Source organism: Aequorivita sp. KMM 9714 (assembly GCF_011065475.1).
Classification (GTDB): Bacteria; Bacteroidota; Bacteroidia; order Flavobacteriales; family Flavobacteriaceae; genus Aequorivita; species Aequorivita sinensis.
In genome coordinates, this window is sequence record NZ_JAAGRO010000004.1 from 57,672 (window position 1) to 115,342 (window position 57,671).

At 33.6% G+C, this 57,671-nt stretch carries 50 protein-coding genes, 2 tRNA genes and 1 riboswitch (2 of these 53 cut by a window edge); of the genes, 10 read left to right on the top strand and 42 right to left on the bottom strand.

What is annotated here, in order from left to right:
* The 6 genes from G3A46_RS10520 to G3A46_RS10545 all read right to left on the bottom strand — a co-directional run.
* Positions 1 to 950, bottom strand: partial view of an ABC transporter ATP-binding protein gene (locus G3A46_RS10520; protein WP_206736005.1) — the 5' portion only. The gene continues 847 nt to the left of window position 1, outside the view; the window shows 950 of its 1,797 coding nt (coding positions 1-950); it begins with the start codon at positions 948 to 950; the stop codon falls past the left edge of the window.
* A gap of 60 nt (positions 951 to 1,010) precedes the next feature.
* Positions 1,011 to 2,012 (bottom strand): glycosyltransferase, encoded by a 1,002-nt coding sequence (locus tag G3A46_RS10525; RefSeq protein ID WP_165149606.1) that lies wholly within the window; start codon positions 2,010 to 2,012, stop codon positions 1,011 to 1,013.
* Complete coding sequence (locus G3A46_RS10530; RefSeq protein ID WP_165149608.1) at positions 2,009 to 2,527, bottom strand: GNAT family N-acetyltransferase; 519 nt, start codon at positions 2,525 to 2,527, stop codon at positions 2,009 to 2,011. The genes G3A46_RS10525 and G3A46_RS10530 overlap by 4 nt, the downstream gene beginning before the upstream one ends.
* The gene (locus G3A46_RS10535; RefSeq protein ID WP_165149610.1) at positions 2,524 to 3,237 is read right to left on the bottom strand and encodes a WbqC family protein; all 714 of its coding nucleotides are present in this window, start codon (positions 3,235 to 3,237) and stop codon (positions 2,524 to 2,526) included. Before G3A46_RS10535 ends, G3A46_RS10530 begins: the two co-directional genes overlap by 4 nt.
* A gap of 107 nt (positions 3,238 to 3,344) precedes the next feature.
* Positions 3,345 to 4,349, bottom strand: coding sequence for a hypothetical protein (locus G3A46_RS10540; RefSeq protein WP_165149612.1), 1,005 nt, complete (start codon positions 4,347 to 4,349; stop codon positions 3,345 to 3,347).
* Positions 4,350 to 4,438: 89 nt separating this feature from the next.
* Complete coding sequence (locus G3A46_RS10545; protein WP_165149614.1) at positions 4,439 to 5,095, bottom strand: acetyltransferase; 657 nt, start codon at positions 5,093 to 5,095, stop codon at positions 4,439 to 4,441.
* A 404-nt stretch (positions 5,096 to 5,499) separates the two neighbouring features.
* On the opposite strand from G3A46_RS10545, the gene G3A46_RS10550 reads away from it, so the two are divergent.
* Positions 5,500 to 6,501: a lipoate--protein ligase gene (locus G3A46_RS10550; RefSeq protein WP_165149616.1), complete on the top strand. Its 1,002-nt coding sequence runs from the start codon at positions 5,500 to 5,502 to the stop codon at positions 6,499 to 6,501.
* A 561-nt stretch (positions 6,502 to 7,062) separates the two neighbouring features.
* On the opposite strand, the gene azu is transcribed toward G3A46_RS10550, so the two are convergent.
* From azu to G3A46_RS10650, 20 genes are all read right to left on the bottom strand, one after another.
* Positions 7,063 to 7,581, bottom strand: a complete 519-nt coding sequence (gene azu / locus G3A46_RS10555; protein ID WP_165149618.1) for an azurin — start codon at positions 7,579 to 7,581, stop codon at positions 7,063 to 7,065.
* Positions 7,582 to 8,767: 1,186 nt separating this feature from the next.
* A complete protein-coding gene (locus G3A46_RS10560) occupies positions 8,768 to 11,128 on the bottom strand; it encodes a polysaccharide biosynthesis tyrosine autokinase (protein WP_165149620.1) in 2,361 nt (786 codons plus the stop codon).
* 5 nt (positions 11,129 to 11,133) lie between these two features.
* On the bottom strand, positions 11,134 to 11,892 hold the full coding sequence (locus G3A46_RS10565; RefSeq protein ID WP_165149622.1) for a polysaccharide biosynthesis/export family protein: 759 nt from the start codon (positions 11,890 to 11,892) through the stop codon (positions 11,134 to 11,136).
* A gap of 67 nt (positions 11,893 to 11,959) precedes the next feature.
* Positions 11,960 to 13,927, bottom strand: a complete 1,968-nt coding sequence (locus G3A46_RS10570) for a nucleoside-diphosphate sugar epimerase/dehydratase (protein WP_165149624.1) — start codon at positions 13,925 to 13,927, stop codon at positions 11,960 to 11,962.
* Positions 13,927 to 15,069: an aminotransferase class I/II-fold pyridoxal phosphate-dependent enzyme gene (locus tag G3A46_RS10575; RefSeq protein WP_165149626.1), complete on the bottom strand. Its 1,143-nt coding sequence runs from the start codon at positions 15,067 to 15,069 to the stop codon at positions 13,927 to 13,929. Before G3A46_RS10575 ends, G3A46_RS10570 begins: the two co-directional genes overlap by 1 nt.
* A 458-nt stretch (positions 15,070 to 15,527) precedes the next feature.
* A complete protein-coding gene (locus G3A46_RS14260; protein ID WP_206736006.1) occupies positions 15,528 to 16,607 on the bottom strand; it encodes a hypothetical protein in 1,080 nt (359 codons plus the stop codon).
* Between the two features lie 5 nt (positions 16,608 to 16,612).
* The gene (locus tag G3A46_RS10585; protein ID WP_165149628.1) at positions 16,613 to 17,218 is read right to left on the bottom strand and encodes a sugar transferase; all 606 of its coding nucleotides are present in this window, start codon (positions 17,216 to 17,218) and stop codon (positions 16,613 to 16,615) included.
* 1 nt (position 17,219) lies between these two features.
* Positions 17,220 to 18,494, bottom strand: coding sequence for a phenylacetate--CoA ligase family protein (locus G3A46_RS10590; RefSeq protein WP_165149630.1), 1,275 nt, complete (start codon positions 18,492 to 18,494; stop codon positions 17,220 to 17,222).
* A 52-nt stretch (positions 18,495 to 18,546) separates the two neighbouring features.
* Positions 18,547 to 19,725, bottom strand: a complete 1,179-nt coding sequence (locus G3A46_RS10595; protein WP_165149632.1) for a glycosyltransferase family 4 protein — start codon at positions 19,723 to 19,725, stop codon at positions 18,547 to 18,549.
* A 186-nt stretch (positions 19,726 to 19,911) separates the two neighbouring features.
* A complete protein-coding gene (locus G3A46_RS10600; protein WP_165149634.1) occupies positions 19,912 to 20,898 on the bottom strand; it encodes a glycosyltransferase family 2 protein in 987 nt (328 codons plus the stop codon).
* A 1-nt stretch (position 20,899) separates the two neighbouring features.
* The gene (locus G3A46_RS10605) at positions 20,900 to 21,859 is read right to left on the bottom strand and encodes an EpsG family protein (protein ID WP_165149636.1); all 960 of its coding nucleotides are present in this window, start codon (positions 21,857 to 21,859) and stop codon (positions 20,900 to 20,902) included.
* Positions 21,860 to 22,020: 161 nt separating this feature from the next.
* Positions 22,021 to 23,133 carry a glycosyltransferase family 4 protein gene (locus tag G3A46_RS10610; RefSeq protein ID WP_165149638.1) on the bottom strand — a complete coding sequence of 371 codons (1,113 nt, stop codon included), beginning with the start codon at positions 23,131 to 23,133 and terminating at the stop codon, positions 22,021 to 22,023.
* Positions 23,130 to 24,233 carry a glycosyltransferase family 4 protein gene (locus tag G3A46_RS10615; RefSeq protein WP_165149640.1) on the bottom strand — a complete coding sequence of 368 codons (1,104 nt, stop codon included), beginning with the start codon at positions 24,231 to 24,233 and terminating at the stop codon, positions 23,130 to 23,132. Before G3A46_RS10615 ends, G3A46_RS10610 begins: the two co-directional genes overlap by 4 nt.
* A gap of 198 nt (positions 24,234 to 24,431) precedes the next feature.
* A complete protein-coding gene (locus G3A46_RS10620; protein WP_165149642.1) occupies positions 24,432 to 25,103 on the bottom strand; it encodes a hypothetical protein in 672 nt (223 codons plus the stop codon).
* 145 nt (positions 25,104 to 25,248) lie between these two features.
* Positions 25,249 to 26,505 carry a GTP-binding protein gene (locus G3A46_RS10625; RefSeq protein ID WP_165149644.1) on the bottom strand — a complete coding sequence of 419 codons (1,257 nt, stop codon included), beginning with the start codon at positions 26,503 to 26,505 and terminating at the stop codon, positions 25,249 to 25,251.
* A 255-nt stretch (positions 26,506 to 26,760) separates the two neighbouring features.
* Positions 26,761 to 27,666 carry a sulfate adenylyltransferase subunit CysD gene (cysD, locus tag G3A46_RS10630; RefSeq protein ID WP_165149646.1) on the bottom strand — a complete coding sequence of 302 codons (906 nt, stop codon included), beginning with the start codon at positions 27,664 to 27,666 and terminating at the stop codon, positions 26,761 to 26,763.
* 127 nt (positions 27,667 to 27,793) lie between these two features.
* Positions 27,794 to 28,384: an adenylyl-sulfate kinase gene (cysC, locus tag G3A46_RS10635; protein WP_165149648.1), complete on the bottom strand. Its 591-nt coding sequence runs from the start codon at positions 28,382 to 28,384 to the stop codon at positions 27,794 to 27,796.
* Between the two features lie 202 nt (positions 28,385 to 28,586).
* Complete coding sequence (locus G3A46_RS10640) at positions 28,587 to 29,015, bottom strand: DUF2061 domain-containing protein (protein ID WP_165149650.1); 429 nt, start codon at positions 29,013 to 29,015, stop codon at positions 28,587 to 28,589.
* Positions 29,015 to 29,803: a 3'(2'),5'-bisphosphate nucleotidase CysQ gene (cysQ, locus tag G3A46_RS10645; protein WP_165149652.1), complete on the bottom strand. Its 789-nt coding sequence runs from the start codon at positions 29,801 to 29,803 to the stop codon at positions 29,015 to 29,017. Before cysQ ends, G3A46_RS10640 begins: the two co-directional genes overlap by 1 nt.
* Before the next feature lie 72 nt (positions 29,804 to 29,875).
* Positions 29,876 to 31,075: an FAD-dependent oxidoreductase gene (locus tag G3A46_RS10650; RefSeq protein WP_165149654.1), complete on the bottom strand. Its 1,200-nt coding sequence runs from the start codon at positions 31,073 to 31,075 to the stop codon at positions 29,876 to 29,878.
* A 180-nt stretch (positions 31,076 to 31,255) separates the two neighbouring features.
* On the opposite strand from G3A46_RS10650, the gene G3A46_RS10655 reads away from it, so the two are divergent.
* The gene (locus tag G3A46_RS10655; RefSeq protein WP_165149656.1) at positions 31,256 to 31,735 is read left to right on the top strand and encodes a PA2169 family four-helix-bundle protein; all 480 of its coding nucleotides are present in this window, start codon (positions 31,256 to 31,258) and stop codon (positions 31,733 to 31,735) included.
* A gap of 72 nt (positions 31,736 to 31,807) precedes the next feature.
* Here the strand turns inward: G3A46_RS10655 and G3A46_RS10660 are convergent, their stop codons facing one another.
* On the bottom strand, positions 31,808 to 33,193 hold the full coding sequence (locus G3A46_RS10660) for an MBL fold metallo-hydrolase (RefSeq protein WP_165149658.1): 1,386 nt from the start codon (positions 33,191 to 33,193) through the stop codon (positions 31,808 to 31,810).
* A 137-nt stretch (positions 33,194 to 33,330) separates the two neighbouring features.
* On the opposite strand from G3A46_RS10660, the gene G3A46_RS10665 reads away from it, so the two are divergent.
* Both G3A46_RS10665 and G3A46_RS10670 read left to right on the top strand, forming a co-directional pair.
* Positions 33,331 to 33,666 (top strand): hypothetical protein, encoded by a 336-nt coding sequence (locus G3A46_RS10665; RefSeq protein ID WP_165149660.1) that lies wholly within the window; start codon positions 33,331 to 33,333, stop codon positions 33,664 to 33,666.
* Positions 33,667 to 33,684: 18 nt separating this feature from the next.
* On the top strand, positions 33,685 to 34,710 hold the full coding sequence (locus G3A46_RS10670; RefSeq protein WP_165149662.1) for a M28 family metallopeptidase: 1,026 nt from the start codon (positions 33,685 to 33,687) through the stop codon (positions 34,708 to 34,710).
* A 528-nt stretch (positions 34,711 to 35,238) separates the two neighbouring features.
* On the opposite strand, the gene G3A46_RS10675 is transcribed toward G3A46_RS10670, so the two are convergent.
* The 3 genes from G3A46_RS10675 to G3A46_RS10685 form a co-directional block, all read right to left on the bottom strand.
* Positions 35,239 to 35,314, bottom strand: a tRNA-His gene (locus G3A46_RS10675).
* A 112-nt stretch (positions 35,315 to 35,426) separates the two neighbouring features.
* A complete protein-coding gene (bshB1, locus tag G3A46_RS10680) occupies positions 35,427 to 36,143 on the bottom strand; it encodes a bacillithiol biosynthesis deacetylase BshB1 (protein WP_165149664.1) in 717 nt (238 codons plus the stop codon).
* A gap of 5 nt (positions 36,144 to 36,148) precedes the next feature.
* Positions 36,149 to 37,303 (bottom strand): PLP-dependent aspartate aminotransferase family protein, encoded by a 1,155-nt coding sequence (locus tag G3A46_RS10685; RefSeq protein WP_165149666.1) that lies wholly within the window; start codon positions 37,301 to 37,303, stop codon positions 36,149 to 36,151.
* A 196-nt stretch (positions 37,304 to 37,499) separates the two neighbouring features.
* On the opposite strand from G3A46_RS10685, the gene hutI reads away from it, so the two are divergent.
* Positions 37,500 to 38,738: an imidazolonepropionase gene (gene hutI / locus G3A46_RS10690; protein WP_165149668.1), complete on the top strand. Its 1,239-nt coding sequence runs from the start codon at positions 37,500 to 37,502 to the stop codon at positions 38,736 to 38,738.
* Positions 38,735 to 39,736: a formimidoylglutamase gene (locus G3A46_RS10695; protein ID WP_165149670.1), complete on the top strand. Its 1,002-nt coding sequence runs from the start codon at positions 38,735 to 38,737 to the stop codon at positions 39,734 to 39,736. The genes hutI and G3A46_RS10695 overlap by 4 nt, the downstream gene beginning before the upstream one ends.
* Before the next feature lie 87 nt (positions 39,737 to 39,823).
* On the opposite strand, the gene G3A46_RS10700 is transcribed toward G3A46_RS10695, so the two are convergent.
* From G3A46_RS10700 to G3A46_RS10750, 11 genes are all read right to left on the bottom strand, one after another.
* Entirely contained in the window at positions 39,824 to 40,198 is a 375-nt protein-coding gene (locus G3A46_RS10700) for a hypothetical protein (RefSeq protein WP_139855643.1), read from the bottom strand.
* A gap of 72 nt (positions 40,199 to 40,270) precedes the next feature.
* Complete coding sequence (gene ettA / locus G3A46_RS10705) at positions 40,271 to 41,962, bottom strand: energy-dependent translational throttle protein EttA (protein ID WP_165149672.1); 1,692 nt, start codon at positions 41,960 to 41,962, stop codon at positions 40,271 to 40,273.
* 125 nt (positions 41,963 to 42,087) lie between these two features.
* The gene (locus G3A46_RS10710) at positions 42,088 to 42,564 is read right to left on the bottom strand and encodes a DinB family protein (RefSeq protein ID WP_165149674.1); all 477 of its coding nucleotides are present in this window, start codon (positions 42,562 to 42,564) and stop codon (positions 42,088 to 42,090) included.
* A 67-nt stretch (positions 42,565 to 42,631) separates the two neighbouring features.
* Positions 42,632 to 42,814: a CAL67264 family membrane protein gene (locus G3A46_RS10715; protein ID WP_165149676.1), complete on the bottom strand. Its 183-nt coding sequence runs from the start codon at positions 42,812 to 42,814 to the stop codon at positions 42,632 to 42,634.
* A 245-nt stretch (positions 42,815 to 43,059) separates the two neighbouring features.
* The gene (locus G3A46_RS10720; RefSeq protein WP_165149678.1) at positions 43,060 to 43,941 is read right to left on the bottom strand and encodes a hypothetical protein; all 882 of its coding nucleotides are present in this window, start codon (positions 43,939 to 43,941) and stop codon (positions 43,060 to 43,062) included.
* A gap of 53 nt (positions 43,942 to 43,994) precedes the next feature.
* Complete coding sequence (locus G3A46_RS10725; protein WP_165149680.1) at positions 43,995 to 44,870, bottom strand: hypothetical protein; 876 nt, start codon at positions 44,868 to 44,870, stop codon at positions 43,995 to 43,997.
* A 215-nt stretch (positions 44,871 to 45,085) separates the two neighbouring features.
* A complete protein-coding gene (locus G3A46_RS10730; RefSeq protein ID WP_165149682.1) occupies positions 45,086 to 46,279 on the bottom strand; it encodes a DegT/DnrJ/EryC1/StrS family aminotransferase in 1,194 nt (397 codons plus the stop codon).
* A 169-nt stretch (positions 46,280 to 46,448) separates the two neighbouring features.
* Entirely contained in the window at positions 46,449 to 47,087 is a 639-nt protein-coding gene (locus G3A46_RS10735; RefSeq protein ID WP_165149683.1) for an NAD(P)H-dependent oxidoreductase, read from the bottom strand.
* 170 nt (positions 47,088 to 47,257) lie between these two features.
* A complete protein-coding gene (locus G3A46_RS10740) occupies positions 47,258 to 48,484 on the bottom strand; it encodes a hypothetical protein (RefSeq protein WP_165149685.1) in 1,227 nt (408 codons plus the stop codon).
* Between the two features lie 29 nt (positions 48,485 to 48,513).
* Positions 48,514 to 48,651 carry a hypothetical protein gene (locus tag G3A46_RS10745; RefSeq protein WP_165149687.1) on the bottom strand — a complete coding sequence of 46 codons (138 nt, stop codon included), beginning with the start codon at positions 48,649 to 48,651 and terminating at the stop codon, positions 48,514 to 48,516.
* Positions 48,652 to 48,765: 114 nt separating this feature from the next.
* Positions 48,766 to 52,656 carry a two-component regulator propeller domain-containing protein gene (locus G3A46_RS10750; RefSeq protein WP_165149689.1) on the bottom strand — a complete coding sequence of 1,297 codons (3,891 nt, stop codon included), beginning with the start codon at positions 52,654 to 52,656 and terminating at the stop codon, positions 48,766 to 48,768.
* A 215-nt stretch (positions 52,657 to 52,871) separates the two neighbouring features.
* Between G3A46_RS10750 and G3A46_RS10755 the strand changes: the two genes are divergently transcribed.
* The 4 genes from G3A46_RS10755 to G3A46_RS10770 all read left to right on the top strand — a co-directional run bounded on the left by G3A46_RS10755 (position 52,872) and on the right by G3A46_RS10770 (position 55,572).
* A tRNA-Ser gene (locus G3A46_RS10755) sits at positions 52,872 to 52,956 on the top strand.
* Positions 52,957 to 53,537: 581 nt separating this feature from the next.
* Positions 53,538 to 53,635, top strand: a riboswitch (SAM-I-IV-variant riboswitch).
* Between the two features lie 168 nt (positions 53,636 to 53,803).
* Positions 53,804 to 54,625: a hypothetical protein gene (locus G3A46_RS14370; protein ID WP_241836886.1), complete on the top strand. Its 822-nt coding sequence runs from the start codon at positions 53,804 to 53,806 to the stop codon at positions 54,623 to 54,625.
* A gap of 17 nt (positions 54,626 to 54,642) precedes the next feature.
* Positions 54,643 to 55,083 carry a hypothetical protein gene (locus tag G3A46_RS10765; protein WP_165149691.1) on the top strand — a complete coding sequence of 147 codons (441 nt, stop codon included), beginning with the start codon at positions 54,643 to 54,645 and terminating at the stop codon, positions 55,081 to 55,083.
* Between the two features lie 69 nt (positions 55,084 to 55,152).
* Positions 55,153 to 55,572 carry a DUF6557 family protein gene (locus G3A46_RS10770; protein ID WP_165149693.1) on the top strand — a complete coding sequence of 140 codons (420 nt, stop codon included), beginning with the start codon at positions 55,153 to 55,155 and terminating at the stop codon, positions 55,570 to 55,572.
* 406 nt (positions 55,573 to 55,978) lie between these two features.
* Here the strand turns inward: G3A46_RS10770 and G3A46_RS10775 are convergent, their stop codons facing one another.
* On the bottom strand, positions 55,979 to 57,671 hold the 3' portion of the coding sequence (locus tag G3A46_RS10775) for an efflux RND transporter periplasmic adaptor subunit (protein ID WP_165149695.1). The gene runs 47 nt beyond the window's last position; 1,693 of the gene's 1,740 nt are visible here — the last part of the coding sequence; its start codon lies beyond the right edge, outside the window; the stop codon is at positions 55,979 to 55,981.

Sequence of the window (57,671 nt, forward strand, 5' to 3'; positions counted from 1 at the left end):
AAATTAATTAAGGAAGTTAATGCTCTAAAGAAAAATAGCAAACTGACCATTGCAGTGCTCAATGTACCTCCAAAAAAATGAAACTGTACCCACATAACGATTGCCAGAACAACGATAATAGACGGCTCAACAACTGCGCCACCTATACTTGAGAGCATTCCTAGACGTTTCCGAGAATCTTCAATAGAAACAATAGATTCTTCGAGTTTTTTAGAGAATTTGTCGACCATTCCTGTAGAACGTAAATATTTGAAATGCGCTACATGCTGAATAATTTGACCTTGAAAAACGTGATTCTGATTAGTTAAATTTTGCGAAGCCTTTCTCGTGCGACTATAGACTAATTTGAATAAAAAATGTGAAATAACCCCAAAAACGATTACTAAAAGAGCAAATCCTGAATTTATAAGAAATGCAAAACCAAGATACACCAAAGCCATCAAGGCATTTCGAAGCGTTCCAAAATAGGTGGTAAAGGCATTTGAAACTCGATCTACCTCTCCGCTTAAGGTATTTTGAATTCGACCAGAATCAGATAACATGAATTGCTTGAAACTAATGCGATTTAACCCCCTGAGTAAATAAAACCGAATTTTTCTAATAAAATACTGCTGTAAAATGATAAAGTAGATACTGCTGAAGTATTTCGCAATTCCTTTTAAAATAAAGAAGACCAGCATTACAAGAATAATCTTTGTAAGGCTTAAACTAATACCTATATTCTGAATGGTTTCTACAAGAAAACCTATTTTCCCCATAGACGATGAATCAATCCCACCTTCCTGATTAAGCACTTGCAATAAAGGAATAAACATGGAAAGCCCTAAAGCATCCAAAAGACTAATTACAACACTTAATAATAAAATTAAATAAATTTTATTACCAAGATGGTTGTAGAAAAAGGAAAAAACTGATGAATATTCCTTAAATATTCCTTTAGATTTACTCATGTCTATAGAAAATAAATTGATTTTAAAATTATAGTACTCATGTTATTGAATTCCATTATTTTATTTATTGAAAATTAGATTTACTGCTTTACCTTTAAGAATTTTTAATTGAAGAGGTATTAAACTTTTATACAACCTATTTCGCTCCTTTTTAGTTTTAAGAATAGGTTTAATATCCTTATAAACTTTTCTTGCTGTTACAATTTTCGCTTTAAGTTCGGGTGTTTGAATTTTTGATGAAGGCATCAACCCAGAAACCCTAAGATTAATAACCTTGTACGATAACTCTAAATATTGCTCTCTTATAAATTTATTTTTATCCTTTTCATAGATCTCTTTAAAGATATAATAATGTGCTAACAACAATTCCTGAGGTGACCTTCCACTATATACTCCGCCATTATGCCGATTATACCCTGCTAATATTTCTTTACTATAATATCCCTTTTTAGTTTTTAAAATATGATAAAAGAGATGAACGTCAAATGGGGATTCGTAATCTTCTAGAACCTTAGCTTTATCCGACAAGTTTTTGATAAGAGCTGTTGAAGGTCTTACAAACCAATGTTTTATTAAGTCTCCTAAATCAAAATAGAAACCTTTATCATCTTCTTTTTCTGCAGAAACTATACCCTCCTTAACAATCGGTTTTATACCTTCTTCAGTAACTAAGTTATAGGCGCTACAAATCATGGAATAATCAGGATTGTTTTCTAAAAAAGTTACTTGTTTTTGAAGTTTATCATTACCAATCCAATAATCGTCTCCCTCGCAAAGTGCTATATATCTACCTTTAGCCCTTGGGTAGTTAAATCTCAAATTAATACCACTTGCTTTTTTTGACCATTGATTTTCAGTTTGTAAAATTGGTTTTACAATATCTGGATATTTCTGTTGAAATTCTTTAATTATGGCCTGTGTACCATCGGTAGAGGCATCATCATGAATTAAAATTTCAAAACTAAAATCGCAAATTTGGTTTACTAAGCTTTCAAGGCATTTACGAATATACTGCTCATGATTATAAGTGATACACAATATAGAAACTAACGGATGGTTCATATTTCTCTAATCAAATAAGTGGATGTTTCACCTATATTTTTTATATAAAACCCTATTTTTTTGTATACATATATTAGAATCTGATTATCGTTACGAACTTCGGTATGTATACTTTTAATAGGAGTTTTGTTAGATTCAACTTTAATGTGAAGTGCCTTTGCAAAATCTAAACCCATATTAAGCGTTTCTGTTGAAATCTCTGAATATTTACCTTCTAAAAATTTTATTAACCCCACAATTATATTCATCCCTTGGCCACGATATTCCTTTTCAATACTGAAGTTGGTTATAAAAAGAAACTTATTATCTAAATTGAAGTAACTAGCCATTAGTCCGATTAATTGGTTTTCATTGAAATATTCTAAGCGAACTGCACTATTTGCTAATTTCTTTGAATAACTATCTATATCGACATAAGTATGTAATGCTGGTTTAAAGTCTTTATCTACTCGCCAAAGATGTTCTTTTATTTGCTGTTCAGTAGATTTATTAAAGGTATATGTAAGAGATATCATGGATTTATTATTTCAAAATGTTTTAAATACTCACGTACTTGAGAAACATCGTTAAACATACAAACATCCATAATTGATAGAAAGGGTATAAAATCATTTTCAAATTGCGAATACTCTATTTGACTTGTTCTAAAGAAGAGTAATTGCAAATTTTCTTTTTGAAAACTTTCTGAGTCATATAGGTGCTTCCCTCCAAAGGAATTTATATAGTGAGTTGCTTGTAATGCTTTACAAACTCCTATAACCTTATCCTGTGCCCTCAATAAGTGGACATCCTTCCCCAATTTTGAAAATACTTTAATAGGAGTTTCAATTTTTAAGTAATCTTTTATACAATATACACTATTAAGAATGTAATCGAATAGATTACGTTCTTTACAAAATATAATTTCCTGAACTACTGGAAAAAAATCATTAAAGTAAGGAGCTTTTGAATAATTAGCTTCTATACGCCTCAATAATCTACCTGCTTCTTTATCGAAATTGTCGGCTAAATAACGCTGATCTACATCTAAAAAATCGGAATCTTTCTTTATTGGCAACGTAAAAAATGCATCTTTTCCATTTTGAAGCATACGGTTTCGGCGAATCCAACTGGCTTTCGAAAACTCTATGTTATCGTAAATTACGAATTCATCTACCATTTCCATCAATTGAAAATACCCTATATATGGTAAAAAATAGGGTTGCATAATTCCAATTTTCTTCATTTATATTTTACTTATAGTTTTATTAGAATCTTTTTCCTTAATTAATTTAATAAAAATGGCATCTATAAAGAAAACCTTACAAATAATTAAATTTCATTTAACTTATATTATGAGAGGTAAACTTTAGGGATAGTTCCTAATTCATCCATTAATTGCTGATTGGTTATTTTCCATTCCTGTTGCATCCTTTTTATAATATCATCTGACGGAGCACGGAGCTTATAAAAATCCTCAAATGGTTGTTGCGGTATACGTCTCATCTTATTCAGAGCCAAACGTTTCGTTAATATATTTTCAAATATTTCTTCACTGCTATAACCTGATTCCAAACGTTCTAAACTAGTTCTATTAAGATGATTTAAATATGGAAATAACACATGTTCACCCATCCCCCTCCGAAATTCCTGATTGACATGTAATAAATTGGCCTGTTCCTGTTTTGTTAGCGATGGATTATCATTCCAAATTGGCAAATTTTTATTTGTAATCCCCAAAAGCTGTGAAATGCTCTCATTAATTTCAATTTCAGGATTACTTTTCCAAGTTTCAAAAAACTGCAAATGAATATTCGTATCGCCAAAACTTTGTTTTAGAAAATCATATACTTGAGGGTAGTTTAGAAGCTCCCAAAAATTTCGGTCTCTGTAACTCCAAACCCACTGAATAAAATTGGAAAAAGTTTCAGGATATCCCATCCTCAAAAATTCACCGTATAATGATTTTAAAAACCCAAGCTGTTCTCGAATCACCAATAAAATATGAATTTCATAGCCTTCAAATAATAATTTGATTCGCTCTGTAATTGTCTCAAAATCTAAAGATGAAAATGGGAAAACCAGCGTTTCTAATGAAAAAACAGTTATTTGATTCGTGCTATTAACAAATTCATCTACTATGTTTTTGGCTTCCTTAGAATTACGGTCAAAAAATGGTTTGTTAGCATGCTGCAATAAGCTCTGAAAAACAAATTCTAAACCGTTATTAGCATAGCTAAGATGATCTCCTACACCCATTCCTCCATATGTAATTTCCGGATGTTTTTCAAAGAAAGCCTTTTGAAGACTGGTGGAAAAACACTTCGGGTAACCCATATGGATCCATACTTTTTTCATAGTTTCAATTTTGAATTATAGTGAAATTGTAGGATTTATCCTGCTCGCTCAAAATAAAGTGCAACAAGCGAATCCTTTCAAGTTTATAATTATAAAAATTTCAGTTTCGAAGAATCAAAACTTTGCTTTTCAGTAGCTTTGTTTAAGTAAACTGAAGCGGGAGCTGTACTCTTAGATATTGTACATCCCATTCCGACAACAGTATAATCTCCTAATGTTATATTTGGACCAATTATAGACCCTAAGCCTATAAATACATTTTTACCCACATTTATATTACCTCCTAAAATACTTCCAGAAATAAAAGTGTTATCATCAATAGTACAATGATGTCCAATATGTGAATCGATAATTATTACATTATTACCTATAGAAATAAATGCAGAAATGAGAGTAGAGGGCCCAATAAATACGTTTTCACCAACAGTATAGCTAGAAAGCTTATGTTCGGAACAACATATACAATTTACAAATTTATAACCTTTACTTTTAATTTCTATAAATAGTTCTTCACGTATACGATTAAGATTTTGGGGACCTATAGCTATAAACATTTTGAATTTATCAGTAGGATAAATTTCTGTTATGTTCTCAAAGGGAACGACAGGCAAGTCTGCTAATGTAGATTTATCTAAAAACTCTTTTTTTACAGTAAATGCAACCACTTCATACTGTCCATTTTGCTTCATATAAAAAGCAGTTAGTTCAGCATGACGGCCGGTACCATAAATTACAACTTTATCCATAGGCTTATCAGCTTATTGTTAATTAATAAGAATTACTGGGGAGAAAGTCGGTTTTGTTATCAGCAAATATAAGATAAAAGAGTCTATTTAATTTTAAAACCAATATTAATTAATAGTTCTTTAAGTTTTATATGCAAGTAACTACCTCAAAACTAATTTACATATTATAAACCAATTAAATCCAATATAGATAACCACCTAAATAAACTCTAAGTCTCCCCACTCATCATTCACCACTACCCTCTCACCACTCACCACTCACCACTCCCCACTCACCACTCCCCACTCACCATCTACAAGCTATTCTCTTCTTCATCCAATTCAACTATTTTTTTCAACACCCTCAATCTAAAAAACCACTGATAAATCTTATCTTTGAGTTTTTAGAACACAAATAAAAAACTATGATTTTTATAGAAAATGAGGATGTAACCAATCCACGCCTAAACCTAGCTTTAGAAGAATATATTTTGCGAAATTTTAGTGCAGAAAACGATTATTTATTGTTTTATATAAACGAGCCTTCTATAATTATAGGACGTAATCAAAACACCTTAGAAGAAATTAACCATGAATATGTAGAGCAAAATAATCTTCATGTTGTAAGAAGAGTTTCTGGTGGTGGTGCGGTATATCACGATTTTGGAAATCTTAACTTTAGTTTTATCACCAATCACGACGTAAAAAGTTTAAACAATTTTAAAAAATTTACAGCCCCCGTAATTAAGGTTTTAAATAACTTAGGACTAAATGCTGAACTGAAAGGGCGTAATGATATATTAATAGACGAGAAAAAGATATCTGGCACTGCCCAGTTTTCTACAGGGAAGAGAATGGTGAGCCACGGTACGCTACTTTTTGATACAGATTTAGGAGAAGTAGTAAATGCCCTTAATGTAAAAATGAGCAAAATCCAGTCTAAAGGTCACAAATCAGTTAGAAGTCGAGTTGCTAATATCTCAGAGTTTTTAAATGAACCACTCACTATAGAAGCATTTAGAACACTACTTCTTGAAGGCCTTTATGAAGAAAGTGAGCCCTTTGAAACCTACCGCCTAACGCAAGATGAGTGGAAAGGTGTACACCAATTGAAAGAAGAAAAGTATGACACTTGGGATTGGAATTATGGGCGTTCTCCAAAGTTTAATATTCAACGCAACAAACGCTTCGCAGTTGGAGAAATAGATTTGCGAATTTTTGTTGATAAAGGGCTTATCAAGGAATTTAAAGTATATGGGGATTTCTTTGGAAAAGAACCTGTAGAAACTTTAGAAAACCTATTATTAGAAACCCGATACGAAAAAGAAAACATCACAGAAATTCTTAAAGACATTAACCTAAAAGAATATTTTGGAGACATCGATGAAGAAGAGTTTATAAACCTCGTTTATGGGGATGATGAGTAGATTTTGAGAGAAAAAGGAAAAGAGAGTAAAGAGTAGAGAAAATAGAAGGAAGAGGAAATTATGAATTTACTTTATTAGAGCAGAGTTAGGTTTTAAAAGTTATGAGTGCGGAGTTATGAGTTATGAGTTAGGAGTTCAGAGTTAATAATTGTGAATTATGAATGCAGAGTTAATAATTATGAATGCAGAATGCAGAATGCGGAATTATGAGGTTACTTTATTAGTTATGAGTTCAGAGTTTGGAGTTAGGAGTTAGGAGTTAGGAGTTAGGAGTTAAGAGTTAAGAGTTAAGAGTTAAGAGTTAAAAATTATGAATTAAGAATGCAGAATTAATAATTATGAATGCAGAATTCAGAGCGAGTATTTCAGTATCAAAAGGAAAAATCGTGATTCTTGACTCGTAACTCCTATGTCCTACGTCCTACGTCTTATTATCTTAAGTCGTTTTTACAAAGCATCTACCATCTACCCACTACAAACTATCTACTACCATCTCAAATCTGTCCAAAAGAAAAGCCGCATTTAAAATGCGGCTTTTTTAATAATTATAGATACAATAGTTTATTCAACAATAAACTTCCCTTGCATAAGAGCGTAATGTCCTGGGAAGGTACATAGGAAGGTATAGGTACCTGCTGCAGGTGCGTCAAACTCTATTGTAGTTGTTTCTCCTCCACCAATCATTTCGGTGTGGGCGATAAACTTATCTTTCATATCTGCAGGGATATAATCTGTTTCTTTAGCTAAAGCAGCAGCCTGTCCTATGGTAGCCATATCGGCATCTGCAGTAAGTAATGCCCAGTTATGACCCATTACCTCTTCAGACATTTTACCTACGTGCTTTAGGGTTAATTTTACTTTTTGACCTGCTTTAACGCGAATCTCACTCTTGTTAAATTTCATTTGGTCGTTTCCTTCTATAGTAATAACAGCTAAATTCGGATCTGCATCGATATCTTCAGTAACTTCTTTCTCTACTGTCTTCTGAGTTCCGATTTTCATCTCAGTTTTTTCTTCTTTTTTATTATCTCCGCAGCTCATAACTAAAGCGGCAGCAAAAACTAATAGTAACTTTTTCATAGTTTAAAAATTTATGGTTATATCAAAAACAAAACTAACTGCTATAATCAGCATTTCAAAATTAACACATCAATTCTTTGAATTATTGTGAAAAAATATAACAAATTTTTAGTTCTAAAATGAAGATTAAGTAAAATTTAAGTTAGGAGTGCAGAGTTAGGAGTAAGGAGTTTAAAATTAAGAATTAAGAATTATGAGGTTACTTTACTAATTCAGAGTTAGGTTTTAAAAGTTATGAGTTAAGAGTTGAGAGTTAGGAGTTAGTTTAATTTTGAGGTGCTTGGATTAAGACATTATTTAATTCAGAATTAAGAATACAGAATTATGAAATTGGGATGTACTAGTTATGAGTTCAGGGTACAGGTTTAAAAATTATGAATTTAGAATGCAGAATTCAGAATTATGAGGTTAATTTACTAATTCAGAGTTAGGAGTGGAGTTTAAATCTGGGGTGTGTGATTAAAACTATTTGTAATTCAGAATTAGGAATACAGAATTATGAATTTGGGATTTACTTGTTATGAATTCAGAGTTCGGAGTGGAGTTTAAATCTAGGGTGTTTGTGATTAAGACATTATTTAATTCAAAATTAGGAACACAGAATTATGAATTTGGGATTTATTAGTTATGAGTGAAGATTAAAAAATTATGAATTCAGAATGCAGAATTCAGAATTTTCTAGTTTAGAGTTTTGAGTTAAGAGTCGTGTTAGATGCGGCGTGAAGGAGACTAAAGATAATTATGAATGCTGAATTCAGCGTGAATATTTCTATATAAAGGCAAAATGTTACGTCATGACTCGTGCCTCCTACGTCATAAACCCTATGTCCTATGTCCTATGTCCTACGTATCACTACATTAGGTCCTGTTTCCGAAGCATCTACCAACTATCAACTACAATCTCTGTTCTCTTCTCTCTATTCTAATAAGTATCTTGACTCTTGGCTCTTGTTTCTTGGTGCCTCATTACCGAGGCATCTACCAACTACTCTCTACAAACTACCCACTACAATCTCCCCTCTCACCACTAAAATCTCTAATCTCTATTCTAATAAGTATCTTGTGTCTAGACTCTAGTTTCTTGTATCTTGAATCCTGTCTATAAAACATCTATCCATCAAAAACAAAATCCAAAACAAGCCTAAACCTATTTCGGATTTTTTATAGTTGAAATTATATCGTTGTATTACCTCCCAAACATCCTTTGCCAGAAAGTTTTCTTATTCTGTCCATAAGTGTAACCATATTTATTACCGTATCCAAAATTGGTCATTGATACGTTGTTTAGAACAAAAGCTAGGTTCTTTAACTTCCCGCTTTTTTTGTTATCTAAAGGAAAGTTAAGTAGGTTTTTATGTGTATATCCAGCTCTAACTGTATAAATTGTTATATCAGAGTACTTATTTATCAATAGCGTATCAGTTACCAACATTGAAGGTGCTGTATCCACCACTACATAATCAAATTTAGCAGCTAACTCGTTAAACAGTTCTTCAGTGCGTTTTTGCATCCATAATTCGGCAGGGTTAGGTGGAATTGCCCCAGCAGGCATTAGCCATAAATTCTTTTGTTTAGAGGCAGGTTGTAAATAATCCTCGGCACATGTATCAGAGTAAACCAAATATTCTACTACACCTTTATCATTTTGTCCATTAATATAGCGGTGTAACTGAGGGTTTCTAATATCGGCACCTACTACCACAACTTTAGAACCTCCATTAGCTAAGGTAACTGCCAAGTTTGCAGAGACAAAAGTTTTTCCTTCTCCCTTTACTGTAGAGGTTACAAAAATAACTTTCCCTCTGGATTTATCTACTAATTTATCTAAAAACAGATACTTTAAATTAGTACTTAGTATCCTAAAAGATTCTGCTAGAATTGAAGTGTCATTTTCAGTTATTAAGTCTTCCTCCTTTCTACCTAATTCTGGCAATTCACCAACTATCCCTATTTCCTCCGCATGACGTTCTAAATAAACACGATTTCTAATTTTGTTGTCTAAAAGTTGTCTTAGATAAATAACAGAAAACGGTAGAAGTAGTCCTATAACTATAGCGCCAAGCAAATAAATCTCTTTTTTTACAGGTATTGTTTGACTATAAGCCTGATCCACCACTTTTGCTCTAGGAGAAGTAACTGCCATAGCAATTGCATTTTCTTCTCTTTTTTGAAGTAGATATAAATACAAAGTCTCTTTTACTTCTTGTTGTCTAACAATACTTCTAAATGTTTTCTCTTTATCAGGAAATTGACGAATGTTTGAACCAACGGTTCCCTTTTCCCTATTAATTTCCCCTAAACTTACCCTCAACGACTGTTTGGCATTTAGCATGCTTTCCAAAACATTAGCACGCACCTCACTAATCTGCTCATCAAGACCAACAACTAATGGATTTTTAGTGGTACTGCTCTGCAACAAGCGATTTCGCTCCATTATTAGTTGATTGTATTCATCCACCACAGCCGAAAATCCTTGCTCTCCTCCAGCAAGATTTGCAGGAAGTAAATCTGTATTTGAACTATTTTTTAAATAATCCATCATAGTATTAACCAAGGCTATCTGAGTTTCAACTGCTATTTGCTTTTGATTTACTTGGTTTGAATTTTGCAAATACATACCTCCCTCTGCTTCAATATTTGTAAGTAGGTTCTTTTCTTTAAACTCTACTTTTCCAGTTTCTACACTGTCGAGCTCTTTAGTGATTAACTCTAACCTCCCTTGAATAAAATCAGCTGTGTTTTGAGCTATCATATTTCTATCGTTCATAGAGTCAGCATTATACTGATCTATTAACTCACTAAGGGTCGCCCTCGCTTTTTCAGGAGAATCGGAAGTTAACGTAATAAGAATAACACTACTTTTATCGTTTAAGGGGCCTACTTCAACTGAAGAACGTATACCAGCAGCTACTGAGGATTTGCTTTTTATTGAGACCCTAATTTCATCAAATTCTCCACTTTTCTCAGCTCTTTTTAAGGCTTCGACTTTTGGAGTTACCAATATATTAGTCCATCCCAAATCTATAAGGTCTCCAAAGTTATAGACTCCTATCTCTTCTTTTTCACTGTTTTTTAAACTGAATTCAACACTAGAAAGTGGAAGAATATAAAATGAACCGCTAGAATTATTCACCTCACCATTTGGTGCAATTACTTTAACCTCGAAAGCTGGATTTACAAATATTACTGCATCTCTAATATTTCCTTCTTTGATATAGGAAACATTTAGGTTTAGTGTTTCAACCACTCGTTCTGTAAGTCCTCTCGACTGCAGAACTACCATTTCATTTGCAAAGTCGGAAAAGCTCATCTTGGAAACTAAGCCCATATCCTGAAAAGCGGCCAGTTCAGATTTATCTTCATTTTTAATTAATACTGTTGCTTTAGCACTATAGGTAGGAGGCGTATAGCGCAAATAAATTAAAGCTACAATTAATGCAATAATAACACATCCTATAAACCAGGGCCAATTTCTTAGGTATACGTCAATATGCTCTCTTATAGATAATTCTTGCTGCTGATTAGTATTTTGAGGAAGATCTTGCATTTTATTTATTTAATGAAAACGACTACTAAAGTTGTAATAAAAGTAGCTATAGATATTAGGTATGTTGCAATAGGGTTAATTCCAGATTGTTGAACCACTACATTATTTGGTTCCACATATACAACATCGTTTTGCTGTAGATAATAAAATTCGCTTTCCATAATATTAACATCTCGTAAGTCTAAATAAGCATATTCTTTTTTCCCATTATTCTCACGAAGTACTAATATATTGTCGCGTTTGCCATATACACTTAAATCCCCTGCAAGACTTATCGCTTCAGTAAGCGTAAGTCGTTCTCCTTGTACAGAGTAAGTCCCTGGACTATTAACACCTCCAAGTATACTCACTTTAAAGTTTAAAACATTAATAATCACAATTGGGTCTAGGATATATTCAGAGATTTGCTCGGTAAGTTTTTCACTTAACTCTACTCTCGTAAGTCCTGCGGCTTTAATTTTTCCTAAAACAGGGAAGTTAACAGTGCCGTCTGCGCCAACTAAGTACCCTTGACGTTCTGCTAGTAATCCCCCACTGGATTCTAAAACTAAATTAAAGGGTTTAACCGCAATAGGATCATAAGCTGTAACAGTAATATTTAAAATATCGTTAGGCTTTATCTTAAAATTACTTTGAACACTATCCAATTGCGCTAATTGTTCAGGTAAGTTCTGAAAATAAACTATTTCCTTTTTGGATGTGCAAGAAGCTATCAGTAAAAGGAAAAACACTGAGAAAAATATTTTAGTTGCGAATTGTTTCATTTAAGATTATTTATTGCAAATATAATTTTTTATTTATAGTGTTAAAATGGTAATTCTATATAGAATTTTATTCAATTTGTTTATCCAAAGTTGAATATTCCGAATTTTGGCTTACAAATTCTGGCACTAATATTTTTAGCTTTTTAATGATGTCTTTCTTTTTTCCCACACTATCCGCCATAAGCTCTAACTCATCAATAGCATTGCAAATAACATTATAGTCATGAGGCACTGTACTGCAAACCATAATTTTTGGATGATATGTCGGAAGTGTATTTTCCCCGTCTATCAATAGCTCTTCATACAATTTCTCACCTTGTCTTAATCCTACTATTTCAATAGGGATATCTTTATAGGGTTTAAAGCCACTAAGCTTAATCATTCGTTCGGCCAAGTCTAATATTTTAACGGGTTTACCCATATCAAATACAAAAATCTCTCCTCCTTTTCCCATTGTTCCCGCCTGTAATACTAGCTGACAAGCTTCTTTAATAGTCATAAAATAACGAATAATATCCTTATGCGTCACCGTTACTGGACCTCCATTTTTAATTTGCTCTCTAAAAAAAGGAATTACCGAGCCATTACTGCCCAATACATTTCCAAATCGCGTGGTGATAAATTTTGTGGTTATCCCCGGAGTACGTTGTAAGGACTGTACAAACATTTCAGCAGCACGTTTTGATGCACCCATTACGTTACTAGGGTTTACTGCCTTATCTGTAGAAACCATTACAAAACGCTCACATCCATACTTTACAGAAAGCTCTGCTAACGTACGGGTTCCTACTATATTTGTTCTAATTGCCTCCCTTGGATGACGCTCCATCATAGGCACGTGTTTATATGCTGCAGCGTGATAAACTACGTCAAACTTAAACTTTTTAAAGATACCCTCCATTCTCCCTTTCTTAGTTACATCAGCAAGGAAAATACTGTAATTAAGATGTGGGAAGTTATTCTTTAAATATATTTCTACCCCGTGTAAAGGACTTTCGCCATTGTCTAAAACAACCAATAGTCTAGGGTTTATTTCAGCAATTTGTCGAACTAATTCACTTCCTATGCTCCCTGCGCCTCCAGTAATGAGAATCGTTTTATCTTTAAGATCTTTTGATATTAGCTCGATATCGGTTTCAATAACACTTCGCTCCAAAAGGTCCTCGATTCTAAGAGGGTCAATCTTTAATGGTTTTTTTGAAATATCACTCCATTGCTCTGGCAATGATAAATTATAGACCTCAAGTCCCACAGAAAAACACGCTTCTGCTATAGAGTTTCGTTCATCAACGGAAAGCAAATCTCCAACAAACAATACCCCATCTGCATTGTGCTTAGATTTGGTTGATTCTAAGTTTGATTCAATATCATCATCGGTATAACAAACAGGAAGATTCAAAATTTTAAATCTCTTTCGCTTTTCTTTAGTGGTTAAAAATGCAACAGGTCGATAAATAGAAGCTGAATCGGATAAAATAGCATGTGAAAGCGAAATTGTTTTATCGTCAATTCCCAATACAATAACGCGCTTTTTTAAACGCCCCGAAGTAGCTGCAGCGCGAAGAAAGCGGTACATTTCTTTTATGGTAATTCTAAAGGCAAGTAACAAGGTTAACGATAAAAAGGTGTATAGTAATATGGTAGTAGTAAGGAATAGCTTTGCACCATTAAAATAATAGAACACCATATTCCCTGCCATAGTAATAACTAGAAATGCCAAGGTAGACTTTGCAAAACGATAAACATCTGCAAAAGTGCTATGCCTTATAATCCCAGAATAGGTTCGGAATATAATAAAACACAAGAAGTGTAGGCCTATTAGCAATAAAGCTTTTTGTGGTATCGATAAAAATTGATTGAAAAATACTGGAGTTTCACTTAAGATAAGCCAAGTAAGCAAAAAAGAGACGCCACAAATAGAAAGATCTATTAATGCCACCATCCAACGCGGTAAATAGCGTTGTCCTAAAATAAAGTCTCTAAACCTACTGTAAAGTCTAAAGGCAAGAAAAGTAAATTTTCCTGGCATTTTCATTATACGCTATTTTTTAAGTAATTAATAACGGTCTCTGTAATCCTTGATCTATCTGCATCATTTAAATTACTTCCTGAAGGCAAACACAAACCTGTTTTAAAAAGTCGTTCTCCTACCCCATTTACATAGGAAGGAGCATCTTTAAATACAGGTTGTAAATGCATTGGTTTCCATAAAGGTCTTGCCTCGATGTTTTCATTTAATAAAAATGTGCGTAGGGCTTCAGGATTTAATTTTGCTGTTGTATTTGTAAATGTAATGCAACTCAACCAATGATTACTATAAATAGCATCATTTGCTTCCTTAAAAACCTCAATTTCATTTACATCTTTAAAAAGATCTTGATAAAATAAATTCATACCTCTTCTTAAGGATACGTGTTTATCGAGAACCTCCATTTGACCGCAGCCTATTCCAGCGCTTATATTACTAAGCCTATAGTTATACCCTATTTCAGAATGCTGATAATGTGGTGCGTCATCTCTAGCTTGGGTTGCTAAGAATATAGCTTTGTTTTTATGAGCAAGTTGATTTGAAACTAAAGCCCCTCCACCTGAAGTCGTTATTATTTTATTCCCATTAAAAGACAAAATAGAAATATCACCAAAAGTTCCGCATTTTTTTCCATTATAACTACTCCCTAGAGCTTCAGCACTATCTTCTACAATAGGGATATCATATTTATCAGCAATTGTTCTTAAGGCTGTTACCTTATACGGCATACCATACAAATGAACCGCCACTATAGCTTTAGGCTTTTTTCCTTTCGCTAGACGGTCTTTTATAGCTGTTTCCAATAATTCAGGACACATATTCCAAGTTTCCTCTTCACTATCTACAAACACAGGAGTTGCGCCTTGGTAAAGAATTGGATTTGCAGAAGCTGAAAACGTCATACTTTGACACAGTACTTCATCCCCTTTTCCCACACCTAAAATTATTAAAGCTAGATGAATTGCCGAAGTTCCAGAACTAAGGGCTGCTACATGACTTCCTGACTGTAAATATTGCTCCAATAACGATTCGAATTGGGAAACGTTTGGCCCTAAAGGTGCTATCCAATTTGTGTGAAATGCTTCTTTTACAAAGTCTAATTCACTACCGCCCATGTGGGGTGAGGATAGGTAAATCTTATCTTTCATTAATTATAGAATAATTGAAAACTACTACTTGTGAAGTTACATAAATTTGTAATAAAACACCTCACGTATAATAAGTTTCAGTTAGATGACTCTTTTGTTTAAATAAACAGTAATCAGGGAGGTTGCAAAGATATAAATTATTTACCCAAATTCACCAACAACATCCTACTACTCAATGAATAGTTTGGAAGTAAAAATATACAAATAAGCGATTCCAAATTAACTCAAATTTTATGAAGTCATGAGCTATATCGATTTACGCGATATTATAAAAGTATTCTTTAAGATTTAGCAAACATTACAATTTAAATTAACCTCTAATTAATAAGAAGTAAATCCTAATTCTTACATTGTATTTCCCTAATTTAAAAAAGCAAAAAAAAAATGACCTAATATTAATTTATTATAACGAAGCTTTTGGTCTAAATAATATCAAAAACAAATATTTACAATAAACCTTAGTGATTTTCAACTTTATCCAACAAATCAGTTTCTTTCATTAATATAGGCTCCGCATCAACATCTCTTAAAAAGATTAGATCACTTTCAAATTTATACATTCTATAATTTAGGTCAAAAGCTTTGGGATTTTGCAATAAATTCACAATATCTTCGCTAAAGTTAGCTCCCGCTGCTGCAAAAAGCATGTTGAAGGCAACCATCCTTACATTAATTTCTGTCAAATATGGCTTTCCATTTTCATTTTCCTTGAAATCTGCTGTAAAAAAACCGTGAAGTTTTTTACCAGCATTCTTTTCTATGAGACGAAGTGCTTTTTCAGAAAGCTCAATAAGTTTGGGCTCATTTATTAATCTACCGAATGAAGTATTACCTGTAATCCCAGAAGGAGCCACCTTACTCATTATATAATTAACACGTTCTCCAGTCGCTGATCTTATTAATTTCCCCTCATGGAATAGTAATTTACATGCCAAATTTCGTCCTGGTAAGTATGTACTCCCTATAAAATTAGAAACATTCGGATTTATTGTAATCCAATTCTTTAAACTAGCACTATCTTCTATTTTTAAGGAACCAAGACCACTAGATCCTGAGGTTGAGCGAATCCAAAATGGGTAACCCAACTTTTTCTTTATAATTTCTAGATTAATTTTATCTGGAGAAATATTTAATGAATTTGGCACCAAGTCAGTATCTTCTAAGATTTTTGTCATTAAAGACTTATCTATCAAGTTTTTTACTATATCATAATCAGGCAATAAGACTTTACAAGGCCAATCATTACCTTGATATTTATATCTAGTCCATTCTAGAACTTCCAATTCAGGCTGCACAATTGCTAAATCTACTTTTTCATCGATGATTATCTTTTCCAATGTAGACCAATAATTACTATTATCAGCAGAAGGGATAACATACGTTTTACTATACAAGTCCTTTTCATATAATCCATGAGCCAAAGGATTGACATCTGTTCCAATTAATCGAACTTTTAATTTACTAAATCTTAGTAAAGAGCGAGCAATACTCCTAGGGGTTGGACCTCCAACACCATTAATCAAAATTGTTACATTCATTCTATTTAATTTTTACCATTAAAAGGTTGCATAGGTCTATCCTCTTGCTGATTTATACCTTCTTTTTTTATAACTTTCAAAACAGTTTGATAAAGTATTTTCAAATCTAATGCTAAGCTTAAATTATCAACATACTCAACATCTAACTGAAATTTTTTTGTCCAAGATATAGAATTTCGTCCATTGACTTGCGCCCAACCTGTTATACCTGGTCGCACTTCATGTCTGCGAAGTTGTTCTTCAGAGAATAATGGGATATATTTAAAAAGCAGGGGTCTTGGTCCCACTAAACTCATTTCTCCTTTTAAAACATTAATTAGTTGTGGAAGTTCGTCTATGGATAGTTTTCGAATTATTTTTCCGAGACTAGTTATGCGCTGATGATCCGGTAACATTTCACCTTGCTCATTACGCTGATCAGTCATAGTTTTAAATTTAATAATCTTAAAAGCCTTTTGATTCTTACCAGGTCGTGTCTGCAAAAAGATTGGGGTACCCTTGTTTTGAAAAATTAAAATAATCGAAGTAAGAATTAAAAATGGCGATAGTAAAAAAATTAAACAAAACGAAATAATAAAATCTAAAATTCTTTTAAATATTGCTCTGTACATGTCAAATATTTCTATATAGATTCACAGTTTTTCTAAATTTACCAGAACTTAATAAAGGGATTCCTTCAACATATTTAATTTTAAAATCTGCATCTGAACCTAAATAAGATTTAAATTCATTAACTAACTGTTTTTCTCTTTTAAATCCATTTGGACAATTAATATTAAATTGATAAGATTTTTCTCCAAGTTGTATCAATTGATACTGATCTATTTCACTGTATTGCCACATATTTTTATACATTATATAAGAAGAAACAATTTCACCAGAAGTGTTAAACAACAAATCTAATTTTCGACCTTCCACTGTCTTTAAAAAGGTTCTTCCATCAATTGATATTTTTGCACCTAAATCACCAGTGTCATATCTAATTAGAGGCATAGCATAATTAAAAAGATCAGTTATTACTATTCGACCTAGTAAGCCATCCTCAATAACTTCATCTTTTTCTAGATGGAAGATTTCAATAAAAAAACTAGCTGTATTTACAAGAAAATTATCACTATTACTTTCCTGTTGAGCAATAATTCCATTTTCTATATTACTATATCTTGACACTACTTGACATTTAAATAAATTTTGCAATTTATAACGAGTTTCAGGAGATAATGATTCAGACATAGTAATTACTCCTGAAAATTTGCAAGATAAATCCAATATATTATTCTTTGCACAATATTTAGCTACCTGTTCCAATGCAGAAACATACCCCAATACAGTATGAATTTTCGTGGATTTTTTTTTGAAATCAATTAATAAACTTTCAATATTTTTATCATTTAAATTTATTACATCTATAGGGAGAATATTCTGCAATCTAAATCGCCAAGAGGCTTGCATATTCTTTTTCACCCATATCTTTAGATAAATCAACTTATTACCTAAATTATATCCTCCCAATTCTCCAAAATATAACGTATCAGCATGATTTCGAGCTTTTTTATTTTTATCTTGATAGATTGTAAATGGAGTTCCAGTAGAGCCAGAAGTGGTCATTTTTATTAATCCCTTATCTATAAAATTACTTGCCCTGAATTCATCTTTGTTTGATTTAATTATCGTTTTATTAACTATTGGATATTCTTTTAAACTTTTATACTCAAATTTATTATAATAGGGAACATTTTTGGATGCATGACTCAGCAAATTGTATAAATCTTTTGATGAGTTAGAATTTTTCGTTTGAAAATGCTCCTTAATTTCAATATAATTATTTGTAATTCTTGAACCACTTAGGTTTTCCTTAATTCTAAATAAGAGTTTAGTTATATTCATTTACTTCATTTTAAATAAAATATGTTGGATGTTTTAAGGTATTATAAAACACTTAAAGTTCTTCATTGCTAATGGGGTTCAAGATTTTTTCATATTCATTAAGAATAGCCTTCCAAACCATATGTTGGTTATATCTACCTACTATAAACTCCCTACTATTTCCCTTCATTAAATTATATTTATTTTTCTCAAATAACATAAAGCTCATACTATTTTCTATAGCTTCTATATTTTTGACTGGTATTATCAATCCATTACTTAAATGTGTAATTATTTCATTACAACCATTAATATTAGTTACAATAGAGGGTAGCCCCATAGCTCCAGCCTGCATGACTACATTTGGAAAACCCTCCCTATAACTAGGGAAAACCAAACTATCAGCTATTGCAAAATATGGCCGAACATCCGCTTGCACACCTACAGAAATAATAGCTGAGTTGGTGTTAATTTGACTTATAGTTTCTGGGTATAAAGGATCCATAACCTCTTCATATGGCCCTACTAATAATAACTTTACATTATCATTTGTTTTAGAAAAATTGGTAAAAGCAGCTATTAGTTCATTTATTCCTTTATCTGCAACCAATCTTCCGACAAAAATAAAGATAAAATCGTCAGATGCTATTTGCAACTTATTTCTTAATTCAGTGCGATCAAAACTTGAATAAAGATTAGGGTCAAAATAGGCAGTATTAATTCCATTAGAGCTACCATTTGCAAGAACTTTAAGTTTTTTAGGGTTGGTATAGTTTGCTTTTAAAATAATATCTTTCAAACCAACGGAGTTTGGGTAAATATGAGTAGCACAAGCATACGTTATTTTTTCCACAATGTCGAGTAATAATCTTTTTTTGCCTTTTGCTTCCAATAAAGGCAACCCAGCGATGGTATGTAGCCTATAGGGAACCCCAGCTAACTTTGCCGCTAACATACTTAAAGTTCCCGCCTTTGGAGTATGAGAATGCACTATTTGTGGTTTTTCTTTTTTAAAAAAAATAAATAAATTAAATAACGACTTTAAATCCTGAAATATCGAAATAGATCTTGTCATCTGTAAAGCTCTCACCCTAATCCCCTCGTTCTTCTTAACATCTTCTAAAGCATCACCAGGACTTGACACGCCAATTACATCAAATCCATTTTCAGACATAAATTTAAGTTGACCTTTAAGTAGGCCACGAAGAGATTGTGGAACAGTTGTAATACGGATTAGCTTGTGATCAATCATTAAAATGGGTTTTATACATTAATATTGTTTATTTTTCAAATTCTAACTGCTAATCTTTTTATAATGCAACTATCTACCTCATTTTAAACGTTTTAAAAATTGGAATTTGTATTTATAATGTTTTTTATTAACCCAACTACGTTTTTTACCAATTCAATAAATAGTTAAGTTTAGGGCTTAATTAATTTAAATCGACTTATTTCTTATTCCTAAGATTAAGAGATAAGAAGGAAAAGCATACTTCAAAAACTTCCTAAACATGTCTCTTTTTTTTTCTAATTTAGAATATGTTAAAGTCAAAAGCTTTTCATTTTTTAGCATCTTCTTTATTTCTATAGCTTTAGAGATACTCATTCTGTATTTTAATAAAAGGTAGAAAATATTTACTGTAAATAGTGTATATTTTTTTTCGAAATATTTTTTTTCTAGATACGACTTGGAGCTATGCTCATTTTCAAAGTTTCTAGTAAATTTAAAAACTTCAAGATAATCCTGAATTAGTTTATTTTTAATATTATTATCTTTATTTCTAGTAATGGATCCTGTAGTTTGAACAAAGCTTTGTAAAACCAAATCTAGAGAACAAACCGATTTAAATAGAAAAAATGTACGTGTATTAAATTCTGAATCCTCACTATAAATTTTTTCCTTAAATCTTAAATTCGCTAATGACTCCCGCCTATATATTTTGTTACAGGCAGAGTTGATACTATTCATCTCTAAATAATATTCTATTCCAGTCAGTATTTTTTCTGGTTGCTTAGGAATAAATTCTGAAAGTAAGGTAAAATCCTCTGATACTAATTTACAGCCTAACTCAAACAAATCTATATTCTTGAATTTCGGAGTAGAAATTTTTTCATTTATAATTGACAGACAGTTAGGCTCCAAATAGTCATCCGCATCTAAAAAAATAATATATTCTCCTGAAGCATGATCTATTCCTGTATTTCTTGCGCCGCCCAAACCCTTATTCTTTTGAGAAAATATTCTTACATTTTTCCTAGCACCAGAAATCTCTCTTGCTAATTGTTCACTATTATCTGGAGATCCATCATTAATAAGCAAAATTTCAATCAACGTATCTTCAATATCTTGTTCAAAAACTGACATTAAAACACGCTCTATAAAAGAAGCCGCGTTAAACATGGGTATGATTATAGAAAATTTCATTCTAAAGAGTTTTTATAGATGCCATTAAAAATGTGAATGTAAAATAAAAGAATAAAATTAATCCTATTTTTTTATATTGTTTCGGAATTACAAACTGTTTTAACAAAGGATATATTATCACTAAACCAATCATAAACCATGAAAGATAAGCAAATCTATTGGAGAAGTTTGCTCGGATTACTAGTATCCAAAAGGCATTGGAAATGACATACGTATTAAACAACCAAAAATATATTTTATCTTTATAGCCTCGTTTCACTATATAATACCATCCTGCAAAAACAGCTGTTGAACTATAAACTAAAAAATCCCAACGAAAGCCGGTGTTTTCAAACTGATTGGCATCAGCTCCAACCGTCAAGTAAGCAAGTCGGTCATCCCCAAGACCTACACTTGAAAATAAACTTTCAAAAAAACCACCTGCTACAAGTGATAATGGAATACACAGAGCCCAAAAAGCTATTACAATCTTTGGTTTATTATAAAAGTTTGATAATATAAATGCCGCTAGTGGTAAAAGCATTGATTTATGAAAAGCTAAGGCCAAAAGAAACCAAATAATTTGTGAAACTCGTTTATCCCTTGACATTCCTAATAGGAATAATGACCCCGCAATTCCATTTCTAATACCATTAGTCCCATAAGCCCAAAAAGAAAAAGCTGTCACCATAAATAAAAAACCATAATACCAATAATTTTTAAACCACTTTTTACAAACAACGAGTAAAGGAATTATATATAGAGCTGCGCATAGTAAAAAGTAGGCGTTTGCTGACATTATTTGGGAACAAAGCTTAGTAAAAAAGTGAAAAAACACATCTTTTTCCGAAGTAATTTCTCCTCCATTAGCATAATGTATAAAATATTGATTGTAAGTTCCCATATCAACGAAGGCCCTACCACTAATAGGCCTAAGTCCAATATAAAATAGCAAAAACACAAAATAAGTTCCTCCAACCACATTCATGAATTTAAAATTCGAATTACTGTCAATGGGTTGACTCTGGGATTGCAGAAATGTAAACAAAACTATGAACAACATTATATAATAATGTGTTGTAGCATAGACGTTTAAAGGTATCCAGTCAAACATTTATTTAACTTTAAGATATATAGTTATAGTTAATTTTTTTCTAATGTGTTAAATAATTGACCCCATTTCTTCATAACATTCTCTACACTAAAGCGTTGACTATTTAATTTAGCTTTATCACTCATAACCTTTTTAAGATTTTCAGAATTTAGCACTTGCTCCATTCTTTTAGAATACTCTATCACATTACCGTTTTCAACTAGAAATCCGTCTTCCTCATTAGTAATTATATTTCTAGGTCCTGTAGGGACGTCAAAGGAAATAATTGGAAGTCCAACTGAAAGTGACTCTAATAACACCATTGGAAAACACTCGGTATGGGAAGTCATTAAATAAGCTGAATAATTACACATGGTTTCAGTAATATCATCTACCGTACCCTTAAAAAAAATAGTATTATTTAAGTCTTTAGAATCAATTTGTTTTTGTAATTGTTCTTGCGTTCCAATATAATTATCTCCATATATATCTAAAGACCAACCCGTATTATTCTTTAAAAACTCACTCCATATTTCAATTAATCTTTCAAAGCCTTTAACTGGTGCAATCCTACCCGCCGCAATTACTCTTTTGTTTTGAAAATTAACCTTTTTATTAGTTAATGAAATAGGATTTGGAATAACAAAAGTATTATCCGATCTAAAAAACTTCTTTTCATCAGGATTAAGAACGACTAAAGCATCGTAATCACTTTCCACCTTCTTTAAAATAGAGACAAATATTTTAGATTTAAAAGAAGAAGCGGTTTCATTTCTATTAAACTGAGAGGCATGATATTCTTTAACTTTTTTTGATGATTTATTTATATAAGGCAACCAATAAAAATCAAAGGAACTATTACAAACTATTATTACGTCGGGATTCAAATTTTTAAGCACTTTCTTCATTTTAAAAAAATGATTTGGAACTTTTTTTAAATTTTCAAAAGAGAAATAACTTCTTGAACGATTGTAATTAATTGACATGTCAACAAGGTTAACCCTCTCAGAAAGTTTAAAAAACGGTTCTTTCTCTTTTTGTTCCGAAGTAAGAATTGTTACGTCATAGCCTAAAACATCAGCAAAGTAATTCACCTTGGTAGCTAAAACACGCTCTATCCCTCCGTGTAGATAAATCTGGTCAGTTGTAAAGACTATCTTCATAAAATTAATGCTTTAAATAATTTATCCCACTGCCCCACTATTCTTTCGGGTAAATAACACTCAACGTTTATACGAGCATTAATTCCCATTTGCATTAAATTTTCAGGATTTTTAATAAGATCAATAATCCTATTTGCAAATTCATCAATATTTCCGTTTTCAATTAAGTATCCATCTTCTCCATCTGTAATAATATCCCCTGGTCCATGAGGACAGTCGTATGAAACACAAGGCAAACCATAAGCCATAGCCTCTATAAGCACCATACCAAAGCCCTCAGACCTCGAAGGAAGAACCAACATAGCCGCATTAGCGTAAGCCTCTTCTACATTGGGTATAGGGTCATTAAAAGTTAGGCTAGACGATACCCCCAATTGATTAGATAGTTCCTCATATTTACACTCAGCATCTTTTTTTCCATATATCATAAGTTTCCAATCCGGAAATTCCTTATTAACCTTTTGCCAACTTTGAAGTAATAAGTCGTACCCCTTATTATAACTATGACTCCCAACTGCAATTACTGTTTTAGGTAATTTAGTTTTTTGAGGCAGTTCTTTAGGGTAAAATGAAAGTGGATTAGGAATTACTTCTAAATTCCCAGCTTTCCATTCCTTTAAATTTCCATTGGTTAACACCACAAACTTATCAAATTTAGTAGCAGCCCAACGCATTATAAAGTATGTAAATTTATTTTTTAGATTTTGAAGAGGACTTTTATCTGCCTTATTAAAATTTAGAGAAACTGAAGCATGCCTTTCATATATAATAGGAATTTTATTATTCAATATTTGTGGTAACAAAAATCCTTTTACCCCATCATCACAAACAGAAATTATATCAGGCTTATAGTTATTAACAATATTTTTTATCCCTCGTCTATAGCTTAAAAAATAAGTCAATGGATTTCCTGATACGTCAATACTAACGAATTTTATTTTTGAAGAAAAACTATAAAAAGGTTCTTTTAATCCATTTAAACAAAGTATAGTTACGTCATAATTATAGTGTTCTGCCAAATATGAAGCCTTTATAGATAACACACGCTCCAATCCACCAGAACCATCAATACCATTAGTTATGTAAAGTAATTTTATCATAGCTGAGGTAGAAATGTGTTAAATAAAATATTCATATTAAAAATATAACATTGAAAAATAATGCAAATACGTACGAAACTAATTAAAATACATTTAAACCATACAATAAAAAAATGGTCTTTTTTGAAATTCAAAAAAGACCATTTTAAATCATACTATATGCATGGCCAAAGCCAATTAAATTATTTAATGAAACAATTAGTTGTCATAATACCAATCTGCGTGCTCCTCTCTATCCCCGAAGCTAACATTAACCCCTACACTTAGATTAACTAAGCCACCGGTTTCATGTTTGTAATCTGGATATAAAAGATCCCCCCCTAAGGAATAGTGTTGTTTAAGGTTAGCTATATATGATACATCTGCAAATAATGCAAAGTTATCGGTAATTCTAAATTGAGGTGTAAAACCAACAATAATATTTCCTATGTGATCTGTTCCTTTTGAACCAGATGGATTAGCAAAAGTAACACCAGCACCTAAGTGAAATAAAAGACCTATATTTTCTTTAAATTCACCTTTAACTTTTGCGAATTTCCACACATTGGCAACCCCTTCAATTGCCACTCTATTAAATTTCACACCACCCTCTACAAATTCACTTGGATTTTCAAAGTTTAAAAATGAATAATGTGCTCTTACACCATAAGTATCGGTTATCATATAACGAGCTCCAGCTTGAAATTGCTTAAATGCTCCGTCATAATCTCCTAAATCTACAAATCTATTAGGAGCTAATGGAATGTGATATCCCGTTTGGGCTTCTATAGACCAGTTGTTATATTGTCGATCTGCTTTTTGAGCTGTTGCTGTTATGCCAATAATTAAGAATGCGGCAATTGAAAGTAACTTGATGTTCACTAACTTCATGTTCATTAGTTTAAAAGTATTATAATTTTATTTTATAAATATTCGAATTAATAAGTGGCAAAAATAAGATAATTTTTATTGAATACTAATCTAATTAACACTAAATTGTTTCTAATTTAATATTTGGGTTAATTACCGAAAATATTTAGACAATCATCCCAGCTGCTACCGTCTCATGTGTTGAATCTTCTATTAAGATAAAACTTCCTGTAATTCGGTTGTCGCGGTATTCGTCTACCATTAAAGGGCGTGTAGTGCGAATAGTAATTCGGGCAATATCATTCATATTTAAGGTTTTATCCTCCTCTTGACGGGCATAGGTATTGATATCTATTTTATAAATCACATCTTTTATCATTGCCTTTTGTTCGTTTGAGGTATGAACTATAGTGTATTTCGCCCTAGGTTTGGCTGCAGAAGTATTAAACCAACACAGCATGGCGTCAAACTCCTGTAAGGCTTTAGGTTGGTTGTTTTGCTTTACAATCATATCACCACGACTAATATCTATATCATCTTCTAGAGTAATAGAAACACTCATAGGTGCAAAAACTTCATCCATAGCCCCTTCCATAGTATCGATGCTCTTAATTTTCGAACTAAATCCAGATGGCATAACAACTACTTCATCTCCTTTCCTGAAAATTCCACTTGCAACTCTACCTGCGTATCCTCTATAATCTATAAATCCATCTCGTTGCGGACGTAAAACCGTTTGTACCGGAAAACGAGCGTCAATTTTATTGATATCACTCCCAATATGCATAGTTTCTAACGCGTGTAATAAAGGTGGACCTTGATACCAATCCATATTTGTTGAGCGGTTTACAACATTATCACCATTTAATGCACTTATAGGAAGAAATTGAATATCCTTTACAATAAGTTTCGAAGAAAAACCTTCAAACTGGCTAACGATATTCTCATAAACCTCCTCTGAATAATCCACTAAATCCATTTTATTGATACAAACAATAATATGAGGAATCTGCAGTAGTGACGCTATAAATGCGTGACGTTTAGTTTGTTCTATTACCCCATGTCGCGCATCAATTAAAATTAATGCAGCATTTGCTGTGGAAGCTCCCGTAACCATATTGCGGGTGTATTGTATGTGCCCTGGAGTATCGGCAATGATAAACTTACGCTTGGGAGTTGTAAAATATCTGTAAGCAACATCTATAGTAATTCCCTGCTCACGCTCATCGCGTAAACCATCTGTAAATAATGCAAGATCTATTCCTTCGTGTCCTTTCTTACGGCTTGTATTTTCCACCGATTCCAACTGATCTTCAAAAATAGCTTTGCTATCGTAAAGTAGCCTTCCTATCAAAGTACTCTTCCCATCATCTACACTCCCTGCAGTCGTGAATCTCAATAACTGATTCTTATCTATTTCCATTATAAATGCTTATCACAGTTTATACTGTATTGTATTTTATTATTGTATTGTGTTCTAATCTCAACATCATTCATAATTCCGATTCAAGAAACAAGACGTAAGACTTTTGCCTCATGAAATTGCAACTACCACTCAACATCCTGCATCTCGATTTCGTCCGAACTCCAAACTCCAAACTCATAACTATGAACTCATAACTCTGAACTCTTAACTTCAGGAAAGTAAATCCAGAATTCTGAATTCTTAATTCTGAATTTAAAAATATCCCTCTCTTTTCCTGTCCTCCATTGCTGTATCGCTCCTCTTATCATCGGTACGATTGCCGCGTTCAGTTTGTTTCATAGCTGCGACTTCTAGAACAATTTTATCTAAAGTATCAGCATCCGATTCAATGCCACCTGTAATAGTGATATCACCAAGGGTTCTAAAACGAACTTTCTTAGTGTGAATCTTTTCGTTTTCCTCAAGTTTTAAGTATTCAGAAACTGGAATCCAAGAATCACTTCTCCATACTACTTCACGATTATGGGCTTTATATAAAGAAGGGATTTCAATTTTTTCTCTTTTGATGTAATTCCAAACATCCATCTCGGTCCAATTGCTTATTGGGAAGGCACGAAAATGTTCACCTTCAAAATGTTTTCCATTAAGAATATTCCAAAGCTCTGGACGTTGATTTTTTGGGTCCCATTGTCCAAAATCGTCTCTATGTGAGAAAAAACGTTCTTTTGCTCGAGCTTTTTCTTCATCGCGTCTGCCGCCACCAATAGCACAATCAATTTTATTGCTTTCAATAGCGTCCAATAAAGTTGTTATTTGCAAGGCATTACGAGTAGCGTGCTTTCCTCTTTCTTCAGCAACACGCCCCGTATCAATAGATTCTTGCACCGAACCTACTAACAACTGTACTCCTAAATTCTTCACTAAACCATCTCTAAACTGAATGGTTTCAGGGAAGTTATGTCCTGTATCGATATGCAGTAAAGGGAAAGGTATCTTACAAGGGTAAAATGCCTTTTTTGCTAAATGGGTTACAAGAATAGAATCTTTTCCTCCAGAAAACAGTATTACAGGATTCTGAAACTGCGCATAAACCTCCCGAAGAATATAAATAGCTTCAGATTCTAATTCATCTAAATAATTTAAATAATATTTACTCATTTGCATTTTATTTATTCGAGGCATACCTCTTTACTCTCTGTTCTCTGTTCTCTTTTCTATGTTCCCTGCTCTCTTTTCTCTTTTCTCTACTCTCTTTTCTATGTTCCCCGCTCTCTGTTCTCCCCCTTTACTTTGCTCTATCATCAATCTCATTCAAAATTAATGAAACCGCATCTTCCACCGAAATCTGTGAAGTGTCTATTTCAATATCTGCTGCCATAGGGGGCTCGTATGGTGCATCTACACCAGTAAAGTTTTTAATTTCTCCTGCTCGAGCTTTGGCGTATAAACCTTTAACATCTCTGCTTTCACATATCTCAATTGGAGTATTTACATATACTTCGATAAAGTTTTTATACCCTACAATCCGTTTTACCATTTCTCGGTCCTCTCTATAAGGCGAAATAAATGAAGCCAAAACTATCAAACCCGCATCCAACATTAAATTGGCTACTTCGGCTATACGTCTGATATTTTCCGTTCTATCCTCAGGTGAAAATGTTAAGTTGTTATTTAACCCACCTCTAACGTTATCACCATCTAAAAGATAGGTATGCATATTACGTTGAAAAAGAGCGCGCTCCAAAGCATCTGCAATGGTAGACTTTCCAGACCCCGACAGCCCAGTAAACCAAAGCAACATCGGTTTTTGCTCTTTTAAATCACTCCTTTCTTTTTGGGAAACACTAAAATTATGTGGAATAATATTTTCTTTCATTATCAAAACTGATATTTCGTTTATTCTTTTTCAACTTAACCAATAGCTGTATTTTTTTACAACTAAACTCTCCTATCTCCTTTTTCTTATCTAATGTCATTAATCTTTATATAAAGAAGATTCATAATTCTACATTCTGAATTCTTAATTATCTCAAATCTCACATCTCAAGTCTCACGTCTCAAATCTCCCATCTCAAACCTCACCCCTCCATCCTATCAATCAAACCATAATCGATTCTAAACCAAATTCGTTCGTGAATATAGTATAAAATCATTTTGGTTAAAAGTTCAGCTAGACCTATTTTAACTCCAGTTAAAGGGTTACCGGTTAAAAGCCAAGCTAAAACCATAGTATCAGCTGTTCCTACCATTCGCCAAGTAACAGTTTTTGCTAGATGTCGCATTTTGTTTTCGCGAACCAATCCACTTTTAGAAAGATTGATATTAAACCAAACTCGTTCGTGTAAGTAATACAGCAACATTTTCGTTATAACCTCGGCGAAACCAATTTTTAACCCCGTCATAGGGTTTCCTGTAATTAACCATGATAGAAACACGGTATCAACAGACCCAACTATTCTCCAGGTTAAGGCTTTTGCAATATGTCGTTTTCTAGAAGGATCCTTCATCAAACTTCTGCAACAAAATAGTTGTTCAATAAATTAGGCTTGTTATAAATCATTTGGTTGCCAGTTGTTTGATCAATAACACTTATACCAACTGCTTTGCAAATTGCATGTCCTGCGGCTGTATCCCATTCCATTGTAGGTGCATATCGTGGATATAGATGCGCCAAACCTTCAGCTAACAAACAAAATTTTAAAGAACTTCCCTTAGAAACTATTTCAACCTTATGCTTCTTTTGTATTTCAGAAATAAAATCTTCTGTTTCCTTATTTAAATGCGAACGACTTCCAACTATTTTTACTTCAGAAGTTATAGCCGAAGGTTTTATCATCTCTGCTTTTGCGAAAATAACTTCAACCGAATCATCTTCAGAAGAAATAATTACTTTTCTAGACTCCTTTCCTGTTTCCAAAGTAAAATAAAGTTCTTTTGAAACTGGAACGTAAATCACACCTAATATCGGAGCGCCATTTTCAACTAATGCAATATTTACGGTGAATTCACCATTTCGTTTTATAAACTCTTTTGTGCCATCTAGCGGATCTACAATCCAACAACGTTTCCAGTCTTTTCGTTCTTCATAATCTAACTGACGGTTTTCTTCGCTAATAATTGGAATATCAGTAGTAAGCAGATACTTCATTATGGCAGTATTCGCATTTGTATCGGCCTGAGTTAAAGGGGACTCGTCTTCTTTAGTTTCAACATTAAAATCGGTTTCGTAAATTTTTAAAATTTCAGCACCTGCAACTAATGCTGCTTTAATTGCTATTGTTAAAAGTGATTTCATACTCGCTTTGGTTAGGGGCTACAAAATACAATTTAATGAATAACAACAAAAAGTTATTAGCGTCAACAATTATCACCTATCGAACTTGTAATATTCTAAATAAGGATGCGGGGTTTTGTTGATAGAGTTTACTACAGCGTCCATTCCCATTACACTAAATGTTATCCCATTGCCACCAAATCCTAATACATAATGTTCGTTTTTATTAGAATCTGTTTTTCCAAAATAAGGCAAACCATCTTTTGTTTCTCCAAAAGTTCCTGCCCAAGCGTAATCTGGAATAAATGGAATTTCAGGAAAACACTTACTAAAACTCTTAGTTAAGGCTTTCTCTTTTATGTAAAGCAATGCATCCCGTTTGGCTGCATTCTTAAAGTCTCGGTCACCACCACCCATTACTATTCGTCCGTCATTAGTGCTTCTGAAGTATAAATAGGGTTCATCGGTATTCCAATAAATTCTATCTTTAAAAGCTTTTGGAACGGTTTTAAATGCTTCCGACGCTAGAGCATAAGTACTTTTTAAATCAACTATTTTCTCCTTTACAGTCTCTACACTTTCATATCCTGTACAGTGAACTATATCATCTACTTCAATAGTGAAATCAGAATTTACCGTAGCAATCACCTTTTCATCTTTAAATTTCACTTTATTCAACTCTGTTTTATCATAAATTTGCAAACCTTTTTTGGTGCAATACTTCAATAAATCGTGTGCAAACCGATAAACATCCATCACCCCGCCCGATTCCGACTCGATGGCAGCATAAGCATTTAATCCTAATTCACTTAAATCTTCTTTGGAAAGCCACTTCACCTTAAAACCGTGTTGTTGACGGGCTTCAAATTCTTCTTTAAGAAAAGTAATATCCTTTTTAGTGGAAGTAAAATAGACGCTCTTCTTTTTCGTGAACCCACATTTACTTTTAATTTTCTTTACAATCTGTTCCAGGTCCGAAATAGATTTTTCACAATTTTGATAACTTGATACCGCAATGGTAACCCCCACAAGGTCGATTAATTTATGTAGCGGTTCATCGATTTCATATTGCAACATCGAAGTGCTGGCAGCTGTACTTCCGTTACAAATATCACGTTTGTCCACCATCACCACTTTTTTACCTTCTTCTAAAAGTTTATAAGCAACTAGTGCTCCTGTTATCCCTGCTCCTACTATTAGAATTTCTGAAGAGATAGATTCTCGAAGTGATGGATAACTCTGAGGGAATTCATTTTTTATTAGCCAAAAAGGCTCGTTTGATTTTAAGTCCATAGTTTTTAATTGAAAGATAGAAAATTAGCTTGAATTGATGTTTAAACGCAAAAACTATATTCCTAAAATAAGAATTGTACAAATCTTAACAACATTCGTTAAACACTTCTCAATTAAGAAAACTGTAAGATACTCAAGGAGATACTTCAAGTATCTTTATATCAACCAAAAAAGAAAACTATGAAAACTACAAATGAAAAAGCAAGAGAATACAACCACGATAATCTGGTTAACAATTTACAAGAGCTTCTAGAAAAGAATTACGATGCTGAAAAAGGGTTTACAAAAGCAATGACTGATGCAAAAACTCCTCATTTAAAATCATTTTTAAAACAACAAGCCGTTCAAAGAAGTCGTTTTGCAACCGAGCTTACTAATGAAATTATCAATTTAAATGAAGAACCTAAGGAAAAAGGAAGTTTTGCAGGAGATCTTCACCGAACTTGGATAGATGTTAAAAGTGCATTTACAGGGCACGACGATGAAGCAATCTTAGAAGAATGTATAAGAGGTGAAAAAGCGAGTTGGGATGAATACGAAGACAAACTAAAGCACGAAAATTTCCCGCCTAAAATCGCTGAAGTAGTTCAAAAACAGGCTACCGAAATTTACGGCACATTAAAGAAAGTGAGAACCCTTGAAGATATTGCCGACCATTAGAATGATGCATAAATAATTAAAAAACCCCGAGTCAAAAACGATTCGGGGTTTTCTATTTAAATATTAATAGTATTAAGCTTCCACTGGAATTCCAGCTTCTTTAATAGCTTTAAATCCTCCGGCAACATCCACTACATTATGAATTCCTCGACTTTTTAAAATAGAGGCTGCAATTACTGAACGATACCCACCTGCACAGTGCAAGTAAAAAGGTTCATTTTCTGGTAAACGATCTAAATAATCGTTTAAGAAACCAAGAGGAGCATGTTGGGCTTGTGGAATATGAGCCGTATTATATTCTCCATCATTACGAACATCCACAATAGGAACATTAGATTGCATTTTTTCTTTTAACGTTTCCGCTGAAACTGAAGTTAAGGTGTCGATTTCCTTACCTGCTTTATCCCAAGCAGCTACGCCACCTTCTAAGTAACCTAAAGTTTTATCGAAACCGACTCTAGATAATCGTGTAACGGCTTCTTCTTCTCTACCCGGAGCAACTACTAAAAGTATTTTTTGTTCCACATCGGCAAGCAAAGCGCCCACCCAAGGAGCAAATCCTCCATCTAACCCTATAAATATAGAACGTGGAATATGACCTGAGATAAAGTCATTTTGATGACGAACGTCCAATACTATCGCATTTGTTTCATTAGCAACTCTTTCAAAAGTTTCTGGATCTAATGCTTTTGTTCCCTCAGCAAGTACATCGTTAAAATCTGAATATCCTTCGCGATTCATCTTTACGTTCATTGGGAAATACAAAGGAGGCGGAGCTAAACCGTCGGTAACTTCTTTTATAAATTCTTCACGTGTCATATCTGCACGTAAAGCGTAGTTCATTTGTTTTTGATTTCCTAAAGTGTCAACCGTTTCTTTCATCATATTTTTCCCGCAGGCAGACCCAGCCCCGTGAGCAGGGTAAACAATAACATCATCGGCTAATGGCATAATTTTGTTTCGAAGACTATCAAACAATATTCCTGCTAAGTCTTCTTGAGTAACTTCATTGGCTTTCTGTGCAAGATCAGGACGACCTACATCACCCAAAAACAAAGTATCTCCACTAAAAATAGCGTAATCCTTTCCATTTTCGTCTTTAAGCAAATACGTTGTGCTTTCCATAGTGTGTCCTGGAGTATGGATTGCAGTTATGGTTACATCACCTAATTTAAATACTTCATTGTCTTTTGCTACAATTGCTTCAAAAGTAGGATTGGCTAATGGACCATATACAATTGGCGCTCCTGTTTGCTGCGAAAGCGTTAAATGTCCACTAACAAAATCGGCGTGGAAATGGGTTTCAAAAATATATTTGATTTTAGCGTTGTCTTTTTCAGCACGCTCAAGATATGGCTTTGTTTCTCTTAATGGGTCGATAATAGCTACTTCACCCTGACTTTCAATATAGTATGCACCTTGTGAAAGGCAACCGGTATATATTTGTTCTACTTTCATAATTACAAAATTTCTGCAAATATAAGAATTGCTACTACTATAAGTCGTTTCTAAAGTTTTGTCTGGTCTTTTTCACAAAACTTTTACATTAAGACTTACAACTTATTTTATCTTTACCAATTAACCTAAAATGTAAAATGATGAAAAAACTTGCATTTATTTTATTATCGTTAATAATAGTATCCTGTGCTACTGAAAGCGACAGAGAAGCTGTTATTCGTGAATTGGCAAAAAAAGATGCCATTGAAAAACTAGAATTACCTGAAGGAACAAAATTCAATAATGAAAATATTGAAGTCACAGAAACAGATGTTGAAGACGGGACAATTGGGGTGAATTATTTGGTGAAAATCACAATCAAATCACAAGATCGCGATGGTAACGAAATAGTAAAAGTCCACACTTTTAAATATAACAAAGCTGATGGTGATGGTACTTCACCAAACCATTACGAACTAATTTCCCACGAATAAATTAAATTAATACAACCTATGAAACTATTACTTCTGACAGTTTTTTCTTCGTTAATTCTATCATGTAACGCTACTCAGAAACAAACTAAAACCGATTCTACAGAAAACAACTTAAAATACGCAAATACAATAACCGCTAAAGAACTAAAAGAACACCTATACATTTATGCTAGCGACGAAATGGAAGGTAGAATGACAGGTTCTAAGGGGCAAAAAATGGCTTCGGAATACATTCGAGATTTTTATGTTAAACACGGAATAAAGTCTCCTATTGAGAAAGACAATTATTACCAAGTTGTTCCTGCTAGTTATTTTCAAGGAAGGGGCGACGCAAAAGCTTCTGAAAATGTTATAGCATATATAAAAGGTTCAGAAAAACCAGAAGAAGTAATTGTTATCTCAGCCCACTTAGATCACGTAGGGATGGATAAAGAAGGAAATGTATTTAATGGTGCCGATGATGATGGAAGTGGAACTGTAGCAATAATGATGATTGCAAAAGCTTTTCAACAAGCGGTAAAAGATGGATACAGACCTAAGCGATCTGTGGTTTTCCTACATGTTACCGGAGAAGAAATTGGACTTTATGGGTCTCGCTACTATTCAGAAAATCCAATTTTCCCATTAGAAAACACTGTAAGCAATCTGAATATTGATATGATTGGAAGAATAGATCCTGATAAAAAAGACAACCCTGATTATCTTTATTTAATAGGAAGTAATAAACTTAGTCAAGAATTACAAGATGTTTCTGAGGAGGTAAATGAGAAGTATATCAACATGGAACTTGACTATAAATATGACGAACCGAACGATCCTAATCGTTTTTACTACAGAAGCGACCACTACAACTTTGCAAAGAATAATATCCCAGTAATATTTTACTTTAACGGGGTTCACGAAGATTATCACAAAATATCTGACACTCCTGACAAAATTGAATACGACTTGTTAGAAAGACGCACCAAACTTATCTTCTTAACAGCTTGGGAACTTGCAAATAGAGAAGAAAGAATTAAACTAAACGACACTAGTAAGTCGTAATTTTAAGATTCATACACAATTACCAAAATCCTCCTAAATTGCTAGGGGGATTTTTTTATCAACCTTTGTAACTAAAGAAATAGAGCGTTTAAAAAATTATCGTGAGTGTCCGTTCGAGCGCAGTCGAGAACTTTAAGTGACTGACTTAAATTAGGTCTCGACTGCGCTTCGACTACGCTCAGCAGAACCGCGCGTCCTGACAAACTAATTAATTTTTTATTTTTTAGAGAGCAAAAGCAAATTAACATACCACGCGACAGAATCGTGCAGTGGCGGTTTCCAAAAAAGCAAACGCTGATGTCTGTTCGAGCGCAGTCGAGAACTTTAAGTGGCTGACTTAAATTAGGTCTCGACTGCGCTCGACCTGACAAGCCAATTAATTTGTTATTATTCAGACAGCGAAAGTAAATTATAACACCACGCGATAGAATCGCGCGGGAGCGGTGTGTAAACTTCTCAACCTAAACCTTACCCACAAAAACTCACAAAACAAAAAAAGTCTTCCCGTTAAGGAAGACTTTGTCTTTTGGGTGGAAGACCGGTTTCGAACCGGCGACCTCTTGAACCACAATCAAGCGCTCTAACCAGCTGAGCTACAACCACCATTTTATGTGCTTTAAAACACAACGCTGTTAAGCGGTTGCAAATATAAATCAATTCTTATTGTTGTACAACATCAAAACATAAAAATTTGAAATCTTCTTTAAAAAAAAAGATTAAATCAAATCAAAAATAGAATCAACAGCGGGATATCTTTCTACCGTAAACCCCTCAGCGTGCTCAGTTCCAATAAGTCGCCCTAAATCTTGAGCTCTGTAGGTTATACTATCTCTAAAATTTGTAGAAGTTATTGGGGTTTCAGGTTCGTTAGCACCTTCTTGGTGAAACTGACTTTTATAAGCAAAAACTGTTTCTAATTTCTTATCCAAGAATCCAGTTACATCTACTACAAAATCAGGTTCAATGTTTTTCCATTGAATGTAGTGATAAACAAACTTTGGTCGCCAAGGTTTTTGAACTTGCCCTTCATAAACAGTTTCGATTTTCTGTAAACCACTTAAAAAGCATGCATCACTAGCCAACTTACTACCTTTTCCGTGATCTATATGTCTATCGTCAATTGCATTACACAAAACCACTTCTGGTTGATACTTTCTAATTATTTTTATAATCTCCAACTGTGATGCCTTATCATTTACAAAAAACCCATCAGCAAGTCCTAAGTTATGCCTAAACTCTGCTCCTAAAATTTTGGCAGCATCTGCAGCCTCTTGATCGCGAATTTCTGCCGTTCCACGAGTGCCCAATTCGCCTCGAGTTAAATCTAACAAACCTACCTTTTTTCCTTTGTGTATTTCTTTAGCCAAGGTCGCCGAGCACCCCAATTCAACATCATCAGGATGTGCGCCTATAGCAAGGATATCAATCTTCATATAAATTATTTTTTAATTTTATTAAAAGCACTTTCTATATCGTTTTTTAAATCTGCTACTTCCTCTATTCCCACCGAGAAACGCAGTAAACCATCACTTATCCCCTGCTCTTTTCTAGCTTCAGGAGACAACAAACCGTGTGAAGTTTTAGCTGGCGAAAGAATTGTAGATTCCACTCCTGCTAGACTCATAGATGGTTTTATCAACCTTAAATTCTTCAGAAATTCACTAACATTTAAAGATTCATTAATTTCAAAAGAGAGCATCCCCGTATAACCTCTCATCTGCTTTTTAGCAAGTTTATAATCTGGATGTGTTTTTAGGCCTGGATAATAAACTTTATAAACTAGAGGGTGTTTCTCAAGCCACTTAGCCATTTTTTTAGCGTTTTTATTTTGCGCTTTTACGCGTAATCCCATGGTTTTCATACTGCGCTCCAAAAGCCAAACAGTATAATCGCTAAGGCTACCACCTAAGTTTTTACCGAGATTCCAAATTACTTTTATATGCTCTTCACTTGCTGCAACTGCACCGGCACAAATATCACTGTGACCACCCATATATTTTGTGGCACTGTGAATCATAATGTCAATTCCGAAATCGGCTGGAGTTTGATTTACTGGTGAAGCAAAAGTGTTGTCAATCATAGAAATAATTCCGCGCTTTTTAGCCAGTTTCGAAATCATTTCTAAATCGGTTATCCGCATCAATGGGTTGGATGGCGTTTCAACAAATATCACTTTTGTATTCTTCTGAATTTTCTCTGAAAAATCCTGTTCTGAAAACCCTTCAGTAAAAGAATATTCTATTCCAAATTTATGAAACTCTTCAACTACAAAATTATAAGTTCCTCCATATAAAGTTTGAGGTAGCACTACGTGGTCGCCTTTGTGTAGAAACGCCAGCATTGTTGTACTAACAGCTGCCATTCCACTTCCGAAGATAAGGGCTGCTTCACATTTTTCCAACATTGCAATTTTCTTGCAAAGCGCCTCTTGATTAGGTGTATTAAAATATCGCGGATATCGCTTTACTTCAACGTCCTCAAAAGCATAGCTACTCGACATATACAGTGGCGAAATAGCTCCTTTAAACTGTTTGTCCTCTACTTCACCTACATGCGTACAAATGGAGTTGAGACCTAATTTTTTAGATTTCATAGTTTAATATTTCAGAAGCTTTAAAGATATAAATTACAAAGAAGAAATTTCAGAATATCAAAACCTATTTCCAAGGCTCGATATATTCTTAAATATCATCTCTGGTCGGTTAACTTCAATTTATATATTTGCCTCTTCTCTTATAGAATATACTTTCTTTATCTTTATAAAAAATTACAAGAATTAATAATATACAATGAAATTACTACTCACTAACATAAAAGAATTACTCCAAGTACGTGAAAACTCTCCTTTAAAATTAAGTGGAAAAGAGATGAAGGACCTCCCTACACTTAAAAATGCTTGGGTGTTTTTAAATAATGGGAAGATTGAGGACTACGGTACTATGGATAACCTGAAAGAATATGAAGGTTTTAAACCCCTAGACTGTTCAGGTAAAATGGTGCTTCCGGCTTGGTGCGACAGTCATAGCCATTTGGTTTATGCTGGAAATAGAGAACAAGAGTTTGTAGATAGAATTAACGGTCTTACGTATCAAGAAATAGCCGAAAAAGGAGGTGGGATTGTAAATAGTGCTAAAAAACTGCAAGAAACTTCTGAAGAAGAATTATACAATCAATCGGCAACTCGTTTAGAGGAAATAATGAGTTTAGGTACTGGCGCTTTAGAAATTAAAAGTGGGTACGGACTTACCACAGAAGCTGAAATGAAAATGCTTCGTGTAGCTAAAAAACTTTCAGAAAATTATCCAATAACTATCAAAACCACATTCTTAGGGGCACACGCAATTCCTACAGAATACAAGGGAAACAAAGATGGATATATGGATTTATTGTGCAACGAAATGCTTCCTAAAGTAGCTGAAGAAGGTCTTGCCGAATATGTAGATATCTTTTGTGAGGAAGGTTATTTCTCAGTTGCAGATATGGAGCGTTTACTCGAAGAAGGAAAAAAATACAACCTAATTCCAAAAGTACACGTTAATCAATTTAATAGTATTGGCGGAATTGAATCGGCTGTAAAACACAAAGCACTAAGCGTAGATCATTTAGAGGTAATGACGGATGAAGATATAGACGCTTTAAAAAATAGTGATACAATGCCAGTGGCGCTTCCTTCTTGTTCATACTTTTTAAGTATCCCGTATGCACCTGGAAGAAAAATGATTGACGCAGGGCTTCCTTTAGCGCTTGCAACGGATTACAACCCTGGTTCTACGCCAAGTGGGAACATGAATTTTGTGGTGGCAACCGCTTGTATCAAAATGCGACTAACTCCAGAGGAAGCTATTAATGCTGCTACTATTAATGGAGCATATGCAATGGGCTTAAGTGATACTCATGGAAGTATTACAAAAGGAAAAGCGGCAAACCTCATCATTACAAAGCCAATTCCATCGTATGGTTATTTGCCTTACGCATTCGGAAGCAATATGATTGATGCTGTTATAATTAATGGTAAGGAAGTAAAATGAATTTAATTAAAATTTATTCTGAAAAAGATGCCGCTCCTTATATCAATAAGCGGGCTGGTGAAACCAAATTCGGTGAAAAAGTTGGTTTCGTTGATTCTCTTGAAAGCTTAAAGAATCATTCGTCTAAATACGTTTTACTAGGTATCCCTGAAGATATTGGCGTTCGTGCAAATTATGGGAATCCAGGAACTTCAAAGGCTTGGAAAACTGCCTTAGGGAGTATTTTAAATATTCAGCATAATCATTTAACGAATGCTGAAAATGTTATTCTTTTAGGGGAAATAGACTGCGACACTCAGATGAAGCAGGCAGAAAATATTTCAAAAGCAGATAAACATTACGCCGAAAAACTTGGTGAACTTGTAATTCAAATAGACCATAAAGTAGCCGAGGTTGTAAAAGCAATAGTTGCAGCTGGAAAATTCCCGATAATTATAGGTGGAGGCCACAATAATAGTTACGGAAATATAAAAGGAACTTCTGAAGGATTAAAAAAACCTATAAACTGTATAAATTTTGATGCACATACAGATTTTCGTGCCTTAGAACATCGCCACAGTGGCAACGGATTTTCTTATGCTTTTGAAGAAGGGTTTTTAAGCAAGTATTTTATATTCGGGCTTCATAGAAACTACACTTCTCAAGCCGTTTTTGCTTCGATGAAAAACAATTCTGAGAAAGTGAAATTTAATCTTTTTGAGGATATAGCAATTAATCAAATTCAAACCTTTTCTGAAGCATTAGCCGAAAGTGAAAACTTCTGTAGTAATGATAATTTTGGGATTGAACTGGATATGGATGCTATTGAATTAATGGGAAGTAGTGCAATTACACCAAGTGGATTTTCAGTAACGCAAGCGCGTCAATTCGTCTCCTATTTCGCTAAAAACAAAAACGCGAGCTATGTTCATCTTTGCGAAGGTGCTCCTTCTGCTGGGGTTGCGCCAAACCAAGTTGGCAAGGCTATCGCTTATTTAGTGAGCGATGTGATTTCTTAATCCGTTTTTAAAAAATAATGTAATAAAAAAGTCTGTTAGAACGAATACTTTGCTAATGCTTGTATATGCGTTCTAACAGACAATAATTTATTTTTTCTCACAAACTACACCCCAAATTGGTAGGGCGGGTTTTGATGAGTTTATCTTTACTTTATCGTCGCTTATTACGGTAAAGTGTGAAGCATCACCGTACTGAGCGTCAAAAATTGCAGCTAGCGAAAACTTTGGTTTTACAAAATTTAAAGTCTTCCAACTTCCATCAGATGTGTAAGTTCCCTTTTCAGAAATTACCACAGGTTTATCGTTTGAACCAGGCTGCGGAATACTTTTAAAATCGAATAAAAAAGTGTTGTTCTCATAGAGTTTTAAAGAAACTGAAGCCACGCCGTTACCTAAACTTTTGTAAGATACAACTTCACTTTTCCCTAATACAATTTCCTTAGCGGCCTTAGACGATTTCATAGTGGTATTTTTAGATCCACAGGATGAAAGCGTTACTATTAAACCAAGCGCAATAAAATATTTCCACATAATTTATCTAATTAGTTTTTTGTATTTAATACGTTTCGGCATCAAGTCGCCACCTAAGCGTTTCTTTTTATTCTCTTCATATTCACTAAAGCCTCCTTCGAAATAATACACTTCACTATTACCTTCAAAAGCTAAAATGTGAGTACAAATTCTATCTAAAAACCATCGGTCGTGGCTAATTACTACAGCACAACCAGCAAAGTTTTCTAAACCTTCCTCTAATGCTCGTAAGGTATTAACATCTAAGTCGTTTGTCGGCTCATCAAGCAGGAGAACGTTTCCTTCTTCTTTTAACGTCATAGCTAAATGAAGTCGGTTTCTTTCTCCACCAGAAAGCATAGATACTTTTTTGTTTTGCTCGCTACCACTGAAGTTAAAACGACTTAAATAAGCTCTAGAGTTTACTTGGCGGCCACCCATCATAATAAGCTCTTGACCATCGCTGAAGTTCTCCCAAATGGTTTTTTCAGGATCTATATTAGAGTGTGTTTGATCTACGTAAGCAATTTTAGCAGTTTCACCCACTTCAAAAGTTCCTTTGTCTGGGGTTTCTTCCCCCATAATCATCTTAAAAATGGTTGTTTTACCTGCTCCGTTAGGACCGATAATACCTACAATCCCTGCCTGTGGTAATTTAAAGTTTAAGTTTTCGTAAAGCAGTTTATCGCCAAATGCCTTGGAAACGTCTTTCGCTTCAATAACATTTGTTCCTAATCTTGGTCCATTAGGGATGTAGATTTCTAACTTCTCATCTAATTGCTTTTGATCTTGACTTAAAAGCTTGTCGTAATTCTGTAAACGTGCCTTTTGTTTTGTTTGGCGACCTTTAGCTCCTTGACGAACCCACTCCAACTCACGTTCAAGCGTTTTTTGACGTTTTCCAGCTTGCTTTTGCTCTAGTGCTAATCGCTTAGATTTTTGATCTAACCAAGATGAGTAATTTCCTTTCCAAGGAATACCTTCACCTCTATCTAGTTCTAAAATCCATCCTGCAACATTATCTAGGAAGTAACGGTCGTGAGTAACGGCAATTACAGTTCCTTTATATTCTGCTAAATGATGCTCTAACCAATGAACACTCTCTGCATCCAAGTGGTTGGTAGGCTCATCGAGTAATAACACATCTGGTTCTCTAAGAAGCAACCTACACAATGCTACACGACGTCTTTCACCTCCTGATAGTACACTAATAAGCTTATCTGGCTCTGGAGTACGTAGCGCATCCATTGCTATTTCTAATTTGGTATCGAGTTCCCAAGCGTTAGTCGCGTCAATTTTATCTTGGAGCTTTGCTTGTTTATTCATCAACTCCTCCATCTTTTCAGGATTCTCATACACTTCTGGAAGCCCGAACATGTCATTAATCTTATTATACTCATCAAGCACGTCAACAACTTCCTGCACTCCTTCTTTTACAACTTCAAGTACAGTTTTAGATTCGTCTAGTTTTGGCTCTTGTTCTAAATATCCTACTGTATATCCAGGAGCGAAAACCACATCGCCTTGATAGTTTTTTTCTTCCCCTGCAATAATGCGAAGCAATGTAGATTTACCACTTCCGTTTAAACCAAGAATACCAATTTTGGCTCCGTAGAAGAAACTTAAATATATATTTTTAAGTACAGGAGTCTGGGCACTTTGATAGGTTTTTGTTAACCCAGACATCGAGAAGATTACTTTTTTATCGTCAGACATAATTATTGATTGTAATTTATTATTTATTGTTGAGATTACTCTCTATTATTTTTTGTCGCAAGCGCTATAAATGTGATTTTTAAGCTCTGAAACTGATTCACTTAAAACTAGAAACTAATAACTAATTAATGAAGATTCAGAAGTCTTAAAACAATTAGCATTTGTCCAGTGTGATACGCAGTGTGTTCAATTACGAGGAGCAATTCGCGTAGCAGTGTTTGTTCTCCTTTTCCATTTTTGACTGCTTTGGTTAGTTGATTTTTCTCATCTAAAAGGAAGTTTTTTAAACGTTCGCGGTCTGTAATATATTCAGCTTTTAGGGTTTCCCATTCTTCAGCATTCTTACATGTTTTTTCTTTGGGCCAATAAAAATCTGGCCATTTTGGTGTGATGTAATCATCAGAACAGGTAAACTTTACAATGTCTTTTTGAGTAAAAACAACGTGAAAAAACAATTCATAAAAAGAGTAAGGCAAATTGGCTGGACGAGTATTGATATCTTCAAAAGAAATTTTATCCAACATATCCACCACGGGCATAAAAGCCTCCCCGCCGTAAAGATGCTTTGAAAGTCTTTCTCGTATTAGTTTTTCTTCAGACATAATATTGAACCGAAAACAATAAAAAATTTATATAAACTAAACTTTTTACTGATTACAAATTGCATTTTTAAACCCTCCCTTTTAATGCGTTAAAAACCCAAGCAATAGCAAAAAAGCCGATACCTACTGAAGCAAAGCCCCAACCAGCAACATCATCGTACCGAAAGGCACCTAAGCCAATAAGAACTAAACCTACTACAATCATTATAAATGTGGCCCATGCCAATACAGTGTTTTTGTTCATTCCCATAGTTTGTTAATTAGAGTTTTTAAATTTTGGGTAAAAACAAATATCGGGAATATTCCATAGATAATCGTTAACAAAATGTTGTAAGTTGAATAGAGAAAATTGAGAAGTTTACGTTCCTTCCCTATTTTGAAGTATTAGAAGCTGAAAATCTACAAGTTAAAGCGTATCAATAATTTGAAGATTTTATCCGCAAATAGCAATGCCGTACAACTGAAGATGTTATATTTAATAATAACAGAATTTAATTAATATAAATTTTTTCTGAAAAAATATTCGGTTTCTAAAGGTTTATTAGGGATTGTAGTATGTTCGTGTTTTTTAAACCAAGATACATCCAAGCCTCTTTCGTGTTCAAGATTGTATCTACCTATTACTTCGGTTTTTACATAATTCCAACCTGGTTTAAAATTTAAATTGTAAACAACAGTTGTTTCTGCATCAATAGTATTTGTCCCATCTCTTCTCGCTTTTACAGTAGTAGTTTCATTTCCTTTTATCGCAGCATTTTCGTCAACATAAACCAAGTAAACAAGATATCCCTCATCCCCCTTTGTTAAATTACTTTGATTCGTTAGGTTATAAGTAGTTCGCACCGAATTGCCCATAGTTAAATTACCTATAGCATTACCATTCTTCAGAACCTGAAACGATGTATTTGAGAAATAACCAGTATTTCCATTTTCATAATTAAAATTTGAAATATCATTAATGTCGAAAAAAACAAGGTTTCCCAGATTATCTAATTTTCTTTCTGTTTTTAATTCTGATGGTAAACTAATATTAACTTCTCCTGAAGCATTAATAGTCCCCACTTTTATGGTTTTAGGATTCATGTCATTTCCTTTGATTTTGAATAACATAACTAAGTCTACCGCTCCTTCTTGCCAATTATCGAAGGAGTTGTTTTTACTCATAATAGTATTTTTCCAATACCAATCTTCTTGAGATTCTTTAATTTTCGAATCCCTTTTATTTTCGTTATCCTGAGTTTTATTGTTACTATTTATTGCTTTCTCAGTTTTTGTATGGGTATCGTGATTTACAGTTGCATCAATATCAGAACTCTTACTGTCTTTACAGCTAGTGATATATATTAAAGCGAGAAATATTATTGTAATCGATTTCATAATATTAATTTCAATGATTTATTATTTGTCCTGATTTTAACTTTACAAGATGTTTACAATCCGCGATATTCGTTTCTATTAATAGTAAATTGATGTTTTTCTATAGCAGTACACAGTATATGCATATCATCCCTGTTTTTTGAGTTAGAAGTAAATTCCATCTCCATAATCGTAGAGTTCTCATCAAACGGAATGTCTATAATATTTTTGTCGTCACCTATGGCATTAACACTAGCTAGCATTCCTAAAAAACCAATTGGGGTTTCATTTGTTATATAAATCCTACTTGTACCCTCCTCCTGTTTTACCAAATATCCTTTACATTTACACCCTAAAATGGTCTTGCCTTCAATTGGGATATACTTCATACTATCACCTTTACTATTACTGCCATTTTGATTATTAATCATTTCTTGCGTTTCTTCTTGTAAGTTCATATTCATCCTCATTGCCATTTTTTGTCCATTATTATTCATAAAAGTTATCATAGCTTGATTTTCTATATCGTAAACAATAACACTATTGTTTTGACCTGCTACTCCAGTTCCGAAGTAACTCGCATTAGGTGCAGCAAAATATTTTAAATTAGAAGTATTTCCGTCTGAGGTTATTTTCATATCTAATGAATATTGAAAGCTATAACTATCAGGAATTCCATCCATATTACCTCCGATTATATTCGGATTTCTGGTTTTCGTTTTAGTCTTGGATTTTTTAGAAGTATTCTTCGTATTTTTTTCTTTATCACCTTCAATTACCCCATCAATAGTTTTATTTGTTTGCTTTGAAACTTCTCTATCTGTTCTATTTAATACAGTTCGCTCTGCAGTGCTTTCAGCCCTTTTAGCTATTTTATCTAATATTTGAGCCTGAATATTGGTTCCTATTAAAAGGAAAACAAATGCTATAATTATGTTTTTAGTTTTCATAAGTAATGTTTAAATCATTTTACATCACTAAGCTAAAGACATACATGTTAAGTCATTATCACACATGTTTCAAAAGTTGAAAGAAATGTGTCATTTTCCGAAAATACCTGAAGTAGAAGCAAATTATGGCTTTCCATTGGTAATTAGAAGTATTTAAAAACAAAAAAGTCGTCTAAAACAACTTTAGACGACCTTTAATAAATAGTGACGAAAATCTATAAAACTGAGATAATCGCTTGTTTCATTGCTTCGGCTCTTTTTTGAACCTCTTTTTCAGTCCAGCCAATTTTAATCAATGAAGAAATTGTACGGCTCATCACTGCATGACTTTTGGAAAAATCGGTATTGTTTAAGTCTTGCATTTGGCTTTTCACTTCCAAAGAAAGGTTGCCTAAGCTTTTTTGATTTCTAAGGTGTTCCCAACCATTTATGTAATGCCAATTATTGGTATACCAATAAAAACAAGCATCGACACCAGCATCAGAAAGTGCTTTATGGGCTTTTTTCGTTAAATCTTCATTCGGCAGGAAAAAACTCAAAAAAGAATAATTTTCTTCTCCACCCTCAGGCACTTTTCTAAAAGTCACGCCTTCAATAGACTCTAAAGCTTCGCGAAGTATTCTGTAGTTTTCCTTCTGAGTATTTAATATTCCATCTAATTTGTCGAGCTGTGCCAAACCAACTGCGGCATTCAATTCGGATATTCTAAAGTTGTATCCTAGAAAAGGATGCGATTCTGCTCCACGATCGCTACCTACGTGATCGTGGCCATGGTCTTGATAATGATCTGCGTTTTTTGCGTATTCTTTATTATTTGTGATAATAGCACCGCCTTCCCCACAGGTAATAGTTTTTACATAATCGAAAGAAAAGCATCCTAAATCACCATAGCTACCTAGGGGTTTTCCTTCATAAGTACCGCCTAAAGCTTGGCAGGCGTCTTCAAGAAGAATTAAATTGTGTTTATCGCAAATTGCTTTTAAAGCTCTTAAGTCTGCCATAGAACCGCACATATGCACAGGCATAACGCACTTTGTTTTTTCAGTAATTGCAGCCTCTACAGCTTTGGGGTCAAGTGTTAAAGTTTCATCGATATCTACCAAAATAGGAATAGCGCCTAGCGCTAAAATAGATTCAAAACTTGCTACAAAAGTAAATGTTGGCATGATTACCTCATCCCCAGCACCAATTCCAGCTGAGGCTAAAGCCACAGTTAAAGCTGCTGTACCGCTAGAAACTAATTGACAGTATTCCGCGTCCATTCTTTTTGCAAAAAGTGATTCAAATTCTTTGGCTTTCCAATGATTGTTTCGCATTCCGTCAAAACCATAGCGCATTAAGACACCTGTTTCCAACACATCATTTACTTGTTTGCGCTCTTCAGCGCCAAAAATTTCAAATCCTGGCATGTTTTATATTTATAATAATTAATATTTTTTGAAAAATTTTAAAGGGATAATTGACTTAGTATTTCCACTGTAAACTTACGCTTCATATTCTATTTCGTCATAGTTTCCCGAACCCTTTGACTTTATTCAAGATAAACTCAGTCGAGGGAAAATCTTATTCCAGCTAAATTTATTTGAACTCTATTGTTAATTCATCAACTCCACGACGCACTTTTTTAAGATTTATAAAAAAATCAGACTCATCGCGATATCCAACTGGCAATACAATTACAGATTCTAATCCTTGTTTGTCAAGACCTAATAAAGCATCGTATTTTTTTGGTTCAAACCCTTCCATTGGGCAGGCGTCTATTTTCTCGACAGCACACACCGTTAGTAGTGCTCCTAGTGTTAAATAGAGTTGGTTGACCATCCAATCCTTTATTTCCGAACTATCTTTTTCTGTAAACGAATCGATTAGATTTTTTTCAAAAGGTTCTAAAATAGTTCGTGGAGTTTTTCGCAAGCCTTCTACTCTTTTAAAATGGTCTATAATAAACTCTTCATTTATACTTTTTTCAATGCATAAAATTAAAACGTGAGAAGCATCGCGTACCTGAGGCTGATTATACGTAATCGGCATTAACTTCTTCTTAATATCGGAGTTACTAACAACTACCAATTTTAAAGGTTGCAAGCCAAAAGAAGTTGCAGTAAGATTAAATGCCTCTTTTAAAACATTTAGTTTTTCTTCAGTTAATGTTTTAGAAGGGTCAAATTTTTTTGTTGCGTAACGCCACTGCAATTTTTCAATAGTAGTAGAAGTCATTTAAAAAATGAATTAATATTAAATGCAAAAATAGCGATAAAAATTTTGAACTTTTATCGCTATTCCATTGCTGCTAATTAAACAATTGAAAAATTATTTAATGAGTTAATATCCAATGTTAATGATTTAATATATTACACTTTTTAATATTTAATCTTATGATTAATTATCTACTGAACGGTTGTTACTTTAAATTTATATGGTGTATCCCAATGATCAGGAATAGTTTCATTATTCCATTGGTTGATAACTGTTTTTCTTGAACCTGCTATCTCTACTTTTAAAATATAAATTCCAGGCTGTAGCACTTGATTTGTAGTAGTGTAAAACTTACCACCATCTCCATTAACATCGCCAGAAATAACATCATATTGTACTCCTAATACCACTCCGTCAGATTTTAACATATTAACTCTTAACTTTATAGATGTAGGTACTTGAAGAAGTTCCATTTGTAGTTTTGCTGGTTCAAAAACTTGCACTTTATAATAATCGTGAGTTTGTGGAGAACCTGAATCGTTGTAGTTAAACTTGTATCCAGTAATTGCATAAGCTTCAATACTTTCATTTTTAGGAATTGCTTTTGCATCTTCTATAAAATCATTCGGCTCCCAACAGTCCATTCTCCCTGTAAAAGTATATTCAATGGTATAATTAACTGCATGGTTTACATTTATATACGAAGAGTAAATAGCATCTACATCATAACTTACTCCAGGGTGCACCAGAAAACTCGTCTTTCTTTCCGTTGGAGTCTGGCTTCCTATTGCAGAACCACTTGAAATTGAACCATAAGGATCATCTGATGATCTTATTGTCATCCAAGGAACAATACCACTGTCGTTTGTTAATGATACAGTGTAGTATCCTCCTCCAGCGTCTGAAACTGCAGATAGCAAGCCAGGATAATTGTGTTCATCATTTACCTCTAGCCAAGTTCCATTTTTTATTGCTGTATAATCACCTACTTGATAAGGACTACAGTCATTTAATTCTGCTAACTGTCGCACCCATTTCTGTACATTACCCGACCCGCTATTTCCAACTGAAATACGAAGGGTGTCATCTACGCCTAATTTCATAGTAGCATCATAATAATCATTATCACTTCCCAATTCTTTATGATCGTAAGTGTTATTTTGCTTTGCTACTATTGTTTTCCATTTTATATCTCCTGTGTTAAAAGTTGAACTAGCTGGGTTTACCACCGTACCTGTATTATCTACAACATTTACTAACATTCCGTTATATTCAGGATTATTGCCTCCCACTCTATACCAATCTCCTTGAATGTTATCTAAAGTATATTGTGGCGGTGCTGTATCTTCATCATCAGAGGAACAACTCACTAAAAGTGACAGAAACAGTAAACAGATAATTTTCATTGAATTTTTCATAATTTTTTTTAATTTAGTTAATAGTGATTTTAGATTTTTTGAAATTTTATACTTTTAATTACTTTGTTTTTATAGAGGATTTTTAATACATAACTCCCCACTTTCAGATGATCGATACTCATATATATTTCGTCAACTTTATTATCATCTTGATTGGGAGTTTTCATATAATGTAGTTTTCTTAACCAAAGCTAAGGTGAATTAAAAGTGTACCATAGAAGGTATGTGCCAAAACATAATACGTATGTTTCAACAGCAAGAGTTACACGGTTAATTATTAGTTATGAGATATTTGAGAGATACTCGTTCGGTGTGCAGTTATACACTTCTCTAAAACATTTACTGAAATAAGAAGGGGTATTAAAACCAACCTGATAAGCAATTTCTGAAATTGTCGCGTCGGATTCTTTAAGCAGACCAATAGCCAATTTTAATCGTTGCGAGCGAATAAATTCACTTGCAGACATTCCCGTTATAGCCTTAAGTTTTCGATGAAGCTGGGTGCGACTCATAAGCATAAGTTCACCAAACTGATTGCTAGTAAATTCGGGATTAATAATATGTTCGTCAAGAACGGTTTTTAAGCGGTTTAAGAAATCACTTTCGGCCGAGGTAATAGCCAATTCTGGATTTATACTCAGGGTTTTACTGAAGTGTTTTTGAAGTTGCCTTCTGTTTTCAATGAGCTTTTCCACTCTTAATTTTAGTTTCTCACTGTTGAATGGCTTAGTAACGTAGGCATCGGCCCCAGTTTTTATACCCTCAATTTCGTTTTCTTCGCCCACTTTGGCCGTGAGAAGTATTATTGGGATATGACTAGTAAGCTCATTTGTTTTAAGAGAATTGCAAAGTTCAATCCCATCAACTTCAGGCATCATTATATCACTAATAATTAAATCTGGAACTTTTGATAGTGCCGTTTCTATTCCTAACTGTCCATTTTCAGCTTCAATAATGCGATAGTCATGTTTAAAAATGGAAATTATAAATGTGCGAATATCCTCTTCGTCTTCTACAATTAGCAATAACGGTTTATCTTTTTCTGAAACTTTAATTGAAGGTTTTAAAGGGGTTTCGATGCTTACTATTTCTTCAGTCGAAATAATTTCATCGTCGCTAAAAGATTCTTTATTAATAGGAAGAGATACGGTAAATTGAATCTTATCATCGTCTATGTTATTAGCGATAATACTTCCTTTAGACAGTGTAACCAATTCTCTAACTAATGCAAGACCAACCCCCACTCCTTCCGAAAGCTTATTGTCTTGATAAAAGCGGCGAAAAAGTTTGCTCAGGTCTTTTTTTCCAACAGATTCGCTTTTATTAATTATAGATAGCACCAAACTTTTATCCTGCCTACTTACCTCAAACAAAATCTTACTATCCTGAGGCGCGTATTTTATAGCGTTAGAAAGCAAGTTGGATATAATCTTTTCTATCACATCCTTATCAAACCATACACGCTCCAAACTTTGAATTTTACTAGAAATAGAAATGTTCTTTTCTGAAGCTTTATATTGAAAAGCACTGATTAATTGTTTTAGCAATATGGAAAGATTTCCTTGCTTTACTGCTAGTTTTCGTTGCCCAGAGTCTATCATCGACAAATCGAGCATCTGTTCTACCAAACTCAACAATCTATCGGCATTCTGTTTTACAAGTGAAAGCTCCTTTTTATCGGTTTTTGAAATCTTAGGTTTCGAAAGTTGATTTTCTATCGGCCCGGAGATAAGTGTTAATGGCGTTCGGAACTCATGTGAAATGTTTGTGTAAAGTTTTGTCCTAAATTCCTCAAGCTTTTTCAAGCGCTCGGTTTCTTCATGTTCTAATCGCAACTGGTTTTTTATTTCCCATCGCCATTTTAAATATCTGTATAGGTAAAATCCAAATAGTAAAAACAACAATATATAGATGGCCTTCGCCAAAATGGTTCCGTACCAAGGTTTCAAAATTGTAAAGGAGTACGTTTTTGGAGTAGTATTCCAAACTCCATCATAATTACTCGAAATAACTTGAAATTCGTAATCATTGGGCGGCAAGTTGGTGTAATGAGCTATATTGCTATTACCGGAAAATATCCAATCTTCATCGTTGTTTAAAAGACGATACTTAAACTGATTGCGCTCAGGTTGTGAAAAATGAAGTGACGAAAATGTAAAAGTAATCGTGTTTTCATTGTGTTTTAAATTCAAATCTGGTGAAAGTGCTCGGTTTTTATTAAACACTTGGATACCTGTAATTACAGTTTTTGGCTTAATCGGGTTAAAGGTTAGCTGACTCGGATTAAACCAATTTAATCCCTGTAAACCTCCGAAATACAAGATTCCATTTTCATCTTTATAATAAGCGCCAGTATTGAATTCAAATGCTTGCAAGCCATCATAATTACTGTAGTTTTCAATCACTGAAATTGTATTATTATCAAATTTCAACTTTGAAATTCCTTTATTACTACTCACCCATAAATACCCTTCTTCATCGGGAAGAATACCATAAACTACATTGTTTGGCAGCCCCTCTTTAGTTGTGAGATTTAGAATGGTTTCATCTTCAGGATGGTAGATTTTTAAACCATCACCATTGGTACCAATAAAAAGATACGTTCCATCAAAATAAAGCGACTTTATATTACTGTTTAAAGTTTCAATTTTTGCTAACTCTTTAGTCACTTTATTTAATCTAAACAGTCCGTCATCCTCAGTTCCAATCCAAAGATATTTGTCGCCTCCACTTTCCACGGTTCGAATATTGTTTGTAGTGATGTATGAATTATCAATTGTGAATTGATTAAGAACTCCTAAATCTTTATCAAACTTAATAAGTCCGTGATCGCGTGTAGCAAGCCAGATAGCTCCCTTTTCATCTTTGTAAATTTTCCAGATGGTATAGGAAGCTGTTTCCTTAAACGAAGTAAAGTTACCATCGGAATCCAACAATTGTAATCCTTCCGATTGATGACCTATCCACAATAGACCATCGTCATAGAAAAGACTCATAATTCTATCACCTAAAAGCTCAGAGTCTTTAGATCTGTAAATAAAGTATTCTTGTTTATCGATATTCAATCGAGTTAAGCCCTTTCCTGAAGTTCCAATCCAAAGGTTATTTTTATCATCTTTAGTTATAGCTCTGATTACATCTACATTCACGTTAAGCGGAATCTGATCGTTAGTGAGTACATTAAACTTCACCAAATACTCATCATAATAACTCAAACCTGTACCATCCGTACCTAACCAAATTGCGCCTGTATTGTCTTCATACAAACACAAAACATCATTATAATGCAATGCGTAAGGATTGTTCTTGTTTTCGGTAAAATTTTGAATAGTCTCATTTTCAAAATTCACCAAATAAGCACCTTGACCATAAGTAGCAATCCACAACTGATTTTTCTTGTCTACTAAAAGATCTTGAACTATTAAACTTTCTGGAAGTTTGAAATCCTTAAACCCGAGAAATCTAGTAGGTAAACTTGTGTTTTGCTGCTTTATAAAAAGTCCTTTTCCGTAACTCCCTATATAAAGAGTTTTGTTGGTGGATTGAGCGAGTGCACTAAAGTTTGTAGCAGGAAGAATTTCTTGAAATTCATAGATATCATTTTTTATTTCGAAATAGCCGTTTGCAGTAGTCGCTAAGATAGTTTGATTGTCAGTTTGCAGAAAATCGTAAATAGTATGTCGAGCATCTTTTGAATTTAAAAACTGAAGGGTGTCTTTTGTTTGGCTATTAATTTTATAAATACCATTTTCAAAAGTCCCTAAGTAATAGTTATCTGAAGTATCTTGAATAAGCGTGCTTATATTTTCGAGATTAGAAATAATTTTAAAACTATCGGTCTCCGAATTATACTTTTCTAAATTTCCAGAATTAGAAGTAATCCAAATATCTCCGGTTCTCGCTACGTATATTTTCCCCAATTTACTATAGGTTGCACGAGTTACATCTTCAAATTGAATATCATAATGAGTAAAGTCGCGTCCATCGTATTTATTGAGTCCGTCTTGAGTTGCAAACCAGATATACCCAGTACTGTCTTGCGCTATACTTACCACACTATTTTGCGATAAACCATGTTCTACGGTAAGTTCTCTAAAAGCCACTTGCTTTTTACTCTGCGGAAAGACAAAGTTTGTCAAGAATAATGTGACAATTAGCGTAAAAACCTTCATTTGGCATATTTAGTTCTTTAAAGTTAATGAAAAAATTACTGCGCTGTTGTTTATGCAAGGTTCTTATTTTCAAATTGTTGCAAAGCCTTTTATTTCGCTGCATTACTGAGCTAAAATTTTAACAAATAAAAACTTTAAAAAATGAATAGGATATTTAAAAAAGCTTTTTATATTTGCAGTCTCGTAAGCAAAACGCTTATGAAACGCATACCACAGGAGAAATGGCAGAGTGGTCGAATGCGGCAGTCTTGAAAACTGTTGAGGGTCACACCTCCGGGGGTTCGAATCCCTCTTTCTCCGCAAAAGGAAACCCACAACTTTTTAGTTGTGGGTTTTTTATTTATTGCAACGACTCAAGCCCCTTCGGCTTGACAGGAGTGGAAATAAATAAAAAACCTAGCATCGCCTTTTTCTGGCTATGCGTGGGTTTCTATGGTTGTTCAAGATTTCTTTTTGGGATCAAATTAATAATCCCTCTTTCTCCGCAAAAAGCCCCATAAACATTAAGTTTACGGGCTTTGTTTTTTTGGAGTAATTTGGAGTCACGCCCAATTGTTGTGTTTATGACTCATAGAATAGTCTACTGAGTCTCACTTTTCTTCAAAAGTATCATTGCGGGAACTTCCTTTTTTGATGTTAAACCCAACAACAAATCTTACCCCATATATCCGAAATACATTTTTAGGTTGAAATCACAATTTTATAAATTACAAAACTTGTCTCCTCCCCTAAAATTTTCAAATTTCAACTTTCCTTTATAAAGCTCTAATTCTTCAATAATTATAATCCCCTTTAATACAGAATCGCCTTGAAATGTCATTAAGTTTTGAGTAGAATTTAGGTTTTAACCTTTCATTTACGCTTATTTTTCATTATATTCGTGATATCATTACGAATCACTTTTAAGTGATAGCAACCCGCCTAAACAGGCAAAGGTGCTTAAACAATGAGCCTACTTTTAGGAACAATATGTTTTACCCTTTTTACAAAAATTTACCGAATTGACTTAATGTGTTTTTTAAAACTAAAAACGCTAAATGACTTAATTTCAAACTTCACAATTTCAAGCTAGGAAACAATTGTGTAAGTGTTGGATAGGCATGACCAATACAAATATTGAACTACATATTAATCTTAAATACTTTCTATGAAAACACCTACTATCGGAAAAATTTTAAATGAGTACCACGAATTTTTGACAGAATATGAAATAAAAAAAGTGAGAGAGGTTCAAAAACAACCCTCCAACTTCGATACGCAAGTTGAAAATTTAAAATCTGCATTATTCTCAGAGGAATGGGATTTTATGACAAGAGAAATTGCAGATGAAGGCAACCCAATGTCTCAAGAATACACAGACAGAGTAAACAAAAAAAGAGCAGCCTTTGGGGTCACTCCAATAAACGAAGCTGGCTGTTCCACCGATAAATCATCCGATTACTTCTGTGAAGAAGTTGTACGACAAACCAAAAACTACACAGAATATCACAATCATAAAAAGAATAAAACCAAACAAGTCGTTTTTGTTGATATGGATAATGTATTGGTAGATTTCAAATCTGGAATTGACAAAATTTCGGAAGAAGACAAAAAGAAATATGCGGGAAACTTAGACGAGGTGCCTGGTATTTTTTCTCTAATGGAACCTTATGAAGGCGCTATTGAAGGGTATAAATGGCTTTCCGAAAATTTTGACACCTACATACTTTCTACTGCTCCTTGGGAAAACCCATCTGCTTGGTCGGATAAACTACTGTGGGTAAAAAAACACTTACCTGAAGTTGCTTACAAACGATTAATCCTTTCACATAATAAACAGCTAGCTAAGGGGGATTTTCTAATTGACGACAGAAAAGCAAATGGAGCGGGAGAATTTAAAGGTAAACATATTCACTTTGGTCCAGAAGGAAAAGATTTTGCCGATTGGAAAACAGTTGTTACTTATATGAAGAGCCTTACTATCACATAATATCAGATAAAATCAACTTGGGCTTAGAACTTAAAATCATTGAAGATTTATTGATTAAAGAGAAAATTGACTCCAATCTGGTTTCGATAATTCTTGAATATGCATCTATCAAACAAAAACTCAATTCATCGGATGATCAATCTTGGTATTTTAAAAAAGGTAGTAGTGGATTAAATGCTAAGCTACACTCACTAAACACTGAATACGAAAGCATTAAAACGCTATTTAATGCGAAATCAACCGATTATTTTATTCAACTAATCAATAAGAATAACTCGTTTATATCAAAGTTTGATCAAAATTCTATGAACGCTGTGGCTTACACAAGTATTGGTTTCCTTAAAAGTCAGAATAAATTTTATAATGATTTAATATTCTTAAAAAGTAAAACAAAATCTCTACTGCCATTGGAGCATTATTTACAAAATCTAGAAGATTTAATTGAAATAATGGATTAATTAGTTGTTCAAAGTAAAGCGAACTATTAATTTTCGTTCTAGTTATGAAGATATAATAAAAACAAAATAATGACTTTTAAAGACCTCGTACAAAACAATTCTTGGAGCAATATTCAAAACGTTTTCTTAGAAGTTTATCCCGAAGCTGAAGAGAATATGGAAGGATACAAAATTGTATTCGAAAAACTGCAAACAATGAAGCCTGAGAAAATAGATATGTCTATTATTATAAAAGCTGAAATTGATGAAGATGAAAAATACTTTGATGTATCTGGACTATATAACAATCCTAAAACTGAAGAAGAGAAATATTCCCAAGGCATAGAGTTTACGCCTTGGCGCCAATGGCTAGGTATGGAAATTAATCTCGAGAGTTTAAACCATTTCTCAGAAACAGAGATTATCGTTCATTGTCTTTATGAAATGACTTTCGCTGGATTTTCTGAAACCGAGATTCAAAATGTTTTAAAAAGACCTTGCAGTAAATAAGTTTAACTTCAACAATTTTAACTCATTAAAGCTCATTATCCCAATAAATATCGATAGGATTTTGGGCTTTTATCATTTGCAAAATCTTTGAGTATTTCTTCTAATTGAAAGAGACACATCAAATCCTACTGCCTACACAACCAAACCAAAAGACATCTAGATAGAATGCTGAAGAACCTGATAAATATTGGATTGTAGCTACCTGGTCTGAAATTAAGTCTAGCATCGGCTTAACAAAAAATCAATTTATAATTTAGCCTAATACTTGAGTCAACATTAAGTTTTGAGGGTTTAATTTCTTTGTAAAATGTAAAAAAGTTAGGTTTTAAATAATTAAAACGAGAAACGCTTTCAATATAGAAGCGCCCCTCGTTCAGTTTTACATTTTATATTAATAAATATCGTCTTACTCTATCTCTTCCGATACCTCTCCGCACCTCAGCATACTGGCTCCATAGTACGGATTCAAGATACCTTCTTCAGTACTTAGCCAAAATGCACCTTTATCGTTATTAACCATTGGACAAAAATCAACATATACTTTTTGATTGATACCGAAGGTTTTTACTGCGTTTATCAGATAGTTTGACAGTGTTTCAAAATAATCTCTTTGTTCTTTAATATCAGAAGTTTTAGAGATTGCTTCTGCAGCAGTTTGAAGTTCCTTTTCCAATTCCATCCAATGACTGTGGCCTGGCTCTTCTTTTAATAGCTTCATATCAACTTTTTGTATGCTTTTAAGTAAATCTGAAGCCGCTGTTTTAGGTTTTTCTGAATCATCATTTACCAACGCTTTTTCAATTACCATATAGTCATCAAAAACTGCTTTTAACTGTTTTTGAAATTCTGAAGACACTTTTTGTCTTCCGATATCGGCTATTTTTTTTGAAGTATCCTCCTGAGTATGATCCTGTGAATTCATCATACTCTTTTTCCCTTGAAGTTGTGCTGCCGAATCTACGGTAAATGTACCATTAACCACTACCTCTTCTCCATTTTTAAGTCCATCCGTAATTATATAGTTTTCACCATTTTTCACGCCCAAGCTTACTTCGCGCATTTCGAAAATTGGTTCGTCAGGATTTGTTTTCACATAAACCAATGATCTATTTCCCGTCCAAAGTACTGCAGAAGCAGGAACGCTAATTACCGATTCATTCCCAACATTTTTTGGAAGATTTACTTTAGAAGTAACAAACATTCCAGGTTTAAACAACCCTTCTCTATTATTTAAAGTTGCTCTTACAGAAACAGTTCTAGATTGAGTATTTAAAATTGGGTCGATAAAAGATACGGTAGCTTCAAACTCTTTGTTTGGATAAGCATTAGTGGTAACTGTGATTTTCTGACCTTCTTTTAATTGAGAAATCTGGTTTTCGTAAGCATCAAACATAGCCCAAACTGTACCTAAATCACTTACTCTTACAATTGGTTGCCCCTGCTTAACATAGTCGCCTTCTTCCGCCAATTTTTCTGAAACTGTTCCAGAAACCGTTGCGTAAATAGGGAAGTTTTCACGTACTTTTCCTGATGTTTCAATCTGATTGATTTGAGCTTCTGACAGCTTCCACAATTTTAATTTATTTCGAACTGCTTTATACAATGTAGGTTGCGATTCTTTCATGGAGGCTGCTGTTAAAAGCTCTTGCTGAGCAGCAACTAAGGATGGAGCGTAAATTGTTGCTAACAACTGACCTCTATTCACTTTTTCACCCGTAAAATTTACGTTTAATCGCTCTATTCTTCCTTCAAAATAACTTGCTTGTACAGCATTAGCTTCTTCATTAGGCATAATTTTACCAGAAAGAGACATACTATTTTCGTCTTCATCCACAGCATTACCCACTTTTACAGTTTGAATATTTGCCAATGCCATAGCATTTTTGGTCATTCTTATTTCGTTTAATGAAAGCCCTTCAGCTCCCGATTCTGCGGGAATTAAATCCATCCCACAAATTGGGCAGTCTCCAGGTTCGGGTTGCATAATTTGAGGGTGCATAGAGCAAGTCCACATTTCGTTAGCTGCAGATTCCCCTGAATGATCGTGACCACCTGTTGTAGATTTAGCATCTCCACCAAATAATAGAAAGCCACCTAAA

Coding starts and splice junctions, on each gene's coding strand:
- G3A46_RS10525 (WP_165149606.1), bottom strand. CDS start 2,012: ATGAACCATCCGTTAGTTTCTATATTGTGTATCACTTATAATCATGAG.
- G3A46_RS10530 (WP_165149608.1), bottom strand. CDS start 2,527: ATGATATCTCTTACATATACCTTTAATAAATCTACTGAACAGCAAATA.
- G3A46_RS10535 (WP_165149610.1), bottom strand. CDS start 3,237: ATGAAGAAAATTGGAATTATGCAACCCTATTTTTTACCATATATAGGG.
- G3A46_RS10540 (WP_165149612.1), bottom strand. CDS start 4,349: ATGAAAAAAGTATGGATCCATATGGGTTACCCGAAGTGTTTTTCCACC.
- G3A46_RS10545 (WP_165149614.1), bottom strand. CDS start 5,095: ATGGATAAAGTTGTAATTTATGGTACCGGCCGTCATGCTGAACTAACT.
- G3A46_RS10550 (WP_165149616.1), top strand. CDS start 5,500: ATGATTTTTATAGAAAATGAGGATGTAACCAATCCACGCCTAAACCTA.
- azu (WP_165149618.1), bottom strand. CDS start 7,581: ATGAAAAAGTTACTATTAGTTTTTGCTGCCGCTTTAGTTATGAGCTGC.
- G3A46_RS10560 (WP_165149620.1), bottom strand. CDS start 11,128: ATGCAAGATCTTCCTCAAAATACTAATCAGCAGCAAGAATTATCTATA.
- G3A46_RS10565 (WP_165149622.1), bottom strand. CDS start 11,892: ATGAAACAATTCGCAACTAAAATATTTTTCTCAGTGTTTTTCCTTTTA.
- G3A46_RS10570 (WP_165149624.1), bottom strand. CDS start 13,927: ATGAAAATGCCAGGAAAATTTACTTTTCTTGCCTTTAGACTTTACAGT.
- G3A46_RS10575 (WP_165149626.1), bottom strand. CDS start 15,069: ATGAAAGATAAGATTTACCTATCCTCACCCCACATGGGCGGTAGTGAA.
- G3A46_RS14260 (WP_206736006.1), bottom strand. CDS start 16,607: ATGAATGTAACAATTTTGATTAATGGTGTTGGAGGTCCAACCCCTAGG.
- G3A46_RS10585 (WP_165149628.1), bottom strand. CDS start 17,218: ATGTACAGAGCAATATTTAAAAGAATTTTAGATTTTATTATTTCGTTT.
- G3A46_RS10590 (WP_165149630.1), bottom strand. CDS start 18,494: ATGAATATAACTAAACTCTTATTTAGAATTAAGGAAAACCTAAGTGGT.
- G3A46_RS10595 (WP_165149632.1), bottom strand. CDS start 19,725: ATGATTGATCACAAGCTAATCCGTATTACAACTGTTCCACAATCTCTT.
- G3A46_RS10600 (WP_165149634.1), bottom strand. CDS start 20,898: ATGAAATTTTCTATAATCATACCCATGTTTAACGCGGCTTCTTTTATA.
- G3A46_RS10610 (WP_165149638.1), bottom strand. CDS start 23,133: ATGAAGATAGTCTTTACAACTGACCAGATTTATCTACACGGAGGGATA.
- G3A46_RS10615 (WP_165149640.1), bottom strand. CDS start 24,233: ATGATAAAATTACTTTACATAACTAATGGTATTGATGGTTCTGGTGGA.
- G3A46_RS10620 (WP_165149642.1), bottom strand. CDS start 25,103: ATGAAGTTAGTGAACATCAAGTTACTTTCAATTGCCGCATTCTTAATT.
- G3A46_RS10625 (WP_165149644.1), bottom strand. CDS start 26,505: ATGGAAATAGATAAGAATCAGTTATTGAGATTCACGACTGCAGGGAGT.
- cysD (WP_165149646.1), bottom strand. CDS start 27,666: ATGAGTAAATATTATTTAAATTATTTAGATGAATTAGAATCTGAAGCT.
- cysC (WP_165149648.1), bottom strand. CDS start 28,384: ATGAAAGAAAATATTATTCCACATAATTTTAGTGTTTCCCAAAAAGAA.
- G3A46_RS10640 (WP_165149650.1), bottom strand. CDS start 29,015: ATGAAGGATCCTTCTAGAAAACGACATATTGCAAAAGCCTTAACCTGG.
- cysQ (WP_165149652.1), bottom strand. CDS start 29,803: ATGAAATCACTTTTAACAATAGCAATTAAAGCAGCATTAGTTGCAGGT.
- G3A46_RS10650 (WP_165149654.1), bottom strand. CDS start 31,075: ATGGACTTAAAATCAAACGAGCCTTTTTGGCTAATAAAAAATGAATTC.
- G3A46_RS10655 (WP_165149656.1), top strand. CDS start 31,256: ATGAAAACTACAAATGAAAAAGCAAGAGAATACAACCACGATAATCTG.
- G3A46_RS10660 (WP_165149658.1), bottom strand. CDS start 33,193: ATGAAAGTAGAACAAATATATACCGGTTGCCTTTCACAAGGTGCATAC.
- G3A46_RS10665 (WP_165149660.1), top strand. CDS start 33,331: ATGATGAAAAAACTTGCATTTATTTTATTATCGTTAATAATAGTATCC.
- G3A46_RS10670 (WP_165149662.1), top strand. CDS start 33,685: ATGAAACTATTACTTCTGACAGTTTTTTCTTCGTTAATTCTATCATGT.
- bshB1 (WP_165149664.1), bottom strand. CDS start 36,143: ATGAAGATTGATATCCTTGCTATAGGCGCACATCCTGATGATGTTGAA.
- G3A46_RS10685 (WP_165149666.1), bottom strand. CDS start 37,303: ATGAAATCTAAAAAATTAGGTCTCAACTCCATTTGTACGCATGTAGGT.
- hutI (WP_165149668.1), top strand. CDS start 37,500: ATGAAATTACTACTCACTAACATAAAAGAATTACTCCAAGTACGTGAA.
- G3A46_RS10695 (WP_165149670.1), top strand. CDS start 38,735: ATGAATTTAATTAAAATTTATTCTGAAAAAGATGCCGCTCCTTATATC.
- G3A46_RS10700 (WP_139855643.1), bottom strand. CDS start 40,198: ATGAAATCGTCTAAGGCCGCTAAGGAAATTGTATTAGGGAAAAGTGAA.
- ettA (WP_165149672.1), bottom strand. CDS start 41,962: ATGTCTGACGATAAAAAAGTAATCTTCTCGATGTCTGGGTTAACAAAA.
- G3A46_RS10710 (WP_165149674.1), bottom strand. CDS start 42,564: ATGTCTGAAGAAAAACTAATACGAGAAAGACTTTCAAAGCATCTTTAC.
- G3A46_RS10715 (WP_165149676.1), bottom strand. CDS start 42,814: ATGGGAATGAACAAAAACACTGTATTGGCATGGGCCACATTTATAATG.
- G3A46_RS10720 (WP_165149678.1), bottom strand. CDS start 43,941: ATGAAATCGATTACAATAATATTTCTCGCTTTAATATATATCACTAGC.
- G3A46_RS10725 (WP_165149680.1), bottom strand. CDS start 44,870: ATGAAAACTAAAAACATAATTATAGCATTTGTTTTCCTTTTAATAGGA.
- G3A46_RS10730 (WP_165149682.1), bottom strand. CDS start 46,279: ATGCCAGGATTTGAAATTTTTGGCGCTGAAGAGCGCAAACAAGTAAAT.
- G3A46_RS10735 (WP_165149683.1), bottom strand. CDS start 47,087: ATGACTTCTACTACTATTGAAAAATTGCAGTGGCGTTACGCAACAAAA.
- G3A46_RS10740 (WP_165149685.1), bottom strand. CDS start 48,484: ATGAAAAATTCAATGAAAATTATCTGTTTACTGTTTCTGTCACTTTTA.
- G3A46_RS10745 (WP_165149687.1), bottom strand. CDS start 48,651: ATGAAAACTCCCAATCAAGATGATAATAAAGTTGACGAAATATATATG.
- G3A46_RS10750 (WP_165149689.1), bottom strand. CDS start 52,656: ATGAAGGTTTTTACGCTAATTGTCACATTATTCTTGACAAACTTTGTC.
- G3A46_RS14370 (WP_241836886.1), top strand. CDS start 53,804: ATGAAAACACCTACTATCGGAAAAATTTTAAATGAGTACCACGAATTT.
- G3A46_RS10770 (WP_165149693.1), top strand. CDS start 55,153: ATGACTTTTAAAGACCTCGTACAAAACAATTCTTGGAGCAATATTCAA.